The sequence below is a fragment of the Streptomyces canus genome, assembly GCF_030816965.1.
Taxonomy (GTDB): Bacteria; Actinomycetota; Actinomycetes; order Streptomycetales; family Streptomycetaceae; genus Streptomyces; species Streptomyces canus_E.
Genome location: NZ_JAUSYQ010000002.1, coordinates 908,021 through 965,691, shown reverse-complemented (window position 1 = coordinate 965,691; position 57,671 = coordinate 908,021). Strand labels below are relative to the sequence as shown.

At 70.9% G+C, this 57,671-nt stretch carries 48 protein-coding genes and 2 pseudogenes (2 of these 50 running past the window's edge); 26 read left to right on the top strand and 24 right to left on the bottom strand.

The genetic code is table 11. The features are described 5' to 3' along the window. Together QF027_RS05440 and QF027_RS05435 are read right to left on the bottom strand one after the other, a co-directional pair. A protein-coding gene (locus tag QF027_RS05440; protein WP_306986807.1) for a YqjF family protein crosses the window boundary here: on the bottom strand, positions 1-339 show its 5' portion. It extends 423 nt beyond the left edge of the window; only the first 339 of its 762 coding nucleotides appear in the window; its start codon is at positions 337-339; its stop codon lies off the left edge, out of view. A gap of 114 nt (positions 340-453) precedes the next feature. Continuing rightward, positions 454-2,625, bottom strand: coding sequence for an MMPL family transporter (locus tag QF027_RS05435; protein WP_306985466.1), 2,172 nt, complete (start codon positions 2,623-2,625; stop codon positions 454-456). A 941-nt stretch (positions 2,626-3,566) separates the two neighbouring features. Here QF027_RS05435 and icmF point away from each other — a divergent pair. Further along, the gene (gene icmF / locus QF027_RS05430; protein ID WP_307073007.1) at positions 3,567-6,797 is read left to right on the top strand and encodes a fused isobutyryl-CoA mutase/GTPase IcmF; all 3,231 of its coding nucleotides are present in this window, start codon (positions 3,567-3,569) and stop codon (positions 6,795-6,797) included. Between the two features lie 16 nt (positions 6,798-6,813). Beyond that, on the top strand, positions 6,814-7,068 hold the full coding sequence (locus tag QF027_RS05425) for a hypothetical protein (RefSeq protein ID WP_307073004.1): 255 nt from the start codon (positions 6,814-6,816) through the stop codon (positions 7,066-7,068). 218 nt (positions 7,069-7,286) lie between these two features. Here QF027_RS05425 and QF027_RS05420 read toward each other — a convergent pair whose 3' ends face one another. Genes QF027_RS05420 through QF027_RS05410 form a run of 3 tightly spaced genes read right to left on the bottom strand, consistent with a single transcriptional unit; the run spans position 7,287 to position 10,204 of the window. Next, positions 7,287-8,546, bottom strand: coding sequence for an MFS transporter (locus tag QF027_RS05420; protein ID WP_307073002.1), 1,260 nt, complete (start codon positions 8,544-8,546; stop codon positions 7,287-7,289). 33 nt (positions 8,547-8,579) lie between these two features. After that, on the bottom strand, positions 8,580-9,110 hold the full coding sequence (locus QF027_RS05415) for an AAA family ATPase (protein WP_307073000.1): 531 nt from the start codon (positions 9,108-9,110) through the stop codon (positions 8,580-8,582). A 47-nt stretch (positions 9,111-9,157) separates the two neighbouring features. Continuing rightward, a complete protein-coding gene (locus QF027_RS05410) occupies positions 9,158-10,204 on the bottom strand; it encodes a LacI family DNA-binding transcriptional regulator (RefSeq protein WP_307072998.1) in 1,047 nt (348 codons plus the stop codon). A gap of 148 nt (positions 10,205-10,352) precedes the next feature. On the opposite strand from QF027_RS05410, the gene QF027_RS05405 reads away from it, so the two are divergent. From QF027_RS05405 to QF027_RS05395, 3 genes are all read left to right on the top strand, one after another. Continuing rightward, positions 10,353-11,411 carry a glycoside hydrolase family 5 protein gene (locus QF027_RS05405; protein WP_306985479.1) on the top strand — a complete coding sequence of 353 codons (1,059 nt, stop codon included), beginning with the start codon at positions 10,353-10,355 and terminating at the stop codon, positions 11,409-11,411. Positions 11,412-11,558: 147 nt separating this feature from the next. Then, positions 11,559-12,251 carry a restriction endonuclease gene (locus tag QF027_RS05400; RefSeq protein WP_307072996.1) on the top strand — a complete coding sequence of 231 codons (693 nt, stop codon included), beginning with the start codon at positions 11,559-11,561 and terminating at the stop codon, positions 12,249-12,251. 105 nt (positions 12,252-12,356) lie between these two features. After that, the gene (locus QF027_RS05395) at positions 12,357-12,827 is read left to right on the top strand and encodes a carboxymuconolactone decarboxylase family protein (RefSeq protein ID WP_307072994.1); all 471 of its coding nucleotides are present in this window, start codon (positions 12,357-12,359) and stop codon (positions 12,825-12,827) included. A 71-nt stretch (positions 12,828-12,898) separates the two neighbouring features. Here QF027_RS05395 and QF027_RS05390 read toward each other — a convergent pair whose 3' ends face one another. Genes QF027_RS05390 through QF027_RS05365 form a run of 6 tightly spaced genes read right to left on the bottom strand, consistent with a single transcriptional unit; the run spans position 12,899 to position 19,556 of the window. Continuing rightward, positions 12,899-13,918 carry an ABC transporter ATP-binding protein gene (locus QF027_RS05390; RefSeq protein ID WP_307072992.1) on the bottom strand — a complete coding sequence of 340 codons (1,020 nt, stop codon included), beginning with the start codon at positions 13,916-13,918 and terminating at the stop codon, positions 12,899-12,901. Further along, a complete protein-coding gene (locus tag QF027_RS05385) occupies positions 13,915-14,943 on the bottom strand; it encodes an ABC transporter ATP-binding protein (protein ID WP_307072990.1) in 1,029 nt (342 codons plus the stop codon). The genes QF027_RS05390 and QF027_RS05385 overlap by 4 nt, the downstream gene beginning before the upstream one ends. After that, positions 14,936-15,904, bottom strand: a complete 969-nt coding sequence (locus QF027_RS05380; RefSeq protein ID WP_306986808.1) for an ABC transporter permease — start codon at positions 15,902-15,904, stop codon at positions 14,936-14,938. Before QF027_RS05380 ends, QF027_RS05385 begins: the two co-directional genes overlap by 8 nt. 2 nt (positions 15,905-15,906) lie before the next feature. Beyond that, entirely contained in the window at positions 15,907-16,932 is a 1,026-nt protein-coding gene (locus QF027_RS05375) for an ABC transporter permease (protein WP_307072988.1), read from the bottom strand. Beyond that, a complete protein-coding gene (locus QF027_RS05370) occupies positions 16,920-18,641 on the bottom strand; it encodes an ABC transporter substrate-binding protein (protein WP_307072987.1) in 1,722 nt (573 codons plus the stop codon). Before QF027_RS05370 ends, QF027_RS05375 begins: the two co-directional genes overlap by 13 nt. An 18-nt stretch (positions 18,642-18,659) precedes the next feature. Next, a complete protein-coding gene (locus QF027_RS05365) occupies positions 18,660-19,556 on the bottom strand; it encodes a proline iminopeptidase-family hydrolase (RefSeq protein ID WP_307072985.1) in 897 nt (298 codons plus the stop codon). Positions 19,557-19,844: 288 nt separating this feature from the next. On the opposite strand from QF027_RS05365, the gene QF027_RS05360 reads away from it, so the two are divergent. Continuing rightward, the gene (locus tag QF027_RS05360; protein ID WP_306985493.1) at positions 19,845-20,555 is read left to right on the top strand and encodes a FadR/GntR family transcriptional regulator; all 711 of its coding nucleotides are present in this window, start codon (positions 19,845-19,847) and stop codon (positions 20,553-20,555) included. Between the two features lie 5 nt (positions 20,556-20,560). Here QF027_RS05360 and QF027_RS05355 read toward each other — a convergent pair whose 3' ends face one another. Both QF027_RS05355 and QF027_RS05350 read right to left on the bottom strand, forming a co-directional pair. Further along, positions 20,561-22,036, bottom strand: coding sequence for an L-fucose/L-arabinose isomerase family protein (locus tag QF027_RS05355; protein ID WP_307072983.1), 1,476 nt, complete (start codon positions 22,034-22,036; stop codon positions 20,561-20,563). Between the two features lie 25 nt (positions 22,037-22,061). After that, positions 22,062-23,360, bottom strand: coding sequence for an MFS transporter (locus QF027_RS05350; RefSeq protein ID WP_307072981.1), 1,299 nt, complete (start codon positions 23,358-23,360; stop codon positions 22,062-22,064). Positions 23,361-23,600: 240 nt separating this feature from the next. Between QF027_RS05350 and QF027_RS05345 the strand changes: the two genes are divergently transcribed. Beyond that, complete coding sequence (locus QF027_RS05345; protein ID WP_306985498.1) at positions 23,601-27,560, top strand: glycosyl hydrolase; 3,960 nt, start codon at positions 23,601-23,603, stop codon at positions 27,558-27,560. Here QF027_RS05345 and QF027_RS05340 read toward each other — a convergent pair. Then, a complete protein-coding gene (locus QF027_RS05340; protein ID WP_306986809.1) occupies positions 27,543-28,568 on the bottom strand; it encodes a LacI family DNA-binding transcriptional regulator in 1,026 nt (341 codons plus the stop codon). The two genes, QF027_RS05345 and QF027_RS05340, sit on opposite strands and share 18 nt — an antisense overlap. Before the next feature lie 449 nt (positions 28,569-29,017). On the opposite strand from QF027_RS05340, the gene QF027_RS05335 reads away from it, so the two are divergent. From QF027_RS05335 to QF027_RS05320, 4 genes are all read left to right on the top strand, one after another. Next, positions 29,018-29,215, top strand: a complete 198-nt coding sequence (locus QF027_RS05335; RefSeq protein WP_307072979.1) for a hypothetical protein — start codon at positions 29,018-29,020, stop codon at positions 29,213-29,215. Between the two features lie 160 nt (positions 29,216-29,375). Beyond that, the gene (locus QF027_RS05330) at positions 29,376-30,164 is read left to right on the top strand and encodes a cyclase family protein (RefSeq protein WP_307072977.1); all 789 of its coding nucleotides are present in this window, start codon (positions 29,376-29,378) and stop codon (positions 30,162-30,164) included. Continuing rightward, on the top strand, positions 30,161-31,801 hold the full coding sequence (locus tag QF027_RS05325; RefSeq protein WP_307072975.1) for a thiamine pyrophosphate-binding protein: 1,641 nt from the start codon (positions 30,161-30,163) through the stop codon (positions 31,799-31,801). Before QF027_RS05330 ends, QF027_RS05325 begins: the two co-directional genes overlap by 4 nt. A gap of 75 nt (positions 31,802-31,876) precedes the next feature. After that, positions 31,877-32,497 (top strand): DinB family protein, encoded by a 621-nt coding sequence (locus QF027_RS05320; RefSeq protein WP_307072974.1) that lies wholly within the window; start codon positions 31,877-31,879, stop codon positions 32,495-32,497. A 50-nt stretch (positions 32,498-32,547) separates the two neighbouring features. Here QF027_RS05320 and QF027_RS05315 read toward each other — a convergent pair whose 3' ends face one another. The 5 genes from QF027_RS05315 to QF027_RS05295 all read right to left on the bottom strand — a co-directional run bounded on the left by QF027_RS05315 (position 32,548) and on the right by QF027_RS05295 (position 38,553). Further along, positions 32,548-33,993: a glyceraldehyde-3-phosphate dehydrogenase gene (locus QF027_RS05315; protein ID WP_307072972.1), complete on the bottom strand. Its 1,446-nt coding sequence runs from the start codon at positions 33,991-33,993 to the stop codon at positions 32,548-32,550. Between the two features lie 76 nt (positions 33,994-34,069). After that, complete coding sequence (locus QF027_RS05310; protein WP_307072970.1) at positions 34,070-35,299, bottom strand: DegT/DnrJ/EryC1/StrS family aminotransferase; 1,230 nt, start codon at positions 35,297-35,299, stop codon at positions 34,070-34,072. Between the two features lie 92 nt (positions 35,300-35,391). Further along, positions 35,392-36,534 (bottom strand): GNAT family N-acetyltransferase, encoded by a 1,143-nt coding sequence (locus QF027_RS05305; RefSeq protein ID WP_307072968.1) that lies wholly within the window; start codon positions 36,532-36,534, stop codon positions 35,392-35,394. 160 nt (positions 36,535-36,694) lie between these two features. After that, a complete protein-coding gene (locus tag QF027_RS05300; RefSeq protein WP_307072967.1) occupies positions 36,695-37,342 on the bottom strand; it encodes a response regulator in 648 nt (215 codons plus the stop codon). Continuing rightward, positions 37,339-38,553, bottom strand: a complete 1,215-nt coding sequence (locus QF027_RS05295) for a sensor histidine kinase (RefSeq protein ID WP_307072965.1) — start codon at positions 38,551-38,553, stop codon at positions 37,339-37,341. The genes QF027_RS05300 and QF027_RS05295 overlap by 4 nt, the downstream gene beginning before the upstream one ends. A 159-nt stretch (positions 38,554-38,712) precedes the next feature. Here QF027_RS05295 and QF027_RS05290 point away from each other — a divergent pair, with 159 nt between their 5' ends. The 9 genes from QF027_RS05290 (at position 38,713) to QF027_RS05250 (ending at position 46,921) form a co-directional block, all read left to right on the top strand. Then, positions 38,713-39,498 carry a class I SAM-dependent methyltransferase gene (locus QF027_RS05290; protein WP_307072962.1) on the top strand — a complete coding sequence of 262 codons (786 nt, stop codon included), beginning with the start codon at positions 38,713-38,715 and terminating at the stop codon, positions 39,496-39,498. Between the two features lie 52 nt (positions 39,499-39,550). Next, on the top strand, positions 39,551-40,168 hold the full coding sequence (locus QF027_RS05285) for a TOPRIM nucleotidyl transferase/hydrolase domain-containing protein (protein WP_306985521.1): 618 nt from the start codon (positions 39,551-39,553) through the stop codon (positions 40,166-40,168). A 228-nt stretch (positions 40,169-40,396) separates the two neighbouring features. After that, on the top strand, positions 40,397-41,509 hold the full coding sequence (locus tag QF027_RS05280) for a Gfo/Idh/MocA family protein (RefSeq protein WP_307072960.1): 1,113 nt from the start codon (positions 40,397-40,399) through the stop codon (positions 41,507-41,509). Beyond that, entirely contained in the window at positions 41,506-42,432 is a 927-nt protein-coding gene (locus tag QF027_RS05275) for a DUF6807 domain-containing protein (protein WP_306985525.1), read from the top strand. Before QF027_RS05280 ends, QF027_RS05275 begins: the two co-directional genes overlap by 4 nt. Further along, complete coding sequence (locus QF027_RS05270; RefSeq protein WP_307072958.1) at positions 42,429-43,178, top strand: cupin; 750 nt, start codon at positions 42,429-42,431, stop codon at positions 43,176-43,178. Before QF027_RS05275 ends, QF027_RS05270 begins: the two co-directional genes overlap by 4 nt. A 71-nt stretch (positions 43,179-43,249) precedes the next feature. Continuing rightward, positions 43,250-44,533: an ABC transporter substrate-binding protein gene (locus QF027_RS05265; RefSeq protein ID WP_307072956.1), complete on the top strand. Its 1,284-nt coding sequence runs from the start codon at positions 43,250-43,252 to the stop codon at positions 44,531-44,533. Continuing rightward, on the top strand, positions 44,530-45,468 hold the full coding sequence (locus QF027_RS05260; protein ID WP_306985532.1) for a carbohydrate ABC transporter permease: 939 nt from the start codon (positions 44,530-44,532) through the stop codon (positions 45,466-45,468). Before QF027_RS05265 ends, QF027_RS05260 begins: the two co-directional genes overlap by 4 nt. After that, complete coding sequence (locus tag QF027_RS05255) at positions 45,465-46,331, top strand: carbohydrate ABC transporter permease (RefSeq protein ID WP_307072954.1); 867 nt, start codon at positions 45,465-45,467, stop codon at positions 46,329-46,331. Before QF027_RS05260 ends, QF027_RS05255 begins: the two co-directional genes overlap by 4 nt. Beyond that, positions 46,328-46,921 (top strand): hypothetical protein, encoded by a 594-nt coding sequence (locus QF027_RS05250; RefSeq protein ID WP_307072952.1) that lies wholly within the window; start codon positions 46,328-46,330, stop codon positions 46,919-46,921. The genes QF027_RS05255 and QF027_RS05250 overlap by 4 nt, the downstream gene beginning before the upstream one ends. A gap of 71 nt (positions 46,922-46,992) precedes the next feature. Here the strand turns inward: QF027_RS05250 and QF027_RS05245 are convergent. Then, a pseudogene (locus QF027_RS05245) lies at positions 46,993-47,241 on the bottom strand (heavy metal translocating P-type ATPase); the annotation flags it as partial. A gap of 241 nt (positions 47,242-47,482) precedes the next feature. Here QF027_RS05245 and QF027_RS05240 point away from each other — a divergent pair. Then, positions 47,483-48,454 (top strand): hypothetical protein, encoded by a 972-nt coding sequence (locus tag QF027_RS05240; protein WP_307072950.1) that lies wholly within the window; start codon positions 47,483-47,485, stop codon positions 48,452-48,454. 27 nt (positions 48,455-48,481) lie between these two features. On the opposite strand, the gene QF027_RS05235 is transcribed toward QF027_RS05240, so the two are convergent. Together QF027_RS05235 and QF027_RS05230 are read right to left on the bottom strand one after the other, a co-directional pair. Beyond that, entirely contained in the window at positions 48,482-49,360 is an 879-nt protein-coding gene (locus QF027_RS05235) for a PhzF family phenazine biosynthesis isomerase (protein ID WP_307072947.1), read from the bottom strand. 77 nt (positions 49,361-49,437) lie between these two features. Further along, a complete protein-coding gene (locus QF027_RS05230; protein ID WP_307072945.1) occupies positions 49,438-51,258 on the bottom strand; it encodes a glycoside hydrolase family 15 protein in 1,821 nt (606 codons plus the stop codon). Between the two features lie 158 nt (positions 51,259-51,416). Here QF027_RS05230 and QF027_RS05225 point away from each other — a divergent pair, with 158 nt between their 5' ends. Both QF027_RS05225 and QF027_RS05220 read left to right on the top strand, forming a co-directional pair. After that, on the top strand, positions 51,417-52,301 hold the full coding sequence (locus tag QF027_RS05225; protein WP_307072943.1) for an SIS domain-containing protein: 885 nt from the start codon (positions 51,417-51,419) through the stop codon (positions 52,299-52,301). Positions 52,302-52,309: 8 nt separating this feature from the next. After that, positions 52,310-53,161 carry a class II fructose-bisphosphate aldolase gene (locus tag QF027_RS05220; RefSeq protein WP_306985546.1) on the top strand — a complete coding sequence of 284 codons (852 nt, stop codon included), beginning with the start codon at positions 52,310-52,312 and terminating at the stop codon, positions 53,159-53,161. Here the strand turns inward: QF027_RS05220 and QF027_RS05215 are convergent. Together QF027_RS05215 and QF027_RS05210 are read right to left on the bottom strand one after the other, a co-directional pair. Then, on the bottom strand, positions 53,139-53,915 hold the full coding sequence (locus tag QF027_RS05215; RefSeq protein WP_307072940.1) for a class I SAM-dependent methyltransferase: 777 nt from the start codon (positions 53,913-53,915) through the stop codon (positions 53,139-53,141). The two genes, QF027_RS05220 and QF027_RS05215, sit on opposite strands and share 23 nt — an antisense overlap. Beyond that, entirely contained in the window at positions 53,908-55,050 is a 1,143-nt protein-coding gene (locus QF027_RS05210; protein WP_307072938.1) for a methyltransferase, read from the bottom strand. The genes QF027_RS05215 and QF027_RS05210 overlap by 8 nt, the downstream gene beginning before the upstream one ends. 68 nt (positions 55,051-55,118) lie before the next feature. Here QF027_RS05210 and QF027_RS05205 point away from each other — a divergent pair. From QF027_RS05205 to QF027_RS05195, 3 genes and pseudogenes are all read left to right on the top strand, one after another. Continuing rightward, a pseudogene (locus QF027_RS05205) lies at positions 55,119-55,782 on the top strand (alpha-ketoglutarate-dependent dioxygenase AlkB family protein). 36 nt (positions 55,783-55,818) lie between these two features. Beyond that, positions 55,819-57,063 carry an ROK family protein gene (locus QF027_RS05200; protein ID WP_307072936.1) on the top strand — a complete coding sequence of 415 codons (1,245 nt, stop codon included), beginning with the start codon at positions 55,819-55,821 and terminating at the stop codon, positions 57,061-57,063. Further along, a protein-coding gene (locus QF027_RS05195) for an NUDIX hydrolase (protein WP_306985555.1) crosses the window boundary here: on the top strand, positions 57,056-57,671 show its 5' portion. The gene runs 107 nt beyond the window's last position; only the first 616 of its 723 coding nucleotides appear in the window; its start codon is at positions 57,056-57,058; its stop codon lies beyond the right edge, outside the window. Before QF027_RS05200 ends, QF027_RS05195 begins: the two co-directional genes overlap by 8 nt.

Genomic DNA, 57,671 nt, shown 5'->3' with positions numbered 1-57,671 from the left:
CACCGGGATCAGCCGGGAGGCGTCCATCGAGCGGAACACCACGCCACGCCGCCCGTGCGCGTCCACCGAGTACAGCCGCACGTTGGTCTCCGGGAAGGTCCCGAGATACGGCACCCCCGGCAGCCCCAGCCAGCCGACCCGGTGCATTCGGAACGCGACAAGGCCGACGTACGTCAGCCCGTCGTGTGTGTCGGGGACCGTGCCACGCGGCAACAGCCCTGCCACGACCGCCGGTTCGACGCCCCAGTGGATGAAGGCGAGGTCGAGCCACTGCTGGGTGAGGAGCGGGGCCCGTATGAGGGCGGGGGCGTCCGGGGTGACGGGAGCGGGGTTCGGCACGAGGTCCAGGGTGGCAGACACCGATCGTGTCCGGCCCGGCGGCGTGCCGGGACGGGACGGGACGGCGTCCGCCGAGCCATGCGGCCCGGCGGACGCCGTTCCATGACATCGGCGTCAGTTGCGGCGACCGGCCGGATCCTGAACCACCGTGTCCCGGCCGCCGCCGGAGAGAGGCGCGGGGGCGGTCGGCGGTTCCTTCGCCCGGTCCGCGTGCCCCGGCCACCAGGCCGCGTGGCCGATGAGGGCCGTGAGGCTGGGAGTGAAGAACATCGCCATGACGAACGCGGCGACGGCGATGCCGAAGGAGACCGCGAAGCCCATCTCCGTGAGCAGGACGTTGCCGGCCAGCATCATCGTGGCGAAGGTCGCCGCCAGGATGAAGCCGGCCGCTGCCACCGTGGGACCGGCGTGCCGTAGCGCCATACCGGCCGCCTCGCGCGGTTCGCGGCCTTCACGGGCCTCCTCCCTCAGCCGGGCGATCATGAGGATGTTGTAGTCGGTGCCGATGGCGACCACGAAGAGATACATGATCACCGGGAGCATGAACATCAGGCCGGAGTGTCCCTGTCCTTCCTGGAAGATCCACACGGTGGCGCCGAGCGTGGCGCCGAAACCGAGGCCCACCGAGGCGATCAGGTACCAGGGGGCGACCACGCTGCGCAGCAGCAGCCCCAGGATGAGCATGATCAGCACGGCCGCGACGGGGAAGACCGTCTTGTAGTCGTGGTTGACCGCGGTACCGATGTCCTTGTAGATCGAGGACATCCCGCCGACCACGGCCTCGGTGCCGTCCGGGGCGTCGGAGTGCGCGACGTCGCGGACCCGGCCCACCGCCTCGATGGCCTTGTCCGTCGACGCCTCGTACTTGAGGGTGACGGTGAAGTCGATGGTGGTGCCGTCCTTGTTCAACTGCGACAGACGGGCGTTCGCCACGCCGTCCACGGCCCCGAGTTTCTTCACGTACGCGTCGAAGAGTGTCGTGTCGATCGGTTTGCCGTCGGTGCTGGAGAGATAGACGTCGGTCGGTGCGGCGGCACCCGCCGAATACGCCTTCTGCATCTCGTCCTGGACGACCATCGACTCCTTGGTCTTGGGCATGGAGCCGGCCGCCAGGTCGAACGTGGCGTTGTAGCCGAACGTTCCGAGCGACAGCGCGACCAGGACGAGTCCCGAGAGCGCGGCGGTGAGCGCCGGGCGGTTCCGCACGCCGCGGCCCAGGGCGGCGAACCGGGCGTTCTCCGGCTCGCGCTGCCAGGACTTGGACGGCCAGAAGACCTTCGGGCCGATGAGGGAGACGACGGCCGGGATCAGCGTCAGGCCCGCGATCAGGGTGACGGTGACCGCGATCGCGAGGGCCGGGCCCATCTGCTTGAGGAAGCCCAGCGTCGACAGGACCAGCGCGAGGAAGGCGATGATGACCGCTCCGGCGGCGGAGGCGATGGCCTCGCCGACCCGGTCGACCGCGTTGATCATGGCCTGCTTCGGCTCGTCGCCGAGGCGCAGGCGTTCGCGGTAGCGGAACATCAGGAACAGGAAGTAGTCGGTGCCCACGCCGAAGAGCACGACGATCAGGATCGACGAGATCGAGCTGTTGGCCTGGAGGTCGAACAGCTTGGTGGCGTAGGCGATCAGCCCGTTGGCGATCGCCGACACCAACCCGATCGTGATCAGGGGCAGGAAGGCCAGGATCGGAGCCCTGAAGATGATCAGCAGGGTCACCAGGATGATGACGAAGGTGCCGATGCCGATCAGCGCCTCGCCACGCTTGGACGAGTCCTGCTGGTCGAGGGCCTGCGCGGCGGAACCGCCGAGCTTGACGTCGAGGTCCGTGCCCTTGGCGAGTTGCTTGACGTCCTCGCGCAACACTTCGGCCGCGTCGGCCTGTTTGGGCTGCCCGGCGTTCCTGCTGTCCATCTGGACCAGGGTCAGGGCGTATCTGCCGTCCGAGGACGGCTGGCCGGGGACGACCTTCTGCACCTGGTCGATCTTCTTCTTGCCGAGCTCGGAGGTGATCCGGGCGACATCCTTCTGGTCGGCGGCGGTCAGCTTGCCGCCGTCGGTGCGCTGGTACAGCGCGATCGCGGACGGGGTGAAGGCGCTGGGGAACGCCTTCTCCTGGAGCTCCGCCGCTTTGATGGACTCGTAACTCTTGGGGAGGAAACTGCTCTCGTCACTGTTCGAGGGCAGGCTCGGGGCGGTGGCGACGATCGCCACCGCGGCGAATAACCATGCAACGATTGTCCAGACGGGATGCCGGACGACAGCGTTGCCAATACTTCGGAACATGCGGAAGGTCCTCCTGGACAGGAAGATCACCGCAACCCGGGGAGCGGTCCCTGGCATCGGCGACCCCCGGCCGTCCCTCAGGGCACTCCCCCCGTCGGACAGGCCGGAATGGTTGTCTTGAGCTCTTATCCTAGGGATCACGGGTGAAGATCGCTGGAGGTGCCGGACCTTCGCCGTCGTACCGTTCGGGGAGCCCCTCGGGGGAGCAGGTGTGCGGGGCGACACACCGAAGCCGAGATCCGGGTGCGGAGGACGCCTGCGGGGTCGTACCGCTTCAACGGCTGGCGAGGTGAGCACGTGAGTGCCGCATCCGGGTCGTACCCGTAGATCCAGCCGTTGCCCACCAGCGGGTGGGCGTCGGCGAGCGCCGCGTCGCGGGGCCGCTGCCCGGAGTCGTCGGCCAGGGCACTGCCGCGGCCCTTCCGCCCTGCTGACCCGGCACCGGTGACCCCTCACGGCCGTCGGCTGTCTCGTCCTGCGCCGTGTCCGTGGAGCCGCGGCTGTCACCGCGCTGACCGGCATGGCGCCCGAGTGTTCGCCGCTACGGCGTCGACCTGGGCTGTGTCCGTTGTGGGATCGCCTGCTCGTGGCTGTGGGCTGTCTGGTCGTCGGTGCGGTGTTCACCGTGAGGCCGATTGCTCGCGTGGTGTCCGTGGAGCCGCGGCTGTCGCCGCGCTGACCGGCATCGGGCCGCATACCGGTGCGACCGCACCGAGACCGGGACCTCGTTCGCTACGGCATCGCCCGCCATGCCGACGATCTCGCCTACGGCACCGGCGGAGGTTTCTCCGGCATGCAGGGGCCGCCGCAGGGCCGCCCGCCGGGAAGGGCGCCGTGAGCATCCTGCTGTGCTTCTGCTCACCCCGACCTCGCGATTTTACTAGGACGTCCTACTATTTTCTCAGCTCGCGTTTTCCGACGTGTCCTGGGAAGGCTCCGCCATGAGCGATCTGCATCGCCCCGTCCACCCCGTCCGCCTGGTCACCGCCTCGGCACTGTTCGACGGGCACGACGCCTCGATCAACATCATGCGGCGGATCTTCCAGTCGCAGGGCGCCGAGGTGATCCATCTGGGACACAACCGGTCGGTGCGGGAGGTCGTGGACGCGGCTCTCGAAGAGGACGCGCACGGCGTGGCGGTCTCGTCGTACCAGGGCGGACACGTCGAGTACTTCGAATACCTGGTCGCCTCACTGCGCAAGCAGGGCGCGGAGCACATCCGGGTGGTGGGCGGTGGAGGCGGTGTGATCGTGCCCGAGGAGATCACGCGGCTGCGGGAGAGCGGGGTGACGATCTTCTCTCCCGAGGACGGCCAGCGGATGGGCCTCGCCGGGATGGTCAACACGGTCGTGCGGGACTGTGACTTCGACCTGTGGGACGGCAGGCCGGCCGACCTCACCGCGGTCCTGGCCGGCGACCGGTTCGCGATCGCCCGCGCCCTCACCGGTGCCGAACTGGGCAAGCTGCCGCCGGAGTTCCGGCAGGAGCTGCGGGCCACGGCGGCCGCGCGGCCGGTGCCGGTGCTCGGCATCACCGGCACCGGCGGCTCGGGCAAGTCGTCCCTGACCGACGAGCTGGTGCGCCGGTTCCGTGTCGACCAGCGGGACGCCCTGCGCATCGCCGTGATCGCGGTCGACCCGACCCGTCGCCGAGGTGGCGGCGCGTTGCTCGGCGACCGGATCCGGATGAACTCCCTCGACGGGAACCGGGTGTTCTTCCGTAGTCTGGCCACCCGCGGCAGCCGCGAGCTGCCCGAGCACCTTTCCGACGTGATCGATGTCGTGAAGGCCGCCGGGTTCGACCTGGTGATCGTGGAGACGCCGGGCATCGGCCAGGGCGACGCGGCGATCGTGCCGTTCGTCGACGCCTCCCTGTACGTGATGACGCCGGAGTTCGGTGCCGCCTCGCAGCTGGAGAAGATCGACATGCTCGACTTCGCCGACGTCGTGGCGATCAACAAGTTCGAGCGGCGCGGCGCCAAGGACGCCCTGCGCGACGTGGGCCGCCAACTGGTCCGCAACCGTGAGGCATTCGGCAAGCGGCCCGAGGACATGCCGGTGTACGGCACCTCCGCGGCCACCTTCAACGACGACGGCGTCACCGCCCTGCACCAGCACCTCACGGCCGTCCTCGCCGAGAAGGGACTCCCGCTGCCCGAGGGCGCCCTGGCGCGGGTCGACGTACGCCACTCCTCCGGCATCCGGCAGGTGGTCCCGCCCGAGCGGGTGCGCTACCTCGCCGAGATCACCGACACCGTCCGTGGCTACCACGCCGACACCGAGCGGCTGGCCGAAGCGGCGCGGCGGGTCCAGCGGCTGGAGCTGGTCGGTGCCGAACTCGCCGACGCCGGCTCCGATGCCGCGAACGTGCACGCGCTGCTGGAGGACGCCCGCACGCGGCTCCCGCACGACATCGTGCGGCAGATCGAGAGCTGGCCCGCCGTGATCGCCTCCTACTCCGGCGACGAACAGGTCGTGAAGGTCCGCGACCGGGAGATCCGCACCAAGCTGACCCGCGAGTCCCTGTCCGGCAACAAGATCCCCCGCGTCGCCCTGCCCCGCTTCACCGACCACGGCGAACTGGTGCGGTTCTGGCGCGCGGAGAACCTGCCCGGCCACTTCCCCTTCACGGCCGGGGTGTTCCCCTTCAAGCGCGACGGCGAGGACCCGGCACGGATGTTCGCCGGCGAGGGCGACCCGTTCCGCACCAACCGCCGCTTCAAGCTCCTCTCCGAGGGCCAGCCCGCCACCCGCCTCTCCACCGCCTTCGACTCGGTGACGTTGTACGGCCGCGACCCCGACGAGCGCCCCGACATCTACGGCAAGGTCGGGACCTCCGGCGTCTCGGTGGCCACCCTGGAGGACATGAAGGCGCTCTACGACGGCTTCGACCTCGTGTCGCCCACCACCTCCGTCTCCATGACGATCAACGGGCCCGCCCCGGCCGTCCTGGCGTTCTTCCTCAACACCGCGATCGACCAGCAGATCGAGCGTTTCCGCGCCGAGGAGGGACGGGATCCCTCATCCGAGGAGGCGGCCGAACTGCGCGCCCACGCGCTGGCGAACGTGCGCGGCACCGTGCAGGCCGACATCCTCAAGGAGGACCAGGGCCAGAACACCTGCCTGTTCTCCACCGAGTTCAGCCTGCGGATGATGGCCGACATCCAGGAGTGGTTCATCGCGCAGAAGGTCCGCAACTTCTACTCGGTGTCCATCTCCGGCTACCACATCGCCGAGGCCGGCGCGAACCCCATCAGCCAGCTCGCCTTCACCCTGGCCAACGGCTTCACCTACGTCGAGGCCTACCTCGCCCGCGGCATGCGAGTCGACGACTTCGCCCCGAACCTGTCGTTCTTCTTCTCCAACGGCATGGACCCCGAATACTCCGTGCTCGGCCGGGTCGCCCGCCGTATCTGGGCGGTGGCGATGAAGGAGAAGTACGGCGCCGGCGAACGCAGCCAGAAACTGAAGTACCACGTCCAGACCTCCGGACGCTCCCTGCACGCCCAGGAGATGGACTTCAACGACATCCGCACCACTCTCCAGGCCCTCATCGCCATCTACGACAACTGCAACAGCCTGCACACCAACGCCTATGACGAGGCCGTCACCACCCCCACCGAGGAGTCCGTACGACGGGCCCTGGCCATCCAGCTGATCATCAACCGGGAGTGGGGCCTGGCGATGAACGAGAACCCCCTCCAGGGGTCGTTCATCATCGACGAACTCACCGACCTGGTCGAGGAAGCCGTCCTCCAGGAGTTCGAGCGGATCAGCGAACGCGGCGGTGTGCTCGGCGCGATGGAGACCGGCTACCAGCGCGGCCGTATCCAGGACGAGTCGATGCTCTACGAACAGCGCAAGCACGACGGCTCCCTGCCCCTGATCGGCGTCAACACCTTCCGCAACCCCCACGCCGACACCGCCGAGCCCGGCGTCGTCGAACTCGCCCGCGCCACCGAGGAGGAGAAGCAGTCCCAGCTGGAACGCGTACGCACCTTCCACGCCCGTCACCCCGACGAGGCCCGGGCGGCCCTGGACGCCCTCAAGGACGCGGCCGTACGCGGCGACAACGTGTTCGCGGTCCTCATGGAGGCCACCCGGGTCTGCTCCCTCCAGCAGATCACCGAGGCCTTCTTCGAGGTCGGCGGCCAGTACCGCCGCAACGTCTGAGGAGTGTTGCCTTCAGGTGCACCTCGTTCAGCGTGAACGGGACAAGATGGCCACTGGCGGGCGGCTGCCGGCGGACGCCGGGCCGGAGCTCGACGTGATGACGGCGGATGTCGCGGTCATGGACGCCGCCTGGCAGCCGGACGTACGCGCCGAGGCCGAGCGCGTCCTAGCCCTGCGCCTCGCCCGCGACGACCTCCGTGCCCACCTCCCCGGCGCGCTGGATCTCGCCGCCTCCGGCAAGGCCGCGCCCCGAGAAGGTCGTCTCCCATGACCTCGACGGGGAGGACCTGCCGACCGCCCTGCACGTCCGGCACGACGACGACGGCCCCGCCCCCGGCCAGGGCCGCGGCGAGGTCCACTCACGACATGACGCAGGAAGCACGCCGCGGTGCCCCCGCCGAGGACATGGAACAGACCGGCCCGGCGAAGCCGGTCCACTCCCACTTCCTCAGCGGCCGAGGTCCGCTGCCGCCGGCCCTGAAATGAGGCTCACCCGCTGATCACCTCCTGCTCGGTGCCGGCCGGTGCCCGATGGCGCCGGAAGCCGGGGAAGAGCAGGAGGAGGGCGAGCGCCGCCACGACGGTCAGGACGCCGCCGCCCGTGACGGTCCACGTGACGCCGAGGCCGGCGCCGACCGTGCCGTGCAGGAGGTCGCCCAGCCGTGGCCCTCCGACGGCCACCACGGTGTCGATCCCCTGGAGCCTGCCGCGCATCCCGTCGGGAACGGCGCTCTGCAGCACCGTCTTCCGGAAGACCCCCAGCGCGAGGAGCGCACCGCCGGCCGGCAGCAGCCAGGCCACGGCGGAGACGAGCGAGTGGGCAAGGCCGAACCCCGCGACCGCCAGGCCCCACACGGCGACCGACACGGCCACCGCGACACCGTGGCGGCCGACGCGCGTGAAGGCCCCCGAGAACAACCCCGCCAGCACACCCCCGGCCGAGACGGCGGCGTACAACACCCCGATGTCCGAAGGGTGGAAGGTCTCCGCCGCCAGTTGCGGGAACAGTGCCGTGGGCAGACCGAGGGACAGCGCGGCGAAGTCGGCGAGATAGACCACCAGCAGAATCTGACGCCGCGTCACGAACCGTACACCGTCCGCGATCTGCCGTAGGACCGCGCTCTGTCGTCGCTCACCGCCGCCGTCCGGGGGAAGAGCCGGCAGTCGCCACACGGCCCACACCGTCGCGCAGACGGCGAGAGCGTCCGCCAGATACAGCGTCCGGCTGCCCACGACCGGCAGCAGGCCACCGGCCAGCAGCGGCCCGGCGATCCCGGCGGACAGGAGCACCGTCGACTGCAGCGCGTTGGCGGCCGCGAGCAACTCGGGCCGCACCAGACGGGGTGTCACGGCCCTGCTCACCGTGGAGTTGGCCCCGAACAGGGCCTGCTGCACGGCCACCAGCCCGAGCAGCACGGCGACCGAGCGCAGATTCGCCCACGCCTGGGCCCACAGCAGCAACGACGTCACCCCGATGCCGATCGTGGTCGTCAGCAGCATCCGCCGTCGGTCGCGTACGTCGGCGAGTGCCCCTCCCCACAGTGCCGCCGCGGCCATCGGGGCGAGGCCCACCAGACCGGCCAGCCCCACGTAGGCCGACGAGCCGGAGAACTCGTAGATCTGCAACGGCACGACGACCGCCGTGAGTTGAGCTCCGAGAGCGGTCACGATCCCGGCCGCCCACAACCGCCGGAACGCGCCCGCCCGCAGGGGCCGTACGTCGGCCAGGAGCCGTCTGTTTCGCACCATGGAGCGATGCTGCGGGCTCCCCTTGGGGCAAGGTCAACCGACGTGGGCGAGCACTTGGTCGGCCAGTTCCCGCGGGGTCGACTCGCCGTCGAGGAAGACCGTGTCGCCGGGCAGGGTGTCGACCGCCGCCGTACACGCCTCGATGCGGGCCTTGCACCACGCCCGTACCCGTTCCTCCCGGGCGGGATCGTCGGGGAAGAAGCTCCGTGCGTCGATCCGCCGCACCAGGACCTCCGGCGCGACCTTGAGGAAGAAGTGGTGGACCACGATGTCAGCGGCCTTCAGGGCGCCGAAGATCTCGCCCAGGTAGCCGGGGTCCACCAGCGTCATGGGGACCAGGAGCGGGCGCCGGTACTCCTCGACGAGGCCGACGGCCAGGTCCGCGACCTGCCGCCGCCACAGGGGAAGGTCCTGGAAGTCACCGGTCGGCACGTCCACGATCTCCCGCAGCACATAGCCGACCATCTCCGGGTCGAAGACCAGCGCCTCGGGCCATCGCGGACGCAGTTCCTCCACGAGCGTGCTCTTCCCGCCGCCGAACGGGCCGTTCATCCAGACGATCACAGCTGTTTCCCCCGGTTTCCAAGAACGCCGAACGAGTGACAGTGGCGTCAGCCCCGTGGTGGCGCGCTGCTTGCCCGCACCACCAGACGCGTCGGGACGAGATCGGTACCCGGCTGTCCGCTCCCGTGCGAGCGGATCTGCTGAAGCACCTTCTGGACGCAGCGATGGCCCACCTCGGCGAAGTCCTGGTGGACTGTGGTGAGCGGCGGCACGAAGAACGCCGCGTCGGGGGTGTCGTCGAAACCGACCACGCTGACGTCGTGCGGCACGGACAGCCCGTGCTCGTGGAACGCGCGCAGCAGTCCCAGCGCCATCTGGTCGTTGGCGGCGAACACGGCCGTGCAGTCCGGCGTCTCGGCGAGCACGAGCCCGGCCGCGTAACCGGACTCCGCCGACCAGTCCCCGTACAGTGCGGGCGGCACCGGCCGCCCGGCCTCCTCGAGGACCGCACGCCAGGCCTGGGCCCGCCGCTGTCCCGCGAAGGAGGCCTGCGGACCGGTCACATGCCGGACGGTCCGATGGCCCAGGTCCAGCAGATGCTGTACGGCCTTGCGCGCGCCGTCCGCCTGATCGGTGTCGACCACGCTGTAGCGGTCGCCGGCGTCGGAGTCCACGACGACGACATGCACCCCGGGCGGCAGCTGGACCGTCCCGGTGTCGAGGAGATGGATCTCCATGATGACGATGACCGCGTCCACGGCCAGCTCGCCCATCCGCGTGAAGGCCCCCAGGACGTTGTCCTGCGTCGGCACGTCGATGGGGATCAGGGTGATCGCGTACCCCTCGGCCGCCGCGTGCGTGGCGATCGCCTCCACCGTGCGGCTGTTGCCGGTCGAGGACAGGCTGAACAGGATCACGCCGATTGTGTTGAACTGGCCGTACCGCAGCGCCCGCGCGGCACTGTTGGGGCGGTACCCCAGTTCCCGCATCGCCGCCAGCACCTGCTCGCGCGTAGCAGCGATCACCCCGGGGTGACCGTTGGAGACCCGCGAGACCGTCTGCGAGGAGACGCCCGCGAGCTTGGCGACGTCCGCCATGGACACGCGCTGCTTGCGCCGCCCCCCGGGGACACCGGAACCTCCCCGTTCCACCACTGCTGCCTCCTCCGTCCGCACACGAACGTGTTGCGTGTCGCACCGGATGTTACGTGTGGGAAACCTTGACGGTCGCCGGAGCGGATGCCACGATTCCGGCGCCGTCATGTTTACGTAAACATGCTGTCATTCCGAAAGGGTTTGGTCGATGCGCAAGACCCCCGTCAGCACCCGTCGCGCCCCGAGGCTGCGTGCCTCGCTCGTCGCCGTCGCGATCGCCGCGATCAGCGGCGCCAGCCTCACCGGCAGCCCCGCCTCCGCCGCCGCGCCGACCACCGACACGACCCAGTTCAAGGGTGTCAACTGGGCCGACCCGCGCGACAACTTCGCCGACGACGAACTCCAGCTGTCGGGCCTGTCGACCTCCGACACCTACGCCCAGACCTACACCAAGGCCAGCCGCATCATCTCGGCGTTCCGCGCCAACCTCGGCGCCAACACCGTCCGGCTGCCGATCAACCCGTACACCGTCAACGGCTCCTACTGGAAGTCGTACCGGGGCGTCATAGACGCCGCGACGGCCCACGGCTTCAAGGTCATCGTGTCCTACTGGGAGGGCACGGGCGACCGCAAGGACGGCTTCATCGACGACGAGGCCACCTACTGGCCGATGTGGAACACCGTCGTCAAGGCCTACAAGGGCAACTCCCGGGTCTACTTCGAGCCGATGAACGAGCCGCACGGCTACACGGACACCGAGTGGGCCGACATCGCCGCGAAGTGGCTGGACACCTACAAGTCCGTGCCCCGCAACCGGGTCTTCGTCAGCGGCGCCGGCTACAACGACCACGTCACGACCGTGTGCGCCGACCCGCGACTGAAGGGCACCTACCTGTCGCTGCACCACTACGGCTTCTGGAAGTCGTACGCCACCTACGACGAGTGGGTGGCCGACCTGAAGGTGCGCATCGGCGACTGCGCGAACCGGACCGTGGCGGACGAGTTCGGCGCGCCCATGACGACCGGTCTGAACTACAACGTGAAGACCCCGGACGACAACTTCGTCAACTTCATCCAGGCCGTCACCGACACCTTCCGCGAGCTGAAGATGGGCTCGGTGTACTGGCCGGGCCTGCGCACCGACGACATCTACTCGGTGCAGAAGCTCGTCGGCCCGCCCAGCAAGCCGTGGCTGGAGACCACCAACCAGTCGGGCGCCGACCGCCTCGCCTGGGCCTGGGGCCGCGGAACGCCCGTCAAGGGCTGACGCCTCTCCTTGTTTCGGCCGCGGTGCCTTTCGGTACCGCGGCCCACCGGCGTTCACGGCGGTGTTCGGACATGGCCGACTCGCGCCCTTCTCACGCCTCCCAGAGCTGCCCAGACTCCTTGGCAGAAGCACAGGGGGGAGGGCGCGGTGGCCAGGCGTCGACGAGGTACGGCCGCTCACCGGCGGCGGGCACGGAAGTGGTGGTGGGGCGGCGCGGTGGCGCTGGTCCTCGTGGTGCTGTTCCGGGCGAGCGTGTGGCCGTATCTCCTGGGCGTGCTGTCGGTCGCTGCCGCCGCGGCGACCGGCTGGCGGCTGTGGCACACGGACCGGCTTCTGCGGGGCAGGCACCGTCGCTGGCTGCAGGAGGAGGCGGTGAAGGCGGGCCGCCGGACCCTCGCCGAGGTGGACGCCATGACGGGCACCGAGTTCGAGGAACTGGTCGCGGGACTGTGCCGGCGGGACGGGTGCACGGAGGTCAGGCGGGTGGGCGGTGCGGGCGACAACGGCGCCGATGTCCTGGGCCGGCTGCCGGACGGCCGCACGATGGTCGTCCAGTGCAAGCGGTACGCACCGAGCAGGGCGATCCCGAATCGCGAGCTGCGCGATCTGCTGGGCGCCCGGGTGCACTTCCGCGCCGACGTGGCCGTCTTCGTGACGACCTCACGCTTCACCGGCCCCTCCGAGAAGTTCGCGCTGGAGCACGACATCCTCGCCGTGCACCGCGACCTCCTCGGCCTGTGGAACAACGGGGCCTCCCTCGTGTCGCTGGGCGAGGTGAACGGCCGGGGCCAGGGGGACGCACGGCATCGGGCCCGCTGGAAGAAGGCGTACGGCGGCTAGCGGCCCATTCCAGGGAGACGCAGATCACATTCGGCGCAGGTCACAATCCGCCGGGCCAGTGAGTCGTAGGTGTGTAGCCATCGACAACGGCAGAAGGAGCACACCATGGAAGCCCGACTCGACGTCTTCACCAGCCCGCTGGCCGGCAAGCTGCTGAAGCACTTCGCCTCGGCGGGGAAGGTGGTCACGGACTCGGGACTGCCGATGACGACCCAGGAACTGGTGAAGATCCGCGCGAGCCAGATCAACGGCTGCGGGTTCTGCCTCGACATGCACACCAAGGAGGCCGCCGCCGCGGGCGAGACCGCGCAGCGCCTCCACATGGTCGCCGCGTGGCGTGAGGCCAAGGTCTTCACCGAGGCCGAGCGCGCCGCGCTGGAGCTGACGGAGCAGGGCACCCGCCTCGCCGACGGGACCGGGGTCGCGGACGAGGTCTGGGAGAACGCCGCCAAGCACTACGACGAGGACCAGCTCATCGCCCTGGTCTCCCTGATCGCCGTCATCAACGCCTTCAACCGGCTGAACGTCATGACCCAGCAGCCGGCCGGCGACTACGTGGTCGGTCAGTTCGGCTGAACCTGAGGACCTGAACCCGACGAACGGGTGACCGGCCCGGGGGCTGCAGACCCGGGGCCCGACCTCAGTTCTCAGCCGGCCAGCGGGTAGTGACAGGCCACCTGACGGCCGGAGGCTGTCGGTGTGAGCCGCGGGCGTTCCACCGCACACAGGTCCCGGGCGTACGGGCAGCGCGTGCGGAACGGGCACCCCGTCGGCTTGTCCGACGGACTGGGCACCTCACCGGTCAGCACGATGCGTTCCCGGGGCGGCCCGTCCTCCGCGAAGGTCCCGTCGTCGATGTCCGGTACCGCCGACAGCAGGGCCTGCGTGTACGGATGGGCCGGATCCGAGTACAGCGCCTCCGTGCCGGCGAGCTCGACGATCTCGCCGAGATACATGACGGCGATCCGGTCCGACACATGCCGGACCACACCGAGATCGTGCGCGATGAAGACGTACGTGAGTCCGAACTCCTCCTGGAGATCGGCGAAGAGGTTCAGCACCTGCGCCTGGATCGACACATCCAGCGCGGACACCGGCTCGTCGGCCACGATCAGCTTCGGATTCGTCGCCAAAGCGCGGGCGATACCGATGCGTTGGCGCTGACCGCCGGAGAACTCGTGCGGATAACGGTCCAGATGGGCCGCCGCCAGTCCTACGACGTCGAACAGTTCCCGGACCCTGCGGCGGACCTCGGACGCGTTGCCGTACTCGTGCACGAGCAGCGGCTCGGCCACGATGTCCCCGGCACGACGGCGGGGGTTGAGCGAGGCCTGCGGGTCCTGGAAGACCAGTTGCATGCCCGGCCGTACCGGACGCAACCGTCGCGCGGACAGCGTGGAGATGTCCTGACCGTCGAACTCGACGCGTCCGCCCGTGAGTTCGGTGAGCCGGACCAGACACCGGCCGAGCGTGGACTTGCCGCAGCCGGACTCCCCGACGACGCCGAGGGTTTCGCCGCCGCGCACCGCCAGGGAGACCCCGTCGACGGCACGCAGCACCTGGCGCCTTCCGCGCACGGGGTAGTGCTTGGTGACGTCCGTGGCACGCAACAGGACCTCGCCAGGGGGTGCCGCCACGTCCACTGTCACGATCTCCTGTGCTGTCACGACGCCGCCTCCGTGTTCACGTCTTCGTCGGCCGTCAGCCGCAGTCCCGCACGGCCGTCGAACGGCAGCCAGCACGCGTCCAGATGGGCGGCGTCGCCGTCGCCCGCCGACAGCGCGGGTCGCTCCTCGCAGAGGTCGTGCCGCAGCCGGCAACGCGGCGCGAACGCACACCCCTCCGGAACCCCACCCGGTGCGACCGGCACGCCCGCGATGGTGGGCAGCCGCCGCAGCCGGGGGCCGCCCACCCGGGGCACCGAGTCGAGCAGACCCCAGGTGTACGGGTGTCGTGGACCGTGGAACACCGCCCGCCGCGGGCCCTCCTCGGCCGCCCGGCCGCCGTACATGACCAGGACCCGGTCGGCGATCTGGGAGACCACGCCCATGTCGTGGGTGATGAGCACCATCGCGGAGCCCCCTCGGTTGAGTTCCCGCATCAGATCGAGGATCTGCGCCTGGACCGTGACGTCCAGTGCCGTCGTCGGCTCGTCGGCGATCAGCAGTGAGGGGCTGCAGGAGAGCGCCATCGCGATGACCGCGCGCTGGCGCATCCCCCCGGAGAACTCGTGCGGATAGGCGTTCACCCGCGAGACCGCGTCGGGGATGCCGACGTCCGAGAGCAGCCGGACGGCACGCGCGTGTGCTTCCTTGCGGGAGACCTGTTCGTGCGCCCGGATCGCCTCGGCGATCTGCCAGCCCACGGTGTACACCGGGGTCAGGGCGGTCATCGGGTCCTGGAAGACCATCGCGATCTCCCGGCCGCGCACCGCACGCATCTCCTTGTCGGGCAGGGTGAGCAAGTCACGGCCCCGGAAACGTACTTCACCCGTTATGGTCACGTTCGGGTTGGTCAGCAGCCGCAGCACGGCGAGCATCGACACACTCTTGCCGGAGCCCGACTCGCCCACCACGCCCAGGACTTCGCCGGGAGCGACGGAGAAGGAGAGACTGTCCACGGCGGTGACGAGGCCCTGGCGGGTGCGGAAGCGCACTCGCAGGTCACGTACGTCCAGCAGGGGTTCAGGCATGGCGGGCCCTCGGATCGAGTCGCGCGTACAGGATGTCCACCAGGGCGTTGGCGAGGACCACGAAGAACGCCGCGTACAGAACCGTGCCCATGATCACGGGCAGGTCCAGGTTCTGCAGGGCGTCGAAGGTGAGCTTGCCGATGCCGGGCAGGCCGAAGACCACCTCGGTGAGGAGCGCGGCCCCGCCGACGAGCGCGCCGAAGTCCAGGCCGAACAGCGACACGATCGGGATCAGCGAGCAGCGCAGGGCGTGCCGGAGCAGGATCCGCCGCTCGGACAGACCCTTGGCGCGGGCCGTACGCACGTAGTCCTCGTTCAGTGCGGTGACGACCTCGCCGCGCAGCAGCCGGGCGTAGATCCCGGCGTACAGCAGGGCGAGCGTCAGCCAGGGGAAGAGCATGTGCAGCGCCCACTGGCCGGGGTCCTGGCCGAGACCGACGTAGCCGGGCGGGGGCACCCAGGAGAAGAGCGAGTCGTGCAGCTGCTTCTGGGTGAGGAGGTTGACGACCTCGCCGAGCCAGTAGGCCGGGAGCGAGACGCCGACCACGCCCACCAGCATGATCAGTGGGTCGGCGGCCCGGCCGCGCAGGGCCGCCGCGGCCGTGCCCATGAGGATGCCGGCCGTCATCCAGATCAGGGCCGCGCCGATGACCAGGGACAGGGTCACGGGGGTGGCCTGGATGATCTGCGGAATGACCCGGGAGCCGCGGTTGACGAACGACTCCAGATCCCGGTCGATCAGCAGGTGACGCATCATCAGCAGATAGCGGATCGGCATCGGCCGGTCCAGGCCGAAGGAGTGCCGCACCTGGGCGAGGGTGGCTGGGTCGGCGTTGCGGCCCGCGATGCGTGCCGCCGGGTCGACTCCCGGGGTGGCGAAGAAGATCAGGAACACCAGCACGCTGATCGCGAACATCACCAGCAGGGCCGAGGCGAAGCGCTTGAGGGCGAAGACGAGCATGGTCACACCCCTCCGCGCAGCCGGGCGCTCGGGTCGAGCGCGTCACGCACCCCGTCGCCGAGGACGTTGAGCGCGCCCGTGGTCAGGGCGATCAGCAGACCGGGCGCGATCGTCACGGCGGGCCGGGTGTAGAGCAGCCCCAGACCGTCCTCGATGATCGTGCCCCAGCTGGCGTCCGGTGGCTGGACGCCGACGGACAGGAAGGACAGCGCCGACTCGGTGAGCATGGCGAGCGCGGTCATCAGCGGGACGAACACGATCGCCGTCGGCACCACGTTCGGCAGCACCTCCCGGCGCAGGATGCGCGGAGTGGGCGCGCCGGAGCCGACGGCCGCCTGGATGTACTCCTTGTTGCGCAGCACCAGCACCTGACCGCGCAACGGCCGTGCGATGTACGGCACATAGATCGCCGCGGTGATCGTGACGGGCAGCCAGAGGCTCCCCGCGTCGACGGTGACAGGGCCCAGCCTGAGACCGTTGGTGAGCAGCACCACCGACAGACAGATGGCCAGGAGATAGACCGGGAACGCCCAGACGACGTCCAGGACCCGTGAGATGACGGCGTCCACCACCCCGCCCGCGTACCCGGCGACGACCCCCACGGCCGTACCGACGACGCAGGTGAGCAGCGCCGCTGTGAACCCGATGAACAGGCTCGTACGGCCGCCGTACAGCAGACGGGCCAGCACGTCCCGGCCCTGGTTGTCGGCGCCGAGGAAGTAGTGGGCGGGGTCCCACGTCGGGCCGATCGGAGTGACGCCGAGGCCGAGGCCGGTGCTGCTCGGGGTGAGCACCGGCACGGTCTTTCCGTCCACGACCGTGGTGCCGGAGACATGGGACTGGAAGGGGTCGGTGTGGGCGATGTGGTCCGCGTAGAGCGGGGCGCACAGGCTCGCCAGCACGACGAGGAGCAGGACCGCGGCGGCGGCCAGCGCCGTCCTGTTGCGCAGCAGGTCGCCGGCGGCGGTCCGCCAGGGGCCCGGCGAGCGCCGGGCCCCGGCCGACGGGGGCAGGGTCACTTCACCCACAACTGCCCGACCAGCATGTAGAACTGCTTGCTGAACTGGTAATTGCCGACCCGCGTCGACGTGAAGTCGATCATCTTCGGGTTGATCAGCGGTACCAGCGGCGACTGGGCCATGACGGCCTGGTCCACGGCGCCCCACTGCTGGTCGGCGCTCGCCTTGTCGGTCTGCGAGGTCTTCATCGCCGCCTGCATCTTCGCGTCGACGCCCTTGTCGCAGAACCCGGAGATGTTGATGCTGGAGTCGCTGCCGGGGTGGTAACTCGCGCAGGAGAGCAGCACGTTGAGGAAGTCGGAGGCCGCGGGATAGTCCTGGTACCAGGACGTCAGGGCGAGTTGCACCTTGTTCTTGGTGTTCTGGATGTAGGTGAACTGGATGTTGCCCGACAGCGGCTTGAGCGTCGCCTTGTAGCCGAGCTGGGTGAGCAGGCTCTGCAGGTACTGCCCGATCGATTTGTTGACGTCGTCGTCCTGCGTGACGATGCTGACCTCCTGCCCCGCCGTACCGGACCGCTTCACCAGCTCCTTGGCCTTGGCGAGGTCCGCGGCCTTCCAGGTCGTACCGCCGCCCTTGGTGTAGTCGCACGATGCGACGTGCCCGGGGAAGCCGGGCGGCAGGACCGTGCATGCGGGAGAGGCAAGGTTGGTGCCACCGTACAGCCGCACCACGGCGGACCGGTCCACGGCCCAGTTGATCGCCTGTCGCGCCGACTTGTTGTTGAAGGGAGCCATGTTGACGTTGAGCGTCGCGTACCAGAACGCCGTCAGGGGGTTCACATGCGCCTGCGAGGCGTACTTGGTGCCGATCTCGTTGAGGCGGTCGGCGGGCGGCGCGTCGAACATCCAGTCCGCCTGGCCGTTCTCGACGGCGGTGACCTCGGACTCCACGGTCTGGCCGAAGGCGTAGTCGACGACGTCCGGATAGCCCTGCGGCTCCGCCTGACGCGACCACTCCTTGAAGTGCGGGTTGCGGACCAGCTTGAGCGCCCGGTTGGGGTCGTACGACGCCGCCATGTACGGCCCGGTCGACGGCAGCGGCTTGGTCCCGGCGTCCTTCGTCGGCGAGTCCTTGGGTACGACGACGGCGTGCGGGACGGCCAGCTTGTACGCGAACTCCGGATCCGGGGCCGTCAGGTTGATGATGACCGTGCCGGCCTTGGCGTCACCGATCACGCCCTTGGACAGGGCGCAGGAGGCCGACGTCTTCAGGCAGGCGTCGGCGCCGACGATGCCGTTGTAGAAGGTGCCCGCGGTGGGGCTGGAGACCTTGAAGATGCGCTGGAAGGACGCCACCACGTCGTCGGTGGTCAGGGGCTTGCCGTTGGAGAAGGTGACGCCCTTGCGGAGCGTGAAGGTGTAGGTCTTGCCGCCGTTGGTCACCTTCGGCATGGCCGTGGCCAGGTCGGGGACGACGGTGAAGGACTCCTGCCCGTTGACCTTTTTGAAAGCGAGCAGCCCGTCGTACATCGACTGGAACAACTGCCAGTACTGGAGTGTGTAGTTGACCTGCGGGTCGAAGCTGCCCGCGGCCGCGTGGGCGACGAGCTTCAGGGTGCCGCCCTTGTGCTGGGCCTGGAAGGCGGAGGAGCCCGAGGAGGAGGCGCCCGGCTCGGAGGAGGAGCCCGAGTCGGAGGAGGACGAACAGGCGGCTGCGGTGAGCGTGAGGGCGACGGTGGCGGCGGCAAGCGCGCCCCGTCTGGCATTGCGGGACATGGCTGGGAACTCCCGGGGTCAGTCGGTGGAGTCGAGGAACTCGCCGACGACCCGGAGGTAGAGCTGCTCCTCCTCGACGTGCGGCATGTGGCTCGAATGCTCGAACATGTGCCAGCGCGCATCGGGGATGTGGTCGGCGAAGGGGCGGACGGTCTCGGGGGTCGCCTCGTCGAAGCGCCCGGACACCAGCAGGGTCGGCACCTCGATCAGATGCAGCCGGTCGATGACCGACCAGTCCTTGAGGGTGCCGACGACATGGAACTCATTGGGGCCGTTCATCGTGTGGTACACGGTCGGATCTGCCGCGATGGTGTCCCAAGTCGCCTGCACCTCGGGTGGGTTGGGTGTCAGGCGGCACACATGGCGTGCGTTGAAGACCTGTTCGGCCGCGCGGTAGTCGGGATGGTCCGTGGTGCCGGCCGCCTCGTGGGCGTGCAGGGTGTGCTGGACCTCCTCGGGGAGTTCGGCGCGCAGTTCGGCGGCCGCCTCGAGCCACAGCTGCATGGACGCGGGGGAGTTGGCGACGACCAGTCCGCGCAGCCCGCCCGGGCGGCGTACCGCGTGCTCGGCGGCGAGCATGCCGCCCCAGGACTGGCCGAGGATGTGGTAGCCGTCGGCAATGCCCAACTTCTCGAGCAGGTTGTCGAGTTCGTCGAGGAAGAGCTGGACGGTCCAGAAATCGGCGCCTTTGTCGGGCAGATGGGTGGAGAATCCGGTGCCGAGCTGGTCGTAGTGGATCACGGGGCGGCCCTGCTCGGAGATGCCCGCGATGCTGAGCGTGTAGTGGTGGCCGGCGCCGGGTCCGCCGTGCAGGACCACCAGGGGTGTCCTGCCCGGTTCGCCCGTGATCCGGTACCAGGTGGAATGGCCGTTGAAGTCCACGGTTCCGGTGTGGTTCGGTTCAGGGATCGCCACGGGGAAGCCTCCCAGACCGGTCGGAACCAGCCGACCGCTGTCTGAAAATCGGTGGGATGTGACGGATGCATGCGATAGTGAGGGGGTAAAAGGTCAGTCCACAAGACCTTTTAGCGGGGTGAGGGGAAGACGTAACAGCGGGTTCACGTGGCCCGTGCGCGTTTACAGAAACGGCGACTCACAGGAGGACAACTGACATCCGCACCTGAAGCCGGTGACGAGTTCTCGCGCGTTCTCGACCGTGTCCTGCTCGGCGACAGCCCGTCGTCCTCGCTGCGTCCGGTCCGGGTGAACTCGGCGGTCGACGAGGTCGCCGACCGGCTGCTCACCGCGATCGCCGTCGGGGACTTCCTGCCCGGCGAGCGGCTGCCCGCCGAACGCGAGCTCACCGCACTGCTGCACGTCAGCCGCCCCACCGTGCGCGAGGCGGTCGCACGGCTCCTGGCGTTGGGCGTCATCGAGATCCGCCGGGGCCGGAACGGCGGAGCGTTCGTCCGGGACAGCTGGACCGAGTCCTCCGGCGCCGCGGTCCGCCGGACGTTGCTGCCCCGCTGGGAGGAGTTCGAGCAACTCTTCGATCTGCGCGGGCTGGTGGAGGGCATGGTGGCCGCGACGGCCGCCCGGCGCCGACGCCCCGAGGACCTGGAGCCGATGCGCGAGGCGCTGGAGGCGCACCTCTTGGCGAGCACGCCCCGTGAGGAGCAGGCCGCCGACAGCGCGTTCCACCGGGCGATCTGCGCGGCCACCCACAATCCGCAGATCGCCCAGCTCAGCCGGGACCTGCTGACCCGGATCAGTCTGGGCTTCCCGATCGAGCCCTGGGGTAAAGGCGAGCGCTCCCACCACGAACAGGCCGGTCACGGGCACAGGGCGCTCTACGAGGCCGTCGCGGCGGGCGAGCCGGAGCGCGCAGAGGGGACAGCCCGGGAGCACTTCATGATCAGCGCCGAGATGATCCGGAATGTCCTGGCCCGGGTACGGGCGGCCGAGGCTCCCTGACCGTGCTACACCTCCCGGTGATCGATCCCCAGCAGACTCGCCGCGGCCCCGAAATCGGCGCCGTGGTGCCCCACCGCCAGCGACCAGTGATGCCCCACCCCCGTGGCGCTCCACGCGTCGACCCACTCACCGGGATCCCGGCCGAAGTCGACCCTGCTGGTGGTGTTGCCGATCTCCAGCAGCGGACCGGGCACGACCATGCCCTCGGACGTGATGAACGACAGGCTGCCGTCGGCGTCCTGGCCGAGACCGAGCAGCGTGACCGGCCCCTGACGTACGTCGAACTCCACGCTGACACCCCAGCCGCGCTTGCCGTGATAGACACCGAGGCCGCGCAGCAGCGGGTCGCGGGCGCTGAGCGCGAGGTGGGCCGGCCCGTCGTGGCCCATCTCCACCACGCCGTCCTCGAAGTTCAGCGCCTGGATCTCGGTGAAGGAACCCCCCGCGCCGACACTCTGCGAGGCCAACTGGGCGAGACTGGTGCGCAGTTCGAACTCTCCGGCCGCGGGCACACCGCGGGCGGTGAGCAGGGAGGCGCCCAGGATCATCCCGGCGCCGAGCCGCTCGTGCAGCTCGCCGTCGAGGCCCCGGTGGTAGTACGCGAGGGTGTCCAGGCCGAAGTCCTCCACCAGCCGGTCGAGAGCCACCGACACGGTCGCGCCCCACGCGAAGTCCTCGTCGACCACGCTGTCGTCGACGGTGAAGATCCGCCGGGCGAGCTCCACCCGCTCCCGGGTCTCCGCCTCGGTCACCTTCTCCACCCGGTGCCGCAGATCGTCGAACTCCAGTACCTCGACGTGCGAGCCGAACGTCGCCGACAGCAGCGTCGGATCGGTCTGCACATCGAGCATCCCGGGATACACGTGCCCCATCAGTCCGTGCCGGGCGTGCCGGAGCGCGGCCCGGACGTGCGCGGCCCGCACCCACCGCTCGACGCGCCGCCACGCCGACTCCTGCCGCAGCCAGCCGGACACCGAACGGAAGGGGACACCGGCCCGGCGGAAGACGTTGCCGACCTCGGGCACGGAGCACTGCGAGCAGTACGCCAGCCAGTCGCCGGTGTCGAAGGAGGCGTGGTCCATCCGCTCGGACGGCTGGAGGTCGACCACCAGTACCGGCGTGTGGGTGCGCTGCGCGATCGGCAGCACCATCGACGAGGTCAGATAGGTCGTCAGGAACAGCACGATCAGATCGCAGTCGGCCCGCCGGAGTTGCTCGGCGGCGGCCGCGCCCTCCTGAGCGTCGGAGACGAACCCGGCGTCCGTCACCTCCGCGTCCAACTGGCCCAGCCGTCCGGCGACATACGCGGCCGACTCCTTCAACTGCGGCAGCAGGCCCGGGAACTGCGGCCAGTAGGTGCCGAGCCCGCCGGAGACCAGCCCGATCCTTGGTCGGCGGCGCGTCACGGGTGGGAGCAACTTGCCCAGCACGGTCTCCCGTTCACCGGCACGCGTCGTGGTGGATTCGGTCGTCGTCGCCATGGTCGGCGCTCCTTCGGGGGTCGGTTCAGGTCTGCGCGACCTTGAGGTCCGCCGGAGCGGTGGCGGCCGGGGACGCGCGAGGAACGAGGACACGCACGATGTAGACGCCCGCGACCGCCGACAGCGCCATGCAGCCGGTGATCACCCAGAGCAACAGGCTCGGGCTCTTGTCGAGCAGGGCGGGCGTGACGAACGCGACGCCTGCGAAGACACCGCGCGAGACGGCGTAGGTGATGCCCTGCGTGGTGCCCCGGGTGTCCGCGGGCAGCGTCAGCTGAGACCACACCTTGTAGTTCGCCTCGCCCGCGAAGGGATAACACAGCTGGTAGAGGAGGTAGAAGACGAGGAAGCCCACGATGGAGCCCACAGTCAGCGAGGCGATGGCGAAGGCCGCGATCTGCAGGACCGTGGTGACGTAGAACATCCGGTCGCGCCGAGGACCGTCGGCGATCCGGACGAAGGCGAACGTCAGCAGCAGGCCGATCGGGAGACAGGCCAGGTTGATGCCGGTCGCCATGCTCTGCGAGGCACCGCTGACGGTGACCAGCAGATACGTCGTGAACTGGCCCATGGTGTTGGCACCCAGACCCCAGGTGACGTAGAAGGCGAAGGTCGCGAGCATGGGCACCAGAGCGGCCCGGGTCCAGACGTTCCGGAGCGCGACGCCCTGCGCCGCGGCCGGCTTCTCGGCCGCGACCTCGTCCTGCGCCGGATCGGCACCGGTGGCCAGTTCCAGCCGGGAGCGCAGATGCCAGGTGACCAGCGCGGCGACCGCCAGATGGCCGGTGATGAGCCGGGCCCCGATCATGCCGGTGTCCGACAGGGCGAAGCCGACGAAGACTACGACGATGATGCCCAGCATCCACATGACCTGCGTGAACGCGATGAGCCGCCCTCGGGCGTGGTCGGGGGACGCGTCCGAGACCACGGCCAGGGACGTCGGCAGGTCGGCACCGGCCGCGAGACCGGCGAGGAGGACACCCACCAGAAGGGTGATGTCGTCGGGCGCGAGGGTGATGATGATCGCCCCGAGGGCGTAGCAGAGGATGTCGAGGTTGTAGAGGCGGCGTCGGCCGAAGACGTCGGCGAGCCGTCCGCCGACCAGGGAGCCGACAGCGATGCAGATGGTGACGATCGCGCTGATCGCACCGGCCATCCAGACACCCATGTCGTAGGCGTCGCGGTAGATGGCCAGGTTGACGCCGATGCTGACGATGAGTGCGGCGTCGAGGTAGGACGCCATGCCGGAGAGGGTCGCGACCTTCCACAGGCGCTTCTCGATGGGCGGTTCCGGCTGGTTCGGGGCAGGCGAGGTTCGGGCCATGATGCGGCTCCGTCTGGGGAGAGGGGTTCCGAGCGGAGGGGGACGTCGCTGTTCTCGGCCGATGTCCAGCGACTATAAGAGGGTAAAAACGTTCCAACAAGACGTCATGCGGCCATCCGTGGCAACGACCTGACGGCGCCGCAGCTCTGGTGGGTGCCGCGAGGGTGTCCTACGGTGAGGCAGATGTAAAACGTTTTTGATCCGTGAGAGTGTCCGGGCCGTAGTCGGAAGGACCTATCCGTGATCTCTCCAGCCCTGCAACAGCTGTTCGACAACCCGCCCCGGGACTTCGGCCCCACCCCGCTCTGGTGGTGGTCGGGCGCGAAGGTCACCCGTGACCGCCTGGCCTGGCAGCTGCGCCGGTTCGCGGACGGCGGCGTCCACAACCTCGTGGTGATCAACCTGGCCCCGGCCGGCCCGACCTTCGGCGCCCGCACCGACGACCCGGTGTGGTTCGGCGAGGAGTGGTGGGCCCGCTTCACGGACGCCTGTGAGATCGCCGGGGACCTGGGCATGCGCCTGTGGTTCTACGACCAGATCGGCTTCTCCGGCGCCAACGTGCAGGGAGGTATCACCCGAGAGCACCCCGAGGCGGCGGGCCACGCACTGCGGTCACGCCTGGCCGTCGTCTCCGATGGCACCGTCGCGCTGAAGGGCAGGGAGACACTGCTGGGGGCGTACGACAGCGGGGGCGCGCGGCTGCCTGTCACGGGCACGGCGTCCGGGCGGTCCGCCCGGGACGGCCAGGGACCGGCACGGCTCGAGGTCGCCGACGGCACGGAGGTGCGCCTGGTCCTCGCCGTCCCCACCGCCTTCGACTACCTGAAGCCGGCGTCTGTCGATCTTCTGTTCGACGCCATTCATCGCGAGTACGACCGGCGCGTGCCCGAGTACCTGGGCAACGTCATCGCCGGCAGCTTCCAGGACGAACTGCCCGCCACCAACTCCTGGACCAGCCGCTTCCCCGAGGAGTTCCGGGCCCGACGCGGCTACGACCTCCTCGACCACCTCCCCGCCCTCTTCACCGGCGACGACACCACCCGGGCCCGGAAGATCCGCGCCGACTACTACGCCGTCCGTGCCGAGCTCACCGAAGAGGCGCTGTTCCGCCCCCTCGCCGCCTGGCACGACGAGCGCGGCCTGCTCCTGGGCTGCGACCAGAGCCACCCCGCCCGCTCCGGCTTCCCGGCCCAGTCGACGCAGCTCTACACGGACTACTTCCGCACCCACCGCTGGTACAGCGCCGCCGGCAGCGACCACCACGGCGACGCCAAGGTCCACTCCTCGATGGCCCACCTCTACGGCCACGAGCGCGTCTGGATCGAGTCGTTCCACTCCTCCGGCTGGGGCGGCACCCTGGACGAGACCTACGACTGGCTGCTGCCGTTCCTGCGCAGCGGCGCCAACCTGTACAACCCGCACGCCAGTTACTTCGGCACCGCGGGCGGCTGGTTCGAGTGGGCGCCGCCGTCCACCGACTGGCGCCAGCCGTACTGGCGGCAGTACCCCGCCTTCTCCCGGGCCGTCGCCCGGATCTGCTCGATCCTGTCCTGGGGCACCTACAGCGCCGACGTGGCGGTCCTTTATCCGACCGCCACCATGCAGGCCCTCATCCCCCTCGACGCCCCCGTCCAGCACTTCGGCGACGGCCGCCTGGGCGGGACCCACGCCGACGTCGACGAGACCCAGCGCCACTACCTGGAGCTGTGCGGCAACAACAACTGGCTCCGGCCCGCCGTCGGCGCCCTCGACCGCCACCGCGTGTCCTTCGACGTCATCGACGACGCCTCCGTCCAGGGGGCCAAGGCCGGCGACGGGGCCCTGCGCATCAGGGACCTGGCGTACACCGCGGTCCTGCTGCCCTCGGCGAGCGTCCTGGAGCACGAGACGGCCCGCCGACTGGCCGAACTCCTCGACGCCGGCGGACGGGTCGTGGTCGTCGGCCGCCCGCCGACGCAGGCGGCCGGGCTCGCCGGTGACGACTCCGTCGTGGCCGCACTTCTGGATCACCCCCGCCTGGAGCGGGCGGCCGACGCCGAGGCCGGTGCGGCCGCGGTCGCCGAAGCCGCCGGATACGCGACGGGCGAGGTGCCGCTGCTCGTCAGGAGGAAGGGCGACGCGGCGGTCGCGCTGGTCACGGGTGCGTTCCCCGACGCCCGTACGCATCCGCCGAGGGGCCACCACGAGATCGACCCCGCGCGCTACGCCCGCACCTCCTCCGTCACCGTGCGGGCCACGGTCGCCGAGGCCGAGATCTGGAACCCGGCGACCGGCACCCGCTGCCCCGGACGCGTCACCCACGCCGACGGCGTCTCGACCATCGAGGTACCTCTGGAGGGCGCCCCCGCCGCCCTCGTCGTATGGCGCGAAGGCCCTCCGGCGGACGCTGTGCCCCCGTCGCCCACGGAGCCGTCGGAGACGACCGACCTGTCGACCGGCTGGGAGGGCCGCCTTGCTCCCACCATGGACAACACCTGGGGCGACATGGCCCTGCCCGCCGGAGCCTCCGTCGCCGAACCGCAGATCTGGACCATGCGATGGACCGAGACCGGCGACTCCTGGGAGCGGACACGGGCGACCTACGGCAACCGCGTCCGCGTCCTGCCACCCGTGCCCTCCGAGCAGGCCCCGGCTCCTCTTGACCGTGCCGCCGTCGGGCAAATCCTGACCGGACAGCAGGAGTTGGCCCCGGCGGACTGGGATGTCTCGCTGTACTCAACGAGTCGTGGCATCCCGGACCCTGACGGGCTGCTCGGCAACAAGGGGCTGGTTCCCGAGGAGTTCGTGCGGGTGGCGGCACCCGTGAGCGGGACCGTCGCCCGGGTCAGGGCCGTCGTCGAGACCGACCACCGGGGACCTGCAGATCTGCATGTCGGCGCGGCGGCGGTCAAACGCGTGTGGTGGAACGGCAGCCGGCTGGAGACAAGCGGCGGGTATCTGGCGTCCGCCCGGGTGGAGGTCGAACAGGCCCGCAATGTGCTCGAGTACGAGCTGTCCGACGCCCAGGACCGGCCGCAGACCATCTCGGGTGCCGCCGACACACCGCTGGGCAGCTACTTCTGTCTGTCCCGCCCGGACGGGTTCGCGCCGCGCCCGCTGCTCATGCGCCTGCCCGACGGCGTGCGACCGGACGGCAGCGTGACCTACCGCGGCCGGATCAGCGCCCCGGGGCAGGGTGCGGACGCGGTCCTCGTCGTGGGTGCCGCGGTGGGCGTGACCGTCCTGCTCGACGGAGCCGTCGTGGCACGGCAGGAGAAGGCGGAGTACTACGAGTCCGACTGGGGCGGAGTGCCGATGTTCTTCCGGCACGAACTGACGCTGAGTGGCGGCGATCACGTCCTCGACGTCGTGGCCGACAGCGTCGACGCGCGGGACGGTGTCCATGTCGACCTCGTGGCGCACACGACCGCCCTGGTCAGCGGCGCGGGTTGGGTGGCCGAAACGGGGGAGTGGAGCGGGCTGACCATCGAACATGCGGGCCGGTGGGGGGAGTTGCAGCACTGTGGCGCTGCGGTACGGCCGCACCCGCTGCCCGACGCCGAGTGGCTCGCCGGTGCTCCGGTGCTCGGGTCCGCCGTACTGCCGCTGCGGTCCACCGACGACCTCCGGGAGGCCGAGCAGCGCTTCCGGTTCGTCGTACCGGCGGGGACCGTGTCGCTCGACCTGCCACTGGCCCTTCCCGCACGAGTGAGGATCACCGACGGCCCTGAACTTCCCTTCGATGGGAAGGAACTGACGCTGGATCAACCCGTCGACATGGCCACAGAGTTCGAGGTCATCACCGCCCCGACGGCCGTTCTGCGCGGTGGCTCCGCCTGGCGGGGGCCGGTGCGGGTGCGCACGGTGCCGGCAGCCATGCCGCTGGGGGAGTGGGGTGAGCTGGGACTGGGCGGTTGGAGCGGAGGCATGACCTATGCGCGGACGCTGGAGGTGCCGGCCGGGCCGGACCCGGTGCTGGATCTGGGGAGGGTGCGCGGCAGCGTCGCGGTGTGCGTCGACGGTGAACTCGTCGGCGAGGCGTTCTGCGCGCCGTACCGCTTCGCACTGCGCGGGAGCGCCGGGCGCACCGTCCACCTCGAAGTGACCGTCCACAACACCCTGGCGCCGTATCTGGCCGAAGCGACGCCGACCGCCTGGGCCTTCCCCTCCCAGCTCCCCTCGGGCCTGCTGGGGCCGGTGACGCTAGAAAGGCGCGTCTGAGGAAGCCCGCGTGGAGTCCCGCAGCACCAGCCCCGGCGCGAACACCCGTGCCTCGTGGGCGTGCTCCGCGCGGGCCTCCACCTCGTCCAGGAGCATCTCCACGGCCGCCCGGCCGAGCTCCTCGACCGGCTGGCGGACCGTGGTCAGGGTCGTGCCCACGAAGCTGGCGATGTCCAGGTCGCCGTAACCGACCACCTGGACATCCTCCGGGACCTTCACGCCGCGCTCGCCCAGCGCCCGGCACAGCCCCGCCGCGAGGAAGTCGTTGGTGCAGAACACGCCATCGGGCAGCTCGTCGAGGCTGTGAGCTATTTCGCTGCCGTACGCCACCGTCATCTCCTCGGCGACGACCTGACCGAGACGGGCCTCGCGCCGGGTGCGCACGGCCTGCCGGGCGCCCTGGTAGCGGTCGGCGCACTGACGGATGGTGCGCTCGCCGTTCACGACGAGGACGTCGCGGGCCCCGCGGTCCAGGAGGTGCTGCACGGCGATGCGGCCGCCGGCGATGTCGTCGACGGAGACCGAACAGCCCTCCTGGGCGGGCATCGCACGGTCCGCCAGCACCAGCGGGATACCGCGCTCGCGCAGCCGCGACAGGCGGGTGGGGTCGGCGCTGAGCGGCACCACCACCGCGCCGACCGCCCGCTGTTCTGCGAGCATGGTGAAGTAGCCCTGCTCCCGCTCCGGCGCGTCCCCGCTGTCACACAGGACGAGGGAGTAGCCGTGTTCGTACGCGGCGTCCGCGGCGCCGCGCGCGATGCGCGAGTAGAAGGAGTTGGCCACGTCCGGCAGTACCAGGCCGATCGACGAGGAATGCCCGGTGCGCAGCCCGGCGGCTCCCGGGTGGGGGACGTAGTCGAGGGCGGCGACCGCGTCGCGGACCCGCTCGGCGGTGCGGGCGTTGACCCGCTCGGGCCGGTTCAGGACGTTCGACACCGTGGAGACCGAGACCCCGGCGGCGGCCGCGACGTCCTGGATACGGGCGGGGCGAACCGAAATGGCGTCCACCCCCTCGCTGTCGCGGCCGTACGACCAGGCAGGACCTGGTCCTCGGGCGCTGTTCCACATGGGCGGCGCAAGTCTACCCCGGCCGCGGATAAAACGTTTTCCGCGCCAGGGGTCGGCTGGGTCGGCATCGAAAAACCGGCGAACCTGCACACCGTTCACCACTTGGCCATGCAGAAACTGAACGGTAGTCATGGCCGCACCAGCACAGGGCTTTTTGGTGGTGGAGTGTCCGCCTTCGGAACGGCACAGCGATGGAGGGTCGGTCGCTGCGGCAGCAAATTCCGTGAAGGAACGGGCGGATTGGGTGACCATGTTGCGACGTCGGTGAAGCCGGGAACGGGAACGTCCTGTGGAGCGTGTCCGGCTGACTGGCCGTGTTCATGCCTGACGTGCTTCCATCCGGTGTCCCTCCTCCTCGAGGATTGCTCATGCGAAAGGAACCGCGCGCCATGAACGTCGCCCCTCACCTCGTAGCGGCCGAGCTCAACGATGCCGACCTGGACCACGTCTCCGGCGGTGCCGCCGCCGCGACCGCTGCCGGTCTGCACCTCCAGGCTCCGCACCTCGAGGTCTGCGCCGACGCCGACGCCTTCGTCTCCACCGAGGGTGTCGCGGCGAGCGTCAACGCCCACGTCGGCGTCAACTGACCGAACGCCTGCCACTGGGCCCCGGATCGGACGATCCGGGGCCCGTCGTGGTCTCCGGAGGGGCGCCCGGTTGGGATGGCCGGACACGGTGCGCGAAGCCGGCCCTCGACCGGACGGTCGGTGACATGCTGTCGGCCTCGGAGTGATTCAGGAGGCCCGAATGCACGAGCAGCCGTCCCTTCTCGCCGCGCTGGTGTCCGCCCTGCGGACGGGTTCGATCGAAGTCGTCGACCTCACCTCGCCGTTGTCGTCGTCCACACCCGTGATCCAGCTTCCGCCGGAGTTCGGCCAGACGGCCGTCTTCGAGCTGGAGGAGATCAGCCGCTACGACGACCGCGGCCCGGTCTGGTACTGGAACAACTTCCGCAGCGGCGAGCACACCGGCACCCACTTCGACGCCCCGAACCACTGGGTGACCGGAAGGCACCTCGCCGACGTGGCGTCCGTCCCCGCTCAGCGGCTGATCGCCCCCGCCGCCGTACTGGACTTCACCGCCGAGGCGGCCAAGGACCCGGACTTCCTCGTGGAGGTGGACCACGTCAAGGCCTGGGAGGAACACAACGGACCGCTGCCGGACGGCGGTTGGCTGCTGTTGCGCACCGGCTGGGACGCCCGCTCGCACTCCCAGGAGGCCTTCCTCAACGCCGACGAGAACGGCCCTCACACGCCTGGCCTGTCCCCGGAGTGCGCCCGCTGGGTGGCCGAGCAGTCGCCCGTGATCGGCCTCGGCGTCGAGACGGTCGGCACGGACGCCGGGCGCGGGCACTCCTTCGACCCGGCCTTCCCCTGCCACTCCTATCTGATGGGCAGCGACAAGTACGGCCTCACCCAGCTCCAGAACCTGGCCGCGCTGCCCGCGACCGGCAGCGTCGTCGTCGCGGGACCCCTGCCCATCGTCGCGGGCTCCGGCTCGCCCGCGCGCGTGCTGGCCCTCGTGGAGCGGTCATGAAGGTCGCGGAGGCCGTCGGACGGGCCCTGTACGCGGCCGGGATCGAGCAGGTCTTCGGCGTCGTGGGGTCCGGCAACTTCCATCTGACCAACGCCATGGTCGCGGCCGGTGCCCGCTTCGTCGCCGCCCGCCACGAGGGCGGCGCGGCGACGATGGCCGACGCGTACGCGCGCGTGAGCGGCACGGTGGCCGCCGTGAGCGTCCACCAGGGACCCGGGCTCACCAACGCGATGACGGGGATCGCCGAGGCGGCCAAGAGCCGCACACCGCTCGTCGTGGTGGCGGCCGAGGTGACCCGGCCGACCTCCAACTTCCATGTCGACCAGGAGGCGTTGGGGACGGCGGTGGGCGCGGTCCCGATGCGGGTCGCGTCGCCCGAGGACGCCGTAGGACAGGCATGTGCGGCGGTGCGACGGGCCCTGCACGAACGACGTACGGTGCTCCTGAACCTCCCCCTGGACGTACAGGCGGCGGACGCCCCCGGCGATGCCCTCGCCCAGGCCGCACCGCCACCACGGCGAACAGCGGTCGAGCCGTCCGCCGACGACGTGGCGGCTCTGGCCCGGGTGCTGGAGCAGGCCCGGCGGCCGGTCTTCGTGGCCGGACGCGGTGCGCGCTCACCCGGGGCCCGGGACGCCCTCGAAGCTCTTGCCGAGCGCTGGGGCGCCCTGCTGGCGACCTCGGCCGTGGCGCGTGGGCTGTTCCACGACAACCCCTGGTCGCTCGACGTGTCCGGCGGCTTCGCCTCGCCCCTGGCGGCCGAACTCATCGGCAGGGCCGACGTGATCGTCGGCTGGGGCTGCGCACTGAACATGTGGACCATGCGGCACGGCGCCCTCATCGGTGCGGACACGACCGTGGTGCAGGTCGACGACGACCCCTCGGTACTCGGCGCGCACCGGAAGCTGCATCTCGGGGTCACCGGCGATGTCGAACTCACCGCGCGGCACGTCCTGGCGGCCCCCGGCGGGAGACGCCAGGGCCTGCGGACGCCCGGCATCGCCGAGGCCGTGGCCACGCGGGTGCGCTGGCGTGACGTGCCGTACGAGGACACGAGCACCCGTGACCGGATCGACCCCCGCACGCTCAGCATCGCGCTCGACGACCTCCTCCCAGCGGAGCGGGTGATCGGCGTCGACTCCGGCAACTTCATGGGACACCCGAGCATGTTCCTGTCGGTGCCCGACCAGGACGGCTTCTGCTTCACGCAGGCCTACCAGTCGATCGGCCTCGGCCTGGCCACCGCGATCGGCGCGGCCCTGGCCCGTCCGGACCGGCTGCCGGTGGCCGCGCTCGGCGACGGCGGCGCGCTGATGGGCGCCGCCGACCTGGACACCGTACGGCGGCTCGGGCTCCCCATGGTCGTCGTCGTGTACAACGACGACGCCTACGGCGCGGAGGTGCACCACTTCGGCCCCGACGGACATCCGCTCGACACGGTCGAGTTCCCGCCGACCGACATCGCGGCCGTGGCCCGCGGTTACGGTTTCGAGGCGGTGACCGTGCGCACGCGGGCGGACCTGAAGGCCGTGGAGGACTGGGTCGCCGGGCCACGGTCCGCCCCGCTGCTGATCGACGCGAAGGTGGTTCGGGACCGGGGGGCGTGGTGGCTGGAGGAGGCGTTCCGCGGGCACTAGACCCCGGAAAAAAGGAGGAGCAGGATTCCCCTCGCTGTGCCAGCCTGGCGGGCCGGACGACCCAGGAGGGCACCGATGACCGCAGGACCTCGCCTCACCCCGCTGCTGGACCAGTTCGACTGGTCCTGCGAGCGCCTGGCCGGTCGGCTCACCGGGCCGGTCATGGACAGCGGCGACGGCTCGCGGACCCCGGTCGGTCCGCTGACCGACGACGAGTACCTCTGGGAGCCGGTGGCGCACTGCTGGTCCGTCCGTCGGCGTACGGACGGCCCCGGGGCGCGGGCGACCTTCCTGGCCGGGACCGGCGACTGGGGCCGGGACGCCGCGCCCCACCCACACCCCGTTCCGCCGCCGTTCACGACCCTCGCGTGGCGCCTGAGTCACCTCAGCGAGATGCTCCTCCTGCGCGCCGACCACACGACGGGCACCCACGCCCTCACCCGCGACGACTACCGCGTCAGCGGCACCGCCGCCGACGCGATCGCCGCCGTCGACGCGGCCGCCGACGCCTGGCGCACGGCCCTGCGCGACACCGCCGACACCGACCTCGACACCGTCGGCCGCTGCACCTACCCGCACGGCAGCGACGCCGAGGAACCGTTCCTGGACATCGTGTGGTGGGTCAATCAGGAAGTCCTGCACCACGGCGCCGAGATCGCCCTGCTGCGCGACCTGTACCGGGAACGGCGGCGCTGACCGGCCCGGTGCGGGCCGGCGTCCCTCGCCGGCCCGTCCGAACGGCCGAATCAGACCGCGGGCGCCGGATAGGTCGGGTACTCCACGCCGGTCACGTGCTGCACGACCCGGACCACCTGGCAGGAGTAGCCGAACTCGTTGTCGTACCAGAGGTACAGGATCGCGTTGTCGCCGTCGACCTTGGTGGCACCGGCGTCGACGATCGAGGAGTGGCGCGAGCCGATGAAGTCGCTGGAGACCGCGTCGGGGGCCGTGGTGAAGTCGATCTGGCGCTTGAGCGGGGAGGTCAGAGAGACGTCCCGGAGGTGGTCGAGGACCTCCTCGCGGGTGGTCTCCCGGCCCAGGCGCAGGCTCAGGATCGCGATGGAGACGTCCGGTACCGGGACCCGGATCGAGCTGCCGGTGATCGGCGCCTTGAGGTCGGGCAGTGCCTTGGCGACGGCGGAAGCGGCGCCCGTCTCCGTGATGACCATGTTGAGCGGCGCCGAGCGGCCCCGGCGGTCGGCCTTGTGGTAGTTGTCCAGCAGGTTCTGGTCGTTGGTGAACGAGTGGACCGTCTCCACGTGGCCGCGCAGCACGCCGTACTCGTCGGCCATGGCCTTCAGCGGCGGCACGATCGCGTTGGTGGTGCAGGACGCGCAGGACAGGATCTGCTCGTCCGGCTTGATCGTGTCGTGGTTGACCCCGTGCACGATGTTGGGGACGTCGCCCTTGCCCGGCGCGGTCAGGACGACCTTGTCGATGCCGGGGCGCAGATGCTGGGAGAGGCCCTCGCGGTCGCGCCACTTGCCGGTGTTGTCGATGAGGATGGCGTTGTTGATGCCGTACGCCGTGTAGTCGACCTCGGAGGGGTCGTCGGCGTAGATCACCTTGATGGTGTTGCCGTTGGCGATGATCGCGCTCTCGGCCTCGTCGACGGTGATCGTGCCCTGGAACTGGCCGTGGATGGAGTCCCGGCGCAGCAGCGAGGCGCGCTTGATGATGTCCTGGTCGCCGCCCCCGCGGACCACGATCGCGCGCAGTCTGAGGCCGTTGCCGGAGCCCGCCTTCTCGATCAGCAGCCGGGCCACCAGGCGGCCGATGCGGCCGAAGCCGTAGAGGACGACGTCCCGCGGCTCACGGCGGTCGATCTTGTTGCCACCCGTCGCGCCGGCCACGGCCTCGGCGGTGAACTCGGCCACGGACAGCCCGCGGTCGTCGGCCTGGTGGATCTCGGCGAGTCGGCCGATGTCGATCTGCGAGGGGCCGAGGTCCAGCGTCGTGAGCGCCTGGACGAAAGGCAGGGTGTCGGTGACGGAGAGCTCCTCACCGGCGATCTGCCGGGCGAACCGGTGGGTCTTGAGGATGCTGACCACCGACTTGTTCACCAGGGAACGGCTGTGCAGCAGAACCGTCACGTCCCGCTCCCTGTGCAGCATCCCGATCAGCGGGATCATCGATTCCGCGATCTCCTCGCGGTTCTTCCAGTCGGTGAACGAGTCGTCCTTGACAGTCACAGAATTCTCTTTCGAGCTAGGCGGCGCTCATATGCTAACCCCCTGAGGTTTTGATCGATCGTCGGGGTGTCACAGCTCACTGCCCCAGCAACCGGGGCGGTGTGACGTCCGGAACCGGCCGCAGCAGCGAGGGATGCGCGTCGGCCACCCGTTCCTTCGTGAACGCGCCCACGATCCTGCGGGCCAGCAGCGGATCGGCCGGGAGCGTGTGCGCGGCGAACCAGCGGGCGGGCGCCGGATCGGGGGAGGGCTCGACGAACTCCGCGCCCGCGTAGTCGTCCAGCGGCGGGTCGTAGATGTAGCCGCAGACCACGTCGTGCCGTACCAGCCGCTGGACGAGCACGTCGCGGTCATGGACCAGCAGCGGCACCCGGAAGAGGGGGAGCGGCCCCTCGTGCGCCGTCCTGTCGCGCAGCGCCGGCGAGGCCCACGGTGTGCCCGCCAGCAGGGCGACCCCGGCCCTGCGCCGGGCCAGGTCCTCGTCGAGCCGGGCCATCCGCAGCTTCAGCTGGCCGCGGACCAGCGAGCCGTGCCGGGAACGGTAGCCGTGCAGGTCCACACGGACCCACCGCTCGTAGGCGGTCAGGCTCGGTGCCTCCCGCGCGGAGGCGGCGAGCCGCGGTGCGTGCAGGTCCATCCGGAACGCGTCGCGCTCCAGCAGCCCCAGACGCTCCATCGTCCGCCACACCGGGCGCACCAGATGGAGCGACCGGACGGCGGACCGGGCCAGCGGGCGCAGGGTCGTGGCCAGGTCCTCGCGCAGCCTGCCGGGGGTCAGGAGATCGTCCCGCAGCAGCTCCAGTTCCCGGCGTGTGCGCGCGTCCTCGACGGCGAGGAAACCGCCCGCCATCCCGGCCACGTGCTTGGACAGGCTGAACGCCGCCGCCCTGCCGAAGGTTCCGACCGGCTGTCCGGCCACATGGCTGCCGATCGCGTGCGCCGCGTCCTCGAACAGCGGGATCCCCAACTGTTCGCAGCGGCGCCGCAGTTCGAGGACCCGGTCGGGCACGCCGTACAGGTTGGTGGTCAGGACCGCGTCCACGTTGCGCCAGGTCGACTCCGGTACGGCGGCCGGGTCGATGTTGCCGTCCCACACGGATACGGGGGCCTGCACGGGGCGCAGCCCGGCCGCGAGGACCACGAACAGGATCACGTCGTCGTTCACCGGTGACATCAGCACCCGCGCGCCCGGCCGGCACCAGCGCCTGAGCGCCAGGTACAGGGCCAGCCGGGCCGAGGGCGTGTAGACGCACTCGCGTCCCAGTCGCCGGGTCATCGTCGCGGACAGCCGCGAGCCATAGGACATCGGCACCCCTTGTGTCGATGGGCCACGGAAGGACCGTGGAGGAAAACACGCGTCGGCGACACCTCCCGCGGAACCGGAGGTGAGCGGGCTGGTCAGCTCGCCAGCGGTCCCGCGCTGTCGGAGTCCGAGCGGTGCCCGGAGGTGCGCAGGGTGCCGACGGTCTTCAGGAGACGGTCGGCGGGCTCGCGCAGGGCCGGGTGGGCGTTGACCGTGTTGCGCAGACCCCGCACGGGCCGGCGCCACAGACGGTGTGCCGTCGCGACCGGATGGGGACGGGTGGCGAAGCCTTCCGCCACCCGCAGCTCCCGGGTCTTGAGCCAGTCCTTCCACTCCTTGTCGCCGCGCCCCATGTCCATGAGCCGCGCCCCCCGCCGGCCTGCCGCCTCGGCCATCCGCAGATGCATGATCAGGCCGGGGGAGTAGTAGCGCAGCTCGGGGTCGTACGCGGTGAACCAGGGGGCGAACACCGTGCGCGAGGTCGGTCCGAAGTGGGCGGCCACCGGCCGGTCGCCGGCGTACACCACCGAAAGGATCCCGGTGAAGTGCTCCTCGCGGACCTGGAAGAGGTCCTCCACCAGGTTCACGATCCACGGCCGCGCGAACCGGTCCATCCGGCCCGTCCGGCGGTACTGGGCGGACTTCCACCGCATCAGTGTGCGCAGCGCCCTCGGATCGCGCTCGTCGAACACGAACCGCATCTCACCCAGGTCGCGCGTGAGCCGGCGCTCCTTCTTGAGGGTGGTCTTGGCGAGTCCCGGGTACGCGCCGCGCAGCCACTCCGGGTAACTGTCGCTGCCGACCTTGAGATCGATCACCGGGGAGGCGAACGTCCCGGTGACATAGGGGGCGAAAGGTGTCTGCTCCTCGACGAGGTGGTCGAACTCGAACACGGAGAGCCGGCACGCCTTCAGCAGCGCCCGGGTGTCCCAGGTGACCCCGGGGCGGTGCACGAGTCCCTGGCAGTCGGAGAGTCCGAGTCCGATGGCACGGCCGACGCCGAAGGAACCCCGTTCGTACGGGAGGAAGCCCACGGCCTCTCCGCGCTGGTGCAGCACCGCCACCCGGGCGCCGCCGCGGCGGTGTCTGCCGATCCCGGCCGCGAACTCCGGTGCCAGGAACGGGTTGGCGTACTCGGGCGACTCGTCCATCGCTCGGTGCCAGGCCTTGCGGAGCGAGGTGCCGAGCTCTTCGGGTCTGTGGATCGTTATGTCCGTGTCACTGCTCATGGATCGCATGGGCGACCGTTCCCCCCAATTCCCCCCACGACGCGGCGTCCGCGTCCCGCCGATCGAAGTGTCGGCAAGGACCAAACGTCGCCAAACAGTACGCATGCTGTCAAGGGTGTCTGCCGTAACGGAAGAGTGCGGATCGGATACTCCTGGTTCCCGCGGCCGGTCAAGGCAGCAGCCGTCGTTCCTTGGCGACGGCCACCGCGCCGGCCCGGGTCTCGACGCCCAACTTGCCGTAGATCCGCCCCAGATGGGTCTTGACCGTCGCCTCGCTGATGAACAGGGCCCGGGCGATCTCCCGATTGCCGAGGCCGCGGGCGAGCTGCGCGAGGATCTCGTGCTCGCGTGCGGACAGTGCGGGGCGAGGGCTGCGCAGCCGGGTCAGCAGACGGTCGGCCACCGGGGCGGACAGCGTGCTGCGGCCGGACGCGGCGTCGCGGATCGCCGTGAACAACTCCTCGGGCTGCTCGGCCTTGAGGAGATAGCCGGTGGCGCCCGCCTCGATGGCCCGGGTGATGTCGGCGTCCGTGTCGAACATGGTGAGCACCAGCACGCGGGGACCGCGAGAGCCCTCCGCTGTCAACTGCCGGATGGCGGTCACCCCGTCCATGCCGTCGTCCAGTTGAAGATCCATCAGTACGACATCGGGGCCCAGGTGGGCCGCCATGGCGAGCGCCTCCTCACCGGTGGCCGCCTCCCCGACCACGTCGATGCCGTCCGCGCTGGCGAGCAGGGCCCGCAGGCCGGCGCGTACGACGGCATGGTCGTCGCAGAGCAGGAGCCGGACGGGGGACGAGGGCGGCGACGTACTCACAGGGCGGTCTCCTTGACGGCGAGCGGAACGACGAGCGGGACGGCGACCGACACCACGGTGCCCTCTCCCGGCGTGGACTCCACGGTGAGCCCGCCGCCGGCCTGGCGGGCCCGGATCCGCATGGCAGGAAGCCCGTGTCCACGCGTCGGCGATCCGGACCCCCGGGCCTCGTCCCGCTCGAACCCCCGCCCGTTGTCCGCGACATCCAGTGAGACCTGATCGTCCAGCCATGTGAGCGTGAGCGCGGCCCGGGTCGCCGCCGCGTGCTCCCGTACGTTGGCCAGCGAGCCCTGGGCGATCCGCAGCAGCGCCGCCGCCACCCGCTCGGGCAGCGGACCCGGATCCCCCTCGAGCCGGAACTCCACGGTCAGCCCCGGGCCGCTCTCGCGCCGGGCGAGGGCGCCGAGGGCCTCGGCGAGGGAGCCCTCCGCGAGGTCCGCGGGAGCCAGGTCGTGCACGAATCGGCGGGCCTCGGCGAGGCTGTGCGAGGTGATCTCCGCCGCCGCCCGGACATGTTCCCGGGCCGCATCCCGGTCCGAGCCCCACACCAGCTCCGCGGCCTGGAGCAGCATCCGCTGACTGGACAGCCCCTGCGCGAGGGTGTCGTGGATCTCCGCGGACAGCCGCTGGCGCTCCGCCAGGACACCGGCCCGCCGTTCGGTGGCGGCGAGTTCGTGCCGGGTGCGCACCAGGTCCTCGATCAGAACGCGCTGCCGGGCCCCCTGCCGTTGCAGATGCACCAGTACGGCGGTGGCGACCGCGGCGACGGCCGGCGGGGCCACGACCATGTTCGGGTTGAGCGGCCCGTCGGCCACCCGTATCTCCGAGACCACGACCAGCGCGGTGAGCACGGCCGCCGCAGGCACCGCGATCCTCGGCGGCAACGCGTGCAGTCCGGCGAACAACAGGGGCATCACACACCAGGTGGCGCTCGGCGCGAGAACCAGCAGGACGACCCAGACAGCGGTGACCGAGCCCAGCCAGACCAGATGACGCCGGGTGGGCGGCAGTCCCGGACGGGGCGGCGGGGCCACCAGATGCCCGAGGACGTACAGCACACAGAAGAAGGCGAACAGCGCCACCACCCAGCCGGTGCGGGCCCCGCCCTGGTCGCGGGTCAGGAAACGGGCGAACGACGAGCCGAGGAGCAGGAAGAACGCGCCGTGCACGATCGCGCCCAGCCAGCGCTCGTCCGGATCGGAGTGGTTCATGTTCCGTGTCTAACGTGCCGGACGCACGACCGCATCAACCGATCGGCTGACATGCCGGTCGCCCGAACCTCTCGGCAGCGGGAGCCCGTCGGCCGAGCCGGAGGCCCGGCCTCCGCACCCAGGCTGGCAGCAGAGCGACGACCTGCGAAAGGCCTCACGATGCCCGCCAAGAACCTCACTGCCAACCGCGCCGCCCTCGGCCACCGCGTCGGCTACGCCCTGCGTCACCCCGACCGCGTGCCCCGCCATGTGGCCCGTGCCGCCCGCGACCTGTGGCTGCGTCACCGGCATCCGGACCACATCTCCTACTACCGCGCCGTGATGCGCTCCGACACCCGGACCGACCCGGACGCGGCCGTCGGCAGCCGCAACCGGGAGCGCTGGCTGGCGCTCGGGGCGATGCAGTTCGACTACCTCCTCGGCCACGGGCTGCGCCCCGAGCACCGCATGCTGGAGATCGGCTGCGGCAACCTGCGCGGCGGCTGGCGGTTCATCCGCCACCTGGAGCCCGGGCACTACCACGGCATCGACATCTCGCCCGACATCCTCTTCGCCGCGCAGGACACGATCGTCGACATGTCCCTTCAGAAGCGGCTGCCGAACCTCACCCCGGTGCGCGACCTGACGCTGCGGTTCCTGCCGGACGCCCACTTCGACGTCGTCCATGCGCACAGCGTCTTCTCGCACTCGCCGCTCCCGGTGATCGAGGAGTGTCTGGCCAACGTCGGCCGGGTGCTCGCCCCGGGCGGCTGGTTCGACTTCACCTTCGACCGCACCGAGGGCGAGGAGCACCACGTACTCCGGGAGGACTTCTACTACCGCGTCGAGACGCTCGTCGGGCTGGCCGAGAAGCACGGACTGCGGGCCCGGTTCATGGACGACTGGGAGGAACTCCCGCACGGCCAGTCCAAGATCCGCGTGACCCACGGGGACGCGAGCCGGTGAGTGCGGCCGAAATTGCCTGTCGCCGGGGCCGGTGAGGGCACAGACTCCTCTCATGGCTGACATGGGGGAGTTCCGGGACGCGGTCACGGCGTGGGCGGCCGGTGGCCCCGGCGACCGGGCACGCGAACTGGCCGCGCGGCTGTCCGTCAGGACCGTCGTCCTGCTCGAGGGGCCGAGCGACGTGGCGGCGGTCGACGCGCTGGCCGCGAGCCGTGGCCGGGACCTCGCCGCCGAGGGGCTCTGCGTCCTGGCCATGGGCGGGGCGATGAGCGTCGGCCGCTTCGCGGGCCTTCTCGGCCCGTCAGGCCTGGGCCTGCGTCTGACGGGACTGTGCGACGAGAGGGAACGGCCCTTCTACGCCCGGGGCTGGGAGCGGGCCGGCGCGGAGCCGGACGGGTACTTCGTCTGTGCGGCGGACCTGGAGGACGAGCTCATCCGCGCGCTGGGTGTCGCACGGGTGAAGGAACTCGTGCGCGAGGAGGGCGACCTGCGGCCCCTGGAGACCTTCCTGTCCCAGCCCGCCCAGCAGGGCCGCCCTGCTCAGCAGCAGTTGCGGCGCTTCCTCGGTACGAAGAAGGGACGCAAGATCCACTACGGTCGCGTCCTCGTCGAGGCGCTCGACCCCGACCGCGTGCCCGCCCCGCTCGACGACCTGTTCGCGGCTCTCTGACCGGGGCTCTGTCGCACACCCGGAACGCCAGGAGGCGTGTGCGGAGGCGAGCACGCTCGAAATTACTTGAGTCAGGCAAGTGAACGAGCTGTGTGCGTGGCGTGTTCACCGATATCACCGCCCGGGGTCTTGTTAGGACAATCGCCGGGGATCTAGGGTCGACTCCGGGAGAGCAAGCGCTTTCCCCGCACGTCAGCGTCCCCTTGCCGGACGTCCGAGGAGGACCGTATGCCCCGTCCAGCCCGCCGCCGCGTAGCCGTGGTCGGCACCGGCGCCATCGTCAGCGGCAGCCATCTGTCCGCGCTCAGGGCCCACGCCGAGCGCACAGAACTGGTCGCCGCCGTCGACGTGGACCAGGGCAGGCTCGACGCCTTCCGGGAACTCGCGGGCGGCGAGGTCGCCGGCTACACCTCCATGGCCGAGATGCTGGACGCCGCACGCCCCGACCTGGTCCTCATCGGCACCCCGCCGTCGCTGCACCGGGAACAGACGGTGGCCGCCCTCAAGGCGGGCGCCTGGGTGCTGTGCGAGAAGCCGCTGACCCTGTCGCTCGCCGAGTACGACGAGATCGCGGCGGCCGAGGAGGCGTCCGGGGCCTACGCCTCCGTGGTCTTCCAGCACCGCTACGGCTCCGGCGCCGTCCACGCGCGCGAGCTGATCACGAGCGGCGAGCTGGGCGCCCCCCGCGTCGCGCACTGCCAGACCACCTGGTACCGGGACGCCGCCTACTACGCCGTACCGTGGCGCGGCACGTGGGCCGGCGAGGGCGGCGGCCCCACCATGGGCCACGGCATCCACCAGTACGACCTGCTGCTGCACCTGCTCGGCCCATGGGCGGAGATCCGCGCGATGGCGGCCCGGCTGGTCCACGACACCGAGAGCGAGGACGTCTCCACGGCCCTCGTCCGGTTCGAGAACGGCGCCCTCGCCACCGTCGTCAACAGTGTGCTGTCACCCGACGAGGTGAGCCGCATCCGCATCGACTGCGCCGACGCGACCGTCGAACTCACCCATCTGTACGGGCACCGCAACCAGGACTGGACCTACACACCCGCCCCCCACGTGGCCGCCGACCGCGTCGACGCCTGGCGTACGCCCGCCGCCGACGTGCCCAGCTCGCACGGGGCCCAGCTCGGCGCGCTCCTCGACGCGTACGACAACGGTGTCAGGCCTCCCGGCAGCGGCGCCGACGCGCGTGCCACCCTCGAGTTCGCCGCAGCGCTCTACAAGTCCGCGTTCACGGGCCGGCCCGTGCACGCCGGCGAGATCGCGCCGGGCGACCCCTTCTACTCGGCCATGCACGGCGACCACCCCCACTGGGCCCCCAAGGAGCGCGCATGAGCATCCGCGTCAGCCACGTCCACGGCGAGCACATCGCCGTCGAGGCGGCGAACGGCACGGAGATCCTCCGCTACGTCTACCGACCCGACCCCGAGGCCTTCGAGGCCAAGAAGCCCTACGCGCACCCGGTGCGCACCCTCGGCGGCCGCACGGTGACCGGCTACCGTCCCAACGACCACCGCTGGCACAAGGGTCTGCAGATGACCGCGAGCCATCTGTCGGGGCAGAACTTCTGGGGCGGCAACTGCTACGTCCACGGGCAGGGCTATCTGCCCCTGCCGGAGCGCGTCGGCTCGATGCGGCACGACGGTTTCCCGGTGCTGTCGGTCGACGACGACCGGCTCACCGTCGCCGAGGAGCTCACCTGGGTGGAGCACGGCGGCAGCGAGTGGGCGCGCGAAGTCCGCGGCATCACCGTCCACTCGGTCGACGAGGAGGCGGGCTCCTGGGCGCTGGACTGGTCGATCCGCCTCACCAACACCCGCGACGAGCCGCTGGCCTTCGGTTCCCCCACCACCGCGGGCCGTGAGATGGCGGGTTACACCGGACTCCAGTGGCGCGGCCCCCGCGACTTCACCGGTGGGTCGGTCTTCGCCCCGGACACGGACGGCGACGCGGACAAGCTGATGGGCAGCCAGAGCCCCTGGCTGGCCTTCACCACCGAGCACGACGACGTGGACGCCCACTCCACGCTCGTCTTCGCGCACGCTCCCGAGAACCTCGACCCGCAGACCGCGATCCACGAGTCGCACTGGTTCGTGCGCTCCGAGCCCTTCCCGACGGTCGCGTTCTCCTGGGCGTTCTTCGAGGAGTTCGAGCTGCCGCCGGGGGAGTCCTTCGCGTACCGCTACCGGCTGGTCGTGGCCGACGGTGCCTGGGACGAGGACCGCGTGTCCTCCTGTCTGGAAGGCCTGTCCTGGTGAAGCCCGGCCTTCCCCACCCGCTGCCGGGCGCCGTGGGCCTGTCCCACCTGAGCGCCTACGACTGGGAGGCCGCCGACGGCGTCTGCGGCGGCAGCCCGCATCTGCACCTGGTGTGCACGGAGGCCTACGTCGTCACCGGCGGCCGGGGCGCGGTGCAGACGCTGAGTCCCGACGGCTACCGGGAGATCCCCCTGGAGCCGGGCTCGATCGCCTGGTTCACACCGGGCACCGTGCACCGCATGGTCCAGGGCGGCGATCTGCGCATCACCGTGCTGATGCAGAACAGCGGTCTGCCCGAGGCCGGGGACGCCGTCTTCACCTTCCCACCGGAGGTGCTCGCCGACCCCTCGCGGTATGCCGAGGCCGCCCGGCTCCCGCCCGGTACGGGACCGGAGACGGCCGCGGCCGCCCGCCGGCGCCGCGACCTCGCCGTCGAGGGCTACCTCGGCCTGCGCGAGGCACTGGTCGCCGGAGACAACGGCCCGTATCTGGAGTTCCAGCGGACCGCCGCCCGCCTGGTACAGGACAAGGTGCCCACCTGGCGCGAGCTGTGGCGGACCGGTGCCCTGGCCACCGCGGAGCGCACCGGCGTCCAGCTCGACGCACTGGCGGCCGGTGAACCGTCGTACCTCGGCGAGGCGACCGCCCACGCGGCCGCGCCGACCCGGCTCGGCGGCTTCGGGATGTGCGGCCGACGCGACGAGTACAACCTGCCGGGCACGACACTGCCGTACGGCGGCGAGTAACACCGTTTGTTCTGGGGGGAGTTACGAGGGGGGCCGTAGAAAGTCCGAGGAAGGGATGAGGTGACCTCGGCATGCCCGGACACAGGACAAAGGGGTTCTGCGCTTCGGCCGTCGCACTCGCGCTCTGCGTGCTGGCGGCCGGCTGCGGGGGCTCCGGGGAATCGGTCGGCGGCGGCAAGGCCGTGCTCCGCTACACGTGGTGGGGCAACCCCGACCGCGCGGAGCGCACCGAGCAGGCCGTCGCCCTGTTCGAGAAACAGCACCCGAACGTACAGGTGCAGACGTCGTTCTCGGGTTACGACGCCTACAAGCAGAAGCTCGCCGTCCAGGCCACGGGCGGCGACGCACCCGACGTGATGCAGCTCGACTACCGCCAGATCGACCAGTACGCCTCCGGCGGGGTCCTGCTCGACCTGGCGAAACAGAAGGCCGTACTGCGCACCTCCGAGATCGACTCCGGGCTGCTCGCCACCGGCCGCGTGGACGGCACCCAGTACGCGATCCCGCAGGGCCGGGGCACCGAGACCGTCGTCTACGACGTCAAGACCTGGAAGGCCTCCGGAGTGCCGCTCCCCGCGCAGGGGTGGACCTGGAACGACTGGGCCCAGGCGGTGCGCGCGCTCAAGAAGAAGACCGGCGAACCCGGCGCCACCGATCCCGGTCAGAGCGAGGACGCCTTCGAGGTCTGGCTGCGCGGGCAGGGCAAGGCCCTCTACACCAAGGAGGGCGGACTGGGCTTCACCGCCGCCGACCTCACCAGGTGGTGGACCTTCACCGACCGGCTGAGGCGCGAGGGAGCCGTCTCCCCGGCCGAGCAGACCACCCAGCTCGACGGCTCCGTGGAGAACACCCCGCTGGGCCGCGGCAAGGCGGTCTCCGACACCAACTGGGACGCCCCGTCGAGCGGTTACCTCGCGATCATTCCGACGGGGATCGCGCTGGCGCCCATGCCGTCCGGCTCCGACGGCACGCCGGGGCAGTACTTCAAGCCGTCGATGTTCCTCGGTGTCTCCGCCCACACCGGCCACGCCGAGGCGGCCGCCCAGCTCGTCGACTTCCTCCTCAACGACCAGGACGCGGCGAAGATCCTCGGCGCCACCCGCGGCATCCCCGTCAACGAGACCATCCGCAGGGAGACAGCACCCCTCCTCAAGGACTTCGACAAGACGGTCGCCGACTACCAAGCCTCCCTGGAAGGGACGTTGAAGGATCCGCCACAGGCCCCACCCTCCGGCGACAACGCCCTGCAGACCACCTTCCAGCGTGACTACGACCAGGTGTCCTACGAGCGCATGACGCCCCGCGAGGCGGCCGAGAACTACGTCACCGAGGCGAAGGCGGAGCTGAGGTCATGACCACCACCGCGATCCCGACGGGGGAGAAGCGCGCCACCGCCCCCACCACGAAACGCCGGACCAAGCGCGAACGCCAGGGCGCCGCCTGGGTGTTCCTCTCCCCGTGGGTCCTCGGCGCGAGCGTCCTCACCCTGCTGCCGATGGCCGTCTCGCTGTACCTGTCCTTCACCGACTACAACCTCTTCGACCCGCCCCACTGGGTGGGCCTGCGCAACTACACGCAGATGTTCACCGAGGACCCGCGCTACTGGCGTTCCGTCACGACGACCCTGATGTACGTCGTCATAGCGGTGCCGCTCCAACTGGCCCTCGCGCTGGTCGTCGCGCTCGCCCTGAAGTCCATGAAACGCGGCAAGGCCTTCTACCGGTCCGCGTTCTACGCCCCCTCGCTGCTCGGCGCCTCCATGTCCATCGCCCTCGTCTGGCGAGCCGTCTTCAACGACGGCGGCACCGTGGACAACCTCTTCGGCACCGGCGGCTGGGTCAACAGGCCCGGCTGGGCGCTGCTGGCCGTCGCGCTGCTGACGGTGTGGCAGTTCGGGGCGCCGATGGTCATCTTCCTCGCGGGTCTGCAGCAGATACCCGCCGAGCTCTACGAAGCGGCGGCCGTCGACGGGGCCGGGACATGGCGGCAGTTCCTGTCCGTCACCGTGCCCATGCTGTCCCCGGTGCTCTTCTTCAACCTGGTCCTCCAGACCATCCAGGCCTTCCAGGTCTTCACACCCGCCTTCGCGGTGAGCGCGGGCAAGGGCGGCCCCGCCGACTCCACGCTCGTCTACACGATGTACCTCTACGACCGCGGTTTCGTCGCCTCCCACATGGGCTACGCCTCCGCCATGGCCTGGGTGCTGCTGCTCGTCATCGGCGTCGTCACGGCGGTGCTGTTCCGCACCTCGCGTTCCTGGGTCTTCTACGCGTCCGAGGGGGACCGATGACCTCCGTATCAACTGCCGCCGCCCGCAAGCCCGTTCGCTGGGGACGGGTCGCCCTGCACCTCGGCTGTCTGGCTGCCCTGCTCGTGATGCTCTACCCGCTGGCCTGGCTGCTCGCCACCTCGCTCAAGCCGGCCGACGAGGTGATCGCCAGCCTCGACCTGCTGCCCAGCCACCTCGAGTGGTCCAACTACGAGACCGCCTTCGACGGCGTCAACGACGTCTCCGTGTGGCGGCTGCTGTCCAACTCGCTGCTGATCGCGGGTGGCGCGGTCCTCGGCAACGTGATCAGCTGCTCGCTCGCCGCCTACGCCTTCGCCCGACTGCGCTTCCGTTTCCGTGGCCCGATGTTCGCCTTCATGATCGCCACGATCATGCTGCCGCACCACGCGATCCTGATCCCGCAGTACATCATCTTCAACAAGCTCGGCATGGTGAACACCTACTGGCCGCTGATCCTGCCCAAGTTCCTGGCCACGGAGGCGTTCTTCGTCTTCCTCATCGTGCAGTTCATGCGCGGTCTGCCACGTGAGCTGGAGGAGGCCGCCCGCATCGACGGCTGCGGGCCCTTCCGCAGCTTCTTCCAGATCGTGCTGCCACTGACCAGGCCCGCGCTGATCACCACGGCGATCTTCACCTTCATCTGGACCTGGAACGACTTCTTCACCCAGCTCATCTACCTCTTCGACCCGGACAAGTTCACGCTCACGCTCGCCCTCAGGTCGTTCGTGGACGCCTCCAGCCAGTCGGCGTTCGGCCCGATGTTCGCGATGTCGGTGATCGCGCTGCTGCCGATCGTGCTGTTCTTCCTCGCCTTCCAGCGGTTCCTGGTGGAGGGTATGGCGAGCTCGGGACTCAAGGGATGAGCGGGATGCGCGCTCGTGAACCGGGCGAGGTCTTCGGGCCCAGGATGACCTTGTTCGCCGACATGCTGAGTGTGGGCCTGGCAACGGCCCTGGTCTGCCTGCCCGTGGTGACGGCCCCGGCCGCGCTGTCGACCGCGTGCGCGGTCCTGCGGGGCGCGGGGGAGGGGCGACCGGCCACCGCCGGCCGGTACTTCGCGGCCCTACGACGTCGGCTGCGGGCCGGTGACCTGGGGGCGGGCGCCGTCGCCCTGGCCGGTGCGCTGCTCTTCCTGGCAGACCTGGCGCTCGCCGGGGCCGGGCTGCCGGGGGCGCCGCTGTTCGCGGTGCCGGCCGTCGGCATCGGTGCGGTCGCCCTGGTGGTGGGCCTGCGGGCCTGCGCCCGCCCCGAGTCGCTCACCGACTGGCCGGCCGCCGTGCGGGAGGCCGCCCGGGACGCCGTGCGGGATGTCGGCGGCAGCGCCCTGGTGCTGCTCGCCGTGGCCACGGCGGCCCTGTGCGCGTGGATGCTGGTGCCGCTGGCCTTCCTGGTGCCCGGACCGTTGGCGCTCGCGCTCACCGCCGTAAACGTCCGGCTCACTGCCAGGCGGTGAGGACGTCCGGCTGAGAGACGGGCGGGCAGGGACTCCTGGTTTGGGAGCCCCTGCCCGCCCGGTCGGCCAGGTCAGGCGGCCCGGAACGACCGCAGCCGCAGCGAGTTGCCGACCACGAACACCGACGAGAACGCCATCGCCGCCCCCGCGAGCATCGGGTTGAGCAGTCCGGCCGCCGCCAGCGGCAGTGCGGCCACGTTGTAGGCGAAGGCCCAGAAGAGGTTGGACCGGATCGTCCCGAGGGTGCGGCGGGCGAGCCGGATGGCGTCCGCCGCCGCCCGCAGGTCGCCCCGGACGGGGGGCAGATCGCCCGCCTCGATTTCTCGATGCGCGCCGCGCACGAGGCGCAGGTCATGCCGCCGATGGCCAGCTCGGTCCCGGCTGCTGCGGTGGTGGTCATGGCTGCTCCTCTTAGATACCAGGTGGGGGTATGGTGGGTCGCGACTCCTATATACCCCCCATGGGTATCTGGAGCAAGCTGGTCGAGCGGCTTGACTAGGTACCCCCCAGGGGTATGGTGAAGTGCATCGAGAGCCGCATACCGACCAGGAGGAGCCGGCCATGCACGCTGGACTGAGGATCACCGCATTCGCGGCCGCACTGGCCGCGACGTTCGGCACCGCCTACGGCGTGGGCCAGAGCGTGGGGCCCGTGACCGAGGACGAGGCGCCCGCCCGCCATGACGTGCACACGGGAGACAGCGAGTCAGGGCCCTCGGAGAGCTCCGGGCACTCGGGCCACGAGTCGCCCCCCGTCGGCGGACTACAGATCTCCGAGAACGGCTACACCCTCGACCTGCGGACCCCGCGCCTCGCGGCCGGACGCACCGCCGACCTCCGCTTCGCCATCCGGGGCGAAGACGGCCGCGCGGTCACCGCCTTCCGCCGGGAACACGACAAGGAACTGCACCTCATCGTCGCCTCACGCGACCTGAACACCTACCGCCATCTGCACCCCACCCGGGCCGCCGACGGCACCTGGAGCATCCCCGTGTCGCTGCCCCGTGCGGGCGGCTACCGGGTCTTCGCCGACTTCACCCCCGAGAAGAAGGGTGCCGAGAACCTCACCCTGGGCGCGGATCTGGCCGTCTCGGGCACCTACGCGCCGCGGAACCTGCCGGCGCCGGACACCACGGCCAGGACCGAGGGCTACGAGGTGAAGCTGGGCGGAGCCCTGCGCCCCGGCGCCGCCCGCGAGCTGAAGCTGACGGTCTCCCGCAACGGCAGGCCCGTCACCGATCTCCAGCCCTATCTCGGCGCCTACGGCCACCTGGTCGCCCTGCGGTCCGGCGACCTCGCCTACCTCCACGTCCACCCGGGCGGTGAACCCGGCGGCGGCTCGACCGAGCCCGGCCCGGACATCTCCTTCACGGCCACGGCGCCCAGCAGCGGCACCTACCGGCTCTTCCTCGACTTCAAGCACGAGGGCAAGGTGCACACCGCCGCGTTCACGGTCCGTGCGGGTGGAGTGGCGACAGGGGAAGAGGCCTCCGGAGAGGCCCCCCACGAGTCCTCGGGCGACCACGGTCACTGACGTTCAGGGACGAGCCCGCCCCGCCGATTACTGTCCGATGAGGGTCCCGGCACCCCCGACCCGGACACGGGGGTCGCCCGCGCGCAGGGTCACCGTGAGTTCGCCGGGGCGGCCCAGGTCCTCGCCCTGGTGCAGGGTGAGGACCGCGTCCTCCGGCACCAGGCCGAGGTCACGGGCGTACGCGCCGAACGCGGCGGCCGCGGCGCCGGTCGCCGGGTCCTCGACCACGCCGCCGACCGGGAACGGGTCACGGGCGTGAAACACGGTGGCCGACTCCCGCCACACCAACTGAACGGTGGTCAGGTCCAGTTGGTGCATCAGGTTTTCGAGGCGCGGGAAGTCGTACGCCAGATCCGCGAGGCGTGCGCGCGTCGCCGCCGCGAGGACGAGATGGCGGGCGCCGGCGAACGCGATCCGGGGCGGAAACGCCGGGTCGAGATCGGTGGCGGGCCAGTCGAGCGCGGCGAGTGCCTCCGTGAGGTCGGCCTCGGCGATCTCCTCGACGTGCGGTTCGACGCTGGTGAGCGTGGCCCTGACCGTCCCGCCCTCCTCGGCCACCGCGACCGGCACGGTGCCGGCGCGCGTGGCGAACACCAGCTCACCCGGGCCGATCCGCTCGGCCAGCGCGACGGCGGTCGCGACGGTGGCGTGCCCGCAGAACGGCACCTCGGCCTTGGGGCTGAAGTAACGGATGGTGAACGTCCGTCCCTCCGGCCCGTCGAGCCCCGCCGGGGGCGCGGTCAGGAACGCCGACTCCGAGTACCCGAGCTCGGCGGCGATGGCCAGCATGTCGCCGTCGTCCAGGGTGGTGGCGTCCAGGACGACGCCGGCGGGGTTGCCGCCCTCAGGGGTGCTGGAGAAGGCGGTGTATCGCAGGACCTCGGGCCGCGGCGCGTTCGTCGTCATGCTGGCGGCAACGTGGGGCCGGTCGACGGCTATTCCCCGTCAGTTCCAGGAGCGGCACCGACGCCCGGCCCGGGTCCTCAGCCGAGGGCCCGGTCCAGGTTGAAGGCCGCGCTGATCAGGGCGAGATGGGTGAACGCCTGCGGGAAGTTGCCCTGTTGCTCGCCGGTGTTGCTGATCTCCTCGGCGTACAGGCCCAGATGGTTGGCGTAGGTGAGCATCTTCTCGAAAGCAAGCCGTGCTTCGTCGATCCGGCCGGCGTGCACCATCGCCTCGACGTACCAGAACGAGCAGATGGAGAAGGTGCCCTCGTCCCCGCGCAGTCCGTCGGGGCTCGCCGTCGGGTCGTAGCGGTAGACGAGGGAGTCCGACACCAGCTCCTCGGTCAGCGCGTCCAGCGTGGACAGCCACTTGGGGTCGGTCGGCGCGATGAACTTGGTCAGCGGCATCATCAGCACGGCCGCGTCGAGCACATCGCCGTCCTCGTGCTGGACGAACGCCTGCCGGGTCTCCGACCAGCCGCGTTTCATGATCCGCCGGTAGATCGTGTCGCGGCACTCCCGCCAGCGGTTCAGGTCGGCGGGCAGCCCGCGCCGGTTGGCCATGCGGATCGCCCGCTCGATCGCCACCCAGCACATCAGCCGCGAGTACAGGAAGTTCTTGCGGCCGCCGCGGGTCTCCCAGATCCCCTCGTCGGGCTGGTCCCAGTGCTCGCACACCCAGTCCACCAGCGTGCACACGTCGTCCCACTGGTCACTGGAGATGGGCTTGGCCCACTTGTCGTACAGGTAGATCGAGTCGATCAGGGCGCCGTAGATGTCGAGTTGGAGCTGGTCGGCGGCGGCGTTGCCGACCCGGACCGGCGCGGAGCCCCGATGGCCTTCCAGATGGCCGAGTTCACGCTCCGTCAGATCGGTACGGCCGTCGATGCCGTACATGATCTGGAGGGGCCCGGAGGGACCGTGGCCGTCCGGACTGACATGCCGGATGAGGAATTCCGTGAACGCCTCGGCCTCGCTGGTGAAACCGAGCCGCAGCAGGGCGTACACGCAGAAGGCGGCGTCGCGCACCCACACGTACCGGTAGTCCCAGTTGCGCTCGCCGCCGAGCTGTTCGGGCAGGCTCGTCGTCGGCGCGGCCACGATGGCGCCGGTGGGCGCGTAGGTGAGCAGTTTGAGGGTGAGGGCGGAGCGGTGCACCATCTCCCGCCAGCGGCCCCGGTACTTGGAGGCGGACAGCCAGTGCCGCCAGTAGGCGACCGTGCTGTTGAACTGCTCCTCGGCCTCGGTGCGCGCACACCGGCGGGGGGTCACCTCGCCGCCGACCTGGTCCAGCGCGAACACCGCCGACTCGCCCTCGGAGAGCTTGAAGTCGGCGCACACGTCCGGGCCTTCGGTCTCCAGCGGCACGGTCGCGGTCAGGCCCAGCGACAGCTTGGGTGACTCGAAGACCGCGACGTCCCCCACCATGCGGAGGGTGTGCGGCTGGGCGCCGTAGTCGAAACGTGGCGCCACGCGTGTCCGGAAGGGAATCGAGCCGCGCACGCACACCACCCGCCGGATCAGCCGGTGCCGCTCGGTCTCCACCGGGTCGCCGTCGACCGGCATGAAGTCCTGGACCTCGCCCACGCCGTCCTCGGTGTAGAAACGGGTGATCAGGACGTTGGTGTCGGGGAAGTAGAACTGCTTGGTCCGCGCCGGCACGGTCGCCGCGAGCTCGAAGCAGCCGCCCCGCTCCGCGTCCAGGATCGACGCGAAGACGCTCGGCGCGTCGAAGTCCGGGCAGCAGTACCAGTCGATGGTGCCGTCGGTCCCGACCAGTGCCACGCTGCGCAGATCGCCGATCAGGCCGTGCTCGGCGATCGGCAGGTAGCCCGTGCGATCCCTGGGTGATCCGCTCATCGCAGCCTCCTGGGGATCACCCTATGAGGATCGGTCGCGGGTGTCACGGAAACAGCCCTCGCACCGCGGGGCGCACCACTCCTGCCCACGTATGCTTGATTATGCTCGAAAGACGGCTATATCTTGCAAGAGCAATCAAAGTGACAGAGGGGTACGGCATGACTCATGTCGAGGACGAGCTGACCAGCCAGCCCGAGTGCTGGACCCGGGCGGCAGCGGAGGCCGCGGGCCACGCCCACGCGCTTCCGGCCGCCGGGGAGCGGGTCGCGATCGTCGGATGCGGCACGTCGTACTTCATGGCGCAGGCCGTGGCGGCGCTGCGGGAGGGCTCGGGCCAGGGCGAGACCGACGCCTTCGCCGCGTCGGAGTTCCCGCAGGGCCGCTCGTACGACCGTGTCGTCGCCCTCACCCGCTCCGGCACCACGACCGAAGTCCTGGACCTGCTCGGTCAGTTGAAGGGGCGCACCCGCACGACCGCCCTCACCGCCGACCCCGCCACTCCCGTCGTGGCCGCCGCCGACGAGGTCGTCGTCCTCGACTTCGCCGACGAACGCTCCGTCGTCCAGACCAGGTTCGCGACCACCGCCCTCACCCTGCTCCGTGCCCACCTCGGCCTGCACACCGACGCCGTCGTCGCCGACGCCCGCACCGCACTCACGAATCCCTTGCCCGAAGGCCTCGTCACATGCACGCAGTTCACCTTCCTCGGCCGGGGCTGGACGGTGGGGCTGGCCAACGAGGCCGGGCTGAAGATGCGCGAGGCCTCCCTCGCCTGGACCGAGGCCTACCCGGCGATGGAATACCGGCACGGCCCCATCAGCATCACCACCCACGGCACCGCCACCTGGATGCTCGGCGCGGCCCCCGAGGGGCTGGCCGAACAGGTCCGGGAGACCGGCGGACTGTGGGTGCCGGGCACCCTCGACCCCCTCGCCGAGCTGGTCCGCGTGCAGCGCCTCGCGGTCGCCGTCGCCGGGGCCCGCGGTCTCGACCCGGACCAGCCCCGCCACCTCACCCGCTCGGTTATCCTCGCCCGCCCCTAGGAGACGTCGTGCCCCTGGTCACCGCCGGCGAGCTCGTCACCCGCGCCGCCACCACCCGCTCCGCCGTCGCCGCCTTCAACATCATCACCCTGGAACACGTCGAGGCCGTCATCGCCGGCGCCGAGTCCCTGGAGGCGCCCGTCGTCCTCCAAGTCAGCGAGAATGCCGTCAAGTTCCGCAACGGCCGGCTCCTCCCGCTCGCTCGCGCCGCCGTCGTCGCGGCCGAACGCGCCGCCGTCCCCGTCGCGTTGCACCTCGACCACGTCCAGCGCGACGACCTGCTGCGCCAGGCGGCCGACGCCGGCTTCGGCTCCGTGATGTACGACGCGGCCCACCTGCCCTACGCCGAGAACCTCGCCGCCACCCGGGCGGCGGCCGACTGGGCGCACTCCCAAGGGCTCTGGATCGAGGCCGAGTTGGGGGAAGTGGGCGGGAAGCAGGGCCGACCCGCGCTGGACGCCCACGCCCCCGGCGCCCGCACCGACCCCGCCGAGGCCCGCGCCTTCGTCATCGACTCCGGCGTGGACGCCCTCGCGGTGGCCATCGGCAGCGCCCACGCGATGACCGAACGCACCGCCACCCTCGACCACGACCTGCTCAAACGCCTCACCACGACCGTGGGCGTGCCCCTCGTCCTGCACGGCTCCTCCGGAGTCCGCGACGACGAACTCACCGCGGCCGTCGCGGGCGGCATCGCCAAGGTCAACGTCGGCACCGCGCTGAACATCGCCATGACCGGCGCGATCCGGGAGTTCCTGGCGGCTCACCCCGAGGCGGTGGACTCCCGCACCTACCTGAGTGCCGGGCGGGACGCCATGGCCGACGCGGCCCGGCGGATCATCCAGCTGCTCGGGCGGTGAGGACGGGCTGGTAGAACCCGCTGGAGGCCGGATCGTGCCACCGCACCTCGGCGAAACCGGCCGCGGTCACGAACTCCGTCACCTGTGAGCGGGGCAGGGCCCAGGAGGTCGTACGGCGGACGCGGACGGCCCAGTCGTCCCCGCCGCCGTCCGTAAGCTGGAAGTGCTCCAGGTCGTAGCGCTCGCCGTCCTCGTGCCACTGCCACAGCTGGAAGGTGATCAGCCGGCCGCCGGAGTCCTCGGAGACCTGCGGAGGCGGGGCGCCGGGTCTGGTCCGCCGGATCTCGTCGTAGTCCCGAAGGGTGAGCACCAGCAGACCGCCGTCCCGCAGAACCCTGCGCATGCCCGCGAGCGCGGCCTCCACGTCCGGGGCCGTCAGCAGATGCGCCAGCGAGTTGTCGGCGCAGACGAGGACGTCGAAGACGGACGACACGAAAGGCAGCCGGCGCATGTCCGCGGCGGCGGCCGGCAACAGTGTCCCGCGGGCCGCGGCCTCCTGGGCGGCACGTGCGGCGGCCACCGGACTGAGATCGCTGCCGACGACCCGGTGCCCCGCGAGGGCCAGTCCGATCGCCTGGGTCCCGATGCCGCACGAGCAGTCCAGGACGCGGTGCGGCCCCGGCCCCAGAGCCTCCCGCACGAGCCCTGCGAGCACAGCCGCCTGACGCGCCATGCTCAGATCCCAGTCCGCGAAGATCCGGTGGTAGTCCGGGGCCAGCGCGTCGTAGAAGGCCCGCACCGAGGGATCAGACACCCGACTCCTTCACCGCCTTGAGCACCACGAACTTCGGCCCGCCGGCGACGAGTTCACTGTTGCCGAACAGCTTCCGCAGCTTCACGTGATAGCCGAGATGGCGGTTCCCGACCACCCACAGTTCGCCGCCGGGCCGTAGCGCCCTGCGCGCTCCGGTGAACATCCGCCAGGCCGTCGCGTCGGTCGTCGCCTGGTGGGAGTGGAAGGGCGGGTTGTTGAGAACGAGGTCGACGCTGCCCGCCGGGACCCCCGCCAGACCGTCCCCGACCCGGAACTCCGCGTGCCCCGGCACGCCGTTCGCCTGGTACGTCTCCTCCGCCGAGGCCACGGCCTGGAAGGACTCGTCGACGAACAGCACCTCGGCCTCGGGGTTGGCCAGGGCCACCGCCGTACCGACGACGCCGTTGCCGCAGCCCAGGTCCACGATCCGCTGCGAGCCACGGCTCTTCGGGAGGTGCTGGAGGAAGAACCGGGTGCCGATGTCGAGCCGGTCCGCGCAGAAGACGCCCGCGTGATTGACGACGGCCCGCCCGGAGACGGCACCGATGCCGTCCGGAAGGGTGTAGCCGTACGGCCAGGGGTTGGCGGGCCGTTCGAGCGACGGCTCCGGTGTGCAGAAGATGAGTCGGGCCTTCTTCTCGGCCAGCGAGGTGCGGGTCGGCCCGAGGATCCGCTCGAACAGCTGGAGCGTCGAGGTGTGGATCTCCTTCACCATGCCGGTGCCGACGACGAGCGTGCCCTCGTGCACCGCGGGCGCCAGCCGCAGCAACTGGTCCTCCAGCAGGGCCAGGCTCTTCGGCACGCGCACCAGCAGGACGTCGACGCGGCCGGGCGGTGGGTCCTGTGTGGTGAGCAGCTGGACGGTGCCGGGCTCGACGTCGGCGCGTTCGAGGTTGGCGCGGGTCGCCTGCTGGCTGAGGAAGGAGTCGGTGATCTGGACCGGCCGGTGCGGTGCCAGGGCGGTGGCCAGCGCGCCCCAGCGGTCTCCGACCACCACGACCGTGCCGGACAGGGCCACGTCCTCCGCCGCGAGATGCCTCAGCAGATACTCGTCGGAGGCGTCCCAGGCGCGCAGCAGGTCGCGCGGGTCCTCGGGGAAACGGGTGAGCGCGAGCTCGCCCCAGGGGGTCGTCATACGGTCGTCCATCGTGCGTCCAGGCTATCGGAGGCGCAGCTCAGGCCCGCTCGGGCAGGATGGAACCCATGGATGCCGAGCTGTTCCCCCGACCCCGCGCGGAGGTCGCGCCGGGTGCGGTGCACGTGCCGGGCTGGCTGGAGCCGGGGCGGCAGCGCGGCCTGCTGGAGGCCTGCCGGGTGGGGGTGCCCCCTCTGGGGGAGGGCGCGCCGCCCGCCCGCAGGACTGCGCACGGTCCGCACCCCGGGCGGCGGCACGATGACCGCGCGGCAGGTCTGCCTCGGCCGGCACTGGTACCCGTACGGCTACGCCCGCACGGTCGTCGACGGCGACGGGGCACCGGTGAAGCCCTTCCCGCACTGGCTGGGCGAGCTGGGCCGGGAAGCGGTGCGCGACGCGCTCGGTCCGCAGCAGGCGGCGTACGACATCGCACTGATCAACTTCTATGACGGCGACGCCCGCATGGGCATGCACCGCGACAGCGACGAGAAGTCGGACGCTCCCGTGGTCTCCCTGAGCCTCGGCGACACGTGCGTCTTCCGCTTCGGCAACCCCGAGACCCGGACCCGGCCCTACACGGACGTCGAACTGCGCAGTGGGGACCTGTTCGTCTTCGGCGGCCCGTCGAGACTCGCGTACCACGGCGTCCCCCGTGTGCATCCGGGCACCGCGCCGCCCGAGTTGGGGCTGACGGGACGGCTGAACATCACGCTGCGGGTCAGCGGGCTCTGAGCTCCATCACGAACGGATCATGGGAGACTCGCCCTCATGAGCGGCAAGGCGGACCCCCGGCCGGCGGGGGAAGGAACCACCTCGAGGACGCGGCTGGACCGGGGGCGTGGTGCGCTCGGGCCCGCGTTGGAGCTCGTGCACACCGGCCGCGCGCCCACCCGGGCCGTGCTCACCGCCGAACTCGGGGTGACGCGGGCGACGGCCGGGGCGGTCGCCGCCGAGCTGGAGGCGCTCGGGCTGATCCGCGTCGACGCCCGGCCCACCGCGGCCGCCGGTTCGCAGGGCAGGCCCTCGCATCGTCTCGCGGTCGCCGAGGACGGTCCCGTCGTGCTGGCCGCGCAGGTCCACGCCGACGGTTTCCGGGCCGCCCTGGTCGGTCTGGGCGGTCGTATCGTCGCCACCGCCCCCGGCTGCGAGACGGTCGACGCCGACCCGGCGAAGGTCCTCGGCTCCGTCGTCGAGGCGGGCGCCGACCTGCTGCGCACCACCGGCAGACGTTGCGTCGGCGCCGGGCTCGCCGTGCCGTCCGCGGTCGCCGAACCCGACGGCCTCGCCCTCAACCCCCTGCACCTCGCCTGGCCCGCGGGCGCCCCCGTCCGCCGTATCTTCGACGAGTGCGTGCGTGCCGCAGGCATCACCGGACCGGCCTTCGCGGCCAACGACGTCAACCTCGCCGCGCTCGCCGAGCACCGGCACGGCGCGGGCCGCGGCGCCCGGGACCTGCTGTGCGTGGCGACCGGGCACCGGGGCGTGGGCGGCGCGCTGGTGCTCGACGGGCGTCTGCACACGGGGAGTTCGGGCCTGGCTCTGGAAGTCGGCCACCTCACCGTGAACCCCGAGGGCCGCCCCTGCCACTGCGGCAGCCGGGGCTGTCTTGACGTCGAGGCGGACCCGCTGGCGTTCCTCACGGCGGCGGGACTCGCCCCCGGCCCCGAGCTCTCCCTGCTCCAGCAGGCCAACGACCTCGTCCGGCACCACTACGACGATCCCGCCGTCCGCACCGCCGCCGAGGCCCTCATCGACCGCCTGGGCCTCGGTCTCGCCGGCCTGGTGAACATCCTCAACCCGGACCGCATCATCCTCGGCGGCCTCCACCGCACCCTGCTGGACGCCGACCCCACGCGTCTGCGGGCCGTCGTCGCCGACCGCAGCCTGTGGGGGCAGAGCGGCGGCGTCCCCATCCTGGCCTGCACCCTCGACCACAACAGCCTGGTGGGAGCGGCCGAGTTGGCGTGGCAGCCGGTGCTGGACGATCCGCTGGGGGCGCTGACCCGTGGCTGACCTGCTGGAGGCCGAGGGACTCCGCCTGGTCGAGGTGGCGCCCCCGGTGGTCCCGGCCGAGCTGCGGACGGCCATGGACCGCGAGTGGGACGAGGCCGTCCTGGCCAACCCGGCCCTCTTCGACGGTCCGGTGGCGGTGTGCGCGGGGCTCTCGCGGGAGGCCCCGGACGACCTGCTCGTCTCCTGGTCCCGGGTGACCTATCGGTACTTCGCCCTGCGCCGCATCCCGGGCGCCACCGCCCCGCGGTCCCTCTTCGTCAGCGTGGTGCAGCCGGCGGACGACGGACGCGTGCTGGTGGGCCGTATGTCCTCGTCCACCGCCGCGCCCGGCCGCTGGCAGTTCCCCGGCGGATCGGTGGAACCGCCCACCGGCGACGAGCCCCTGGACGAGCCCGCACTGCGCCGCCACGCGGCGGTGGAGCTGGCCGAGGAGACGGGCGTCGACATCCCGGCCGCCGACCTCACCCGGTGTCTGGTGACGCATGGCGAGGACGGACAGGTCGGTGTCCACTATCTGGCGCCGTCGTTGCCCGCGTCCTTCTTGCAGGAGAGCTTCATGGCTCTGGTGGCCGCGGAGACGGCACGGGGACGCGCGTCGGAGTTCGACC

Bases quoted from the DNA above. Each gene is read 5' to 3' on its own strand.
- QF027_RS05435 (WP_306985466.1), bottom strand. From the start codon at position 2,625: ATGTTCCGAAGTATTGGCAACGCTGTCGTCCGGCATCCCGTCTGGACA.
- icmF (WP_307073007.1), top strand. From the start codon at position 3,567: ATGAGCGATCTGCATCGCCCCGTCCACCCCGTCCGCCTGGTCACCGCC.
- QF027_RS05420 (WP_307073002.1), bottom strand. From the start codon at position 8,546: ATGGTGCGAAACAGACGGCTCCTGGCCGACGTACGGCCCCTGCGGGCG.
- QF027_RS05405 (WP_306985479.1), top strand. From the start codon at position 10,353: ATGCGCAAGACCCCCGTCAGCACCCGTCGCGCCCCGAGGCTGCGTGCC.
- QF027_RS05395 (WP_307072994.1), top strand. From the start codon at position 12,357: ATGGAAGCCCGACTCGACGTCTTCACCAGCCCGCTGGCCGGCAAGCTG.
- QF027_RS05385 (WP_307072990.1), bottom strand. From the start codon at position 14,943: ATGCCTGAACCCCTGCTGGACGTACGTGACCTGCGAGTGCGCTTCCGC.
- QF027_RS05380 (WP_306986808.1), bottom strand. From the start codon at position 15,904: ATGCTCGTCTTCGCCCTCAAGCGCTTCGCCTCGGCCCTGCTGGTGATG.
- QF027_RS05370 (WP_307072987.1), bottom strand. From the start codon at position 18,641: ATGTCCCGCAATGCCAGACGGGGCGCGCTTGCCGCCGCCACCGTCGCC.
- QF027_RS05355 (WP_307072983.1), bottom strand. From the start codon at position 22,036: ATGGCGACGACGACCGAATCCACCACGACGCGTGCCGGTGAACGGGAG.
- QF027_RS05350 (WP_307072981.1), bottom strand. From the start codon at position 23,360: ATGGCCCGAACCTCGCCTGCCCCGAACCAGCCGGAACCGCCCATCGAG.
- QF027_RS05335 (WP_307072979.1), top strand. From the start codon at position 29,018: ATGAACGTCGCCCCTCACCTCGTAGCGGCCGAGCTCAACGATGCCGAC.
- QF027_RS05330 (WP_307072977.1), top strand. From the start codon at position 29,376: ATGCACGAGCAGCCGTCCCTTCTCGCCGCGCTGGTGTCCGCCCTGCGG.
- QF027_RS05325 (WP_307072975.1), top strand. From the start codon at position 30,161: ATGAAGGTCGCGGAGGCCGTCGGACGGGCCCTGTACGCGGCCGGGATC.
- QF027_RS05320 (WP_307072974.1), top strand. From the start codon at position 31,877: ATGACCGCAGGACCTCGCCTCACCCCGCTGCTGGACCAGTTCGACTGG.
- QF027_RS05310 (WP_307072970.1), bottom strand. From the start codon at position 35,299: ATGTCCTATGGCTCGCGGCTGTCCGCGACGATGACCCGGCGACTGGGA.
- QF027_RS05305 (WP_307072968.1), bottom strand. From the start codon at position 36,534: ATGCGATCCATGAGCAGTGACACGGACATAACGATCCACAGACCCGAA.
- QF027_RS05295 (WP_307072965.1), bottom strand. From the start codon at position 38,553: ATGAACCACTCCGATCCGGACGAGCGCTGGCTGGGCGCGATCGTGCAC.
- QF027_RS05290 (WP_307072962.1), top strand. From the start codon at position 38,713: ATGCCCGCCAAGAACCTCACTGCCAACCGCGCCGCCCTCGGCCACCGC.
- QF027_RS05285 (WP_306985521.1), top strand. From the start codon at position 39,551: ATGGCTGACATGGGGGAGTTCCGGGACGCGGTCACGGCGTGGGCGGCC.
- QF027_RS05280 (WP_307072960.1), top strand. From the start codon at position 40,397: ATGCCCCGTCCAGCCCGCCGCCGCGTAGCCGTGGTCGGCACCGGCGCC.
- QF027_RS05275 (WP_306985525.1), top strand. From the start codon at position 41,506: ATGAGCATCCGCGTCAGCCACGTCCACGGCGAGCACATCGCCGTCGAG.
- QF027_RS05265 (WP_307072956.1), top strand. From the start codon at position 43,250: ATGCCCGGACACAGGACAAAGGGGTTCTGCGCTTCGGCCGTCGCACTC.
- QF027_RS05260 (WP_306985532.1), top strand. From the start codon at position 44,530: ATGACCACCACCGCGATCCCGACGGGGGAGAAGCGCGCCACCGCCCCC.
- QF027_RS05255 (WP_307072954.1), top strand. From the start codon at position 45,465: ATGACCTCCGTATCAACTGCCGCCGCCCGCAAGCCCGTTCGCTGGGGA.
- QF027_RS05250 (WP_307072952.1), top strand. From the start codon at position 46,328: ATGAGCGGGATGCGCGCTCGTGAACCGGGCGAGGTCTTCGGGCCCAGG.
- QF027_RS05240 (WP_307072950.1), top strand. From the start codon at position 47,483: ATGCACGCTGGACTGAGGATCACCGCATTCGCGGCCGCACTGGCCGCG.
- QF027_RS05235 (WP_307072947.1), bottom strand. From the start codon at position 49,360: ATGACGACGAACGCGCCGCGGCCCGAGGTCCTGCGATACACCGCCTTC.
- QF027_RS05230 (WP_307072945.1), bottom strand. From the start codon at position 51,258: ATGAGCGGATCACCCAGGGATCGCACGGGCTACCTGCCGATCGCCGAG.
- QF027_RS05225 (WP_307072943.1), top strand. From the start codon at position 51,417: ATGACTCATGTCGAGGACGAGCTGACCAGCCAGCCCGAGTGCTGGACC.
- QF027_RS05210 (WP_307072938.1), bottom strand. From the start codon at position 55,050: ATGACGACCCCCTGGGGCGAGCTCGCGCTCACCCGTTTCCCCGAGGAC.
- QF027_RS05200 (WP_307072936.1), top strand. From the start codon at position 55,819: ATGAGCGGCAAGGCGGACCCCCGGCCGGCGGGGGAAGGAACCACCTCG.